Below are 53,976 nucleotides of genomic sequence, written 5' to 3'. Positions count from 1 at the left end.
GTGGGGCTATGCCGCGGAAGAGCTGCTGATCGCGATGCGGCCCGACGTGCTGTTCCGCACGCCGCAGGACATCATCGAGCACGTCGCCGCGCGTCGCTGAGGGGCGATGTCATATCGTAGCAGGGGGAAGGGAATGCGGCCGCAATCGATCGTGCTTTTCGAGCGGATCACCTTCGCGGCATTGCTCGCGAACCTGCTCGACGGCGCGCTCAAATGGGATGCGACGCGCGATCACATGGCGAAGGTAAGCGCCAATCCGGCAGCCCTGCTCATGCTGGTGTTCGCCGCCTGGTTCATGGTGGCCGCCTTCCTCACGCTGCAGATCTCCCGGTGGCGGAGCAATGTGGCGATGTGGATCAGCATCGCATTGTTCTTCTTCGGCCTGCCCATGACGATCATTCCCTTCGTCAACGGCACGGCAAGCGATTCGCAGGTGATCCCGGCGCTGGCGACGCTGGCCCAGATCTTCGCCTATGGCTTGCTGTTCACTCCCAGCGCGACTCGCTGGATGGAAGGCAGGCCGGAAATCTCCCCCGAAATCTTCCGCTGACCCGCCAAAGCCACCCTCGCGGTCGTTGAACTCGCGGCCCCCGTCTGTAGAGTGACGGGCATGGAACGACTGCGTTGGACCTGGATCTGGCTTCCGCCCTTCGCGGGCGCGGCCAGCATACTCTTCGGCGGCGTGGTCGACATCCCGCCGCTGCTGCTCGGCCTGGTGCTGATCATCACCGTGCTGGCCGCGGTCCACCATGCCGAGCTGATCGCGCACAAGGTGGGCGAGCCCTTCGGCACCTTCCTGCTCGCGCTGGCGGTGACGGTGATCGAGGTGGGCCTGATCCTCACGCTGATGCTGCAGGGCAAGTCCGGCGCGGAAACGCTCGCGCGGGACACGGTCTTCTCGGCGGTGATGATCATCCTGAACGGCCTGATCGGCGCGTTCATCCTGCTCGGTGCCCTGCGCCACCGCGAGCAGAGCTTCCAGCAGGTCGGCGTCAGCGCCTCGCTGGCGACGCTGTGCACGCTGACCGTGCTGACCCTGGTGCTGCCCAATTTCGCTGCCTCGGCCGGCCCCTTCTACGCGCCTTCGCAGCTCGCCTTCGTCGCGATCGTCTCGCTGCTGCTCTATCTCACCTTCGTCGCCGTGCAGACCGTGCGCCACCGCGACTATTTCCTGCCGCCGAACGAGGAAGCCGCCGACCTGGAGGCGCATGCCCCGCCGCCGAGCGGGCGCCAGACGCTGCTGTCGGGCGTGCTGCTCACCGCCTGCCTCGTCGAAGTGGTGCTGGTCGCCAAGGCGCTCGCGCCCGCGATCGAGGACGGCGTCGCCGCCGCCGGCGCCCCGCACGCGGTGGTGGGCGTGGTGATCGCGATGCTGGTGCTGCTGCCGGAGAGCGTGGCGGCGGTGCGCGCGGCGATGGCCAACCGGCTGCAGACCAGCCTCAACCTCGCGCTCGGCTCGGCGCTGGCCACCATCGGCCTCACCATCCCGGCGGTGGCCGTGCTGTCGCTGTCCCAGGGCCTGCCGCTGGCGCTGGGCCTCGATTCGCGCGGCATCGTCCTGCTTTCGCTCACCCTGCTGGTGACCACCCAGTCGCTCGCCACTGCGCGGACGACGGTGCTGCAGGGCGTGGTGCATCTCGTCATCTTCGGCGTGTTCGTCTTCACCACCCTCGTGCCCTGACCAGCCGGCCGATCGCACCGGGGGTGAAGCCCGGCGCAGAAATACTTGACTCAATCAATTATATCCGTGCAGTCTCGCGGCATGGAACAGGCCATCGAACAATTCCGCGCCTTCAACCGGGCGCATACCCGCTTCGCCGCAGTGCTCGCGCCGCGCTACATGGACAGCGAGATGGGCGTCGCCGAGGCGCGGCTCCTCTATGAGATCGCCGGCCGCCAGCCGGTGCTCGCGATCGAGCTGCAGGAGGTGCTCGGGCTCGACGCGGGCTATGTCAGCCGCGCGGTCAAGCGCTTCGAGGAGCGCGGCTGGGTTGCCCGGGCGCGCGGTACGGAAGATGCGCGCCGGCGCCCGATCGCCCTGCTCCCCGCCGGCCGGACGGCATTCGACGCACTCGACGCGGCCACGCGCGCACACAGCCGCCGCCAGCTCGAATCGCTGGGCCCCGGCGGCGGCCCGCTCCTCGGCCACCACCTCGCCGCGGCGCGCGCGCTGATCGAGGGCGGCGCGGGCAGCTGGACCATCCGCACGCTCCGCACGGGCGACATGGGCATGATCGCCAGCCGCCAGGCGACCTTCTATGCCGAGCATTATGGCTGGGAGCGGCCGATGGAGCTGCTGCTGGGCGACGTCACCACCGGCTTCCTGCGCGACTTCAAACCTGGCCGGGAGCAATGCTGGGTCGCCGAGCGCGGGGGCGAGATGCTCGGATCGGTGATGCTCGCCGATGGCGGCGGGGGCGTCGCCAAGCTGCGCCTCCTCTATGTCGAGGGCCATGCGCGCGGGCTGGGCATCGGCGACGCGCTGGTCCGCAACTGCATCGCGTTCGCGCGCGACGCCGGCTATGCGCGGCTCGACCTGTGGACCCACACGATCCTCGCGAGCGCGCGGCGCATCTATGCCGCGCAGGGCTTCGAGCTGGTCGACAGCGCCACCCACACGATGTTCGGCGAGCCGGTGATGGGCGAGACCTGGTCGCTCGACCTCAGCCGAGATGCACCGCCAGCCACACCGTAGCGCGGTCCCCGGCGGTCCAGGTCACCCAATGCCTGCGGCCCCGCTCGATCAGCAGATGATCTCCCGGGCGCAGCACGCGCTCGCCCTCGTCCCCGATGCGCAGCCCCGCCGCGCCCTCGAGCAGCAGCACCCATTCGTCCCAGTCCTGCACCATGGGGGCGTCCTCCGGAGTCGCCTGCCCCCGCGAGACGATGCGCTCGATGCGGATGCCGGGGCGCCGCAGCAGCGCGGTGAAGACTTCGCCCGCGCCGGCATCGGGCAGGTCGGCGAGAAGGTTCGCGATCATCCCCCGCCGTTGCGCTCCCTGGCCAAAGGAGGCAAGGGCTCGCACATGCCCCGTTTCGAGTTCACCATCCACGCCACCGACGGCAAGGCGCGCCTTGGCACCATCGCGATGCAGCGCGGCGAGATCCGCACGCCTGCCTTCATGCCGGTCGGCACCGCCGCCACCGTCAAGGCGATGAAGCCCGCCGAGGTCCGCGCCGCCGGCGCCGACATCATCCTGGGCAACACCTATCACCTGATGCTGCGCCCCGGCGCCGAGCGCGTCGCCCGGCTGGGCGGCCTGTACGCGTTCATGGGCTGGGACCGGCCGATCCTGACCGATTCGGGCGGCTATCAGGTGATGAGCCTGGCGGACCTGACCACCCGCAGCGAGGAAGGCGTCGCCTTCAAGTCGCACCTCGACGGCTCGCGCCACATGCTGAGCCCCGAGCGTTCGATCGAGATCCAGCGGCTGCTCGGCAGCTCGATCACCATGGCGTTCGACGAGCTCGTCCCCACCACTTCCACGCGCGAGGTGCAGGCCGCGGCGATGGAGCGGTCGATGCGCTGGGCGAAGCGCAGCCGCGACGCCTTCTTCGCCGCCGAGGACCATGCCGCGCACAACGCCATTTTCGGCATCCAGCAGGGCGCGCTCGACGAAGGGCTGCGCAAGGCTTCGGCGGATGCGCTGCTCGACGTCGGGTTCGATGGCTATGCCGTCGGCGGCCTCGCGGTCGGCGAAGGCCAGGAAGCGATGTTCGGCGTGCTCGACTTCGCGCCCGGCCAGCTCGACGCCGCCAAGCCCCGCTACCTGATGGGCGTCGGCAAGCCCGACGATATCGTTGGTGCCGTCGAGCGCGGGATCGACATGTTCGACTGCGTGCTGCCCACCCGCTCGGGCCGCACCGGCCAGGCCTTCACCCGCACCGGCCCGATCAACATCCGCAACGCCAGGTTCGCCGAGGATCAGGGGCCGCTCGACCCCGAATGCCCCTGCCCCGTCTGCGCCACCTGGAGCCGCGCCTATCTCCACCATCTCGTCCGCGCCGGCGAGATCCTCGGCGCGATGCTGATGACCGAGCATAATATCTGGTTCTACCAGGTGCTGATGCAGGATTTGCGCGCCGCGATCGGCGACGGCCGGCTCACCACATTCGCGAACGGCTTCCGCGCTTCCTACCATGGCGGACGGGATTAGGTTGAGGACTCATTCTGTTATTTCGTCACCCCGGCCTTGAGCCGGGGTCCCGCTGCCTCGCTAACGGAAGAAGAAGCGGGATCCCGGCTCAAGGCCGGGATGACGATGGGAATCAGATACTTGTTCGAGTTCATCCGGCCTAGCATGGCCCACGCAACCGGAAGGGGGATTTGATGCTGCTGATGCTCCGCTTGCTTTCGCTGGTCGTCGGGGGCTTCACTGCCTGGCGCGTGCTGGGCGGCCAGATGACCAGCACGCTGTTCAAGGTGCCCGATCTTGCCGTGGGCGCGGTGATGGTGCTTGCCGCGCTGATCCCGAACAGGGGCGCGGCGCCGGCGCTGGTCGCCGCCAATGCCTATGCGTTCGGCGTCTTCTCGGTCGCGCTTGCGGGCTATCTGGTGCCGAGCAAGCCGGTCGAGCCGCTGCTGATTGCCGGGATGGCAGCCAATCTGGTCGTGATCCTGCTGCTCCTGCCCAGGCTCGGCGGCAGCGGCCATTAGGGTAAAAATTACCTTCACCATCAAGTGTTTCGCCTTGGGACGCCGGGAAATCCGGGGGCGCGGGGGGCGCTGGAATCGGCTATTGCCGCGCGCGGGGAACAGGCCCCGGCGGAGTAGGCGCAACTTTGTTCTGGCGGCGTTTCTCGAAGATGCAGGCACGCGGGATCGCGGCGGCGCTTGTCGCGTCGCTGATCGGCGCCGGCTTCTCCGCCCAGGCGCTGGCCCCCGCCAGCAAGCCGAAGGCCGAGCCCAGGCCGGTCGTCACCGGCTATGAGGCCGAGGATCATTTCCCCGGCGCCGCCTTCTATTATGCCGTCGACGACGATGCCGCGGTAGGCGCCGGCACGACGGGCACGGCGAAGCTTCCCGACATGCCGATTCCCGCGGACGCGGCGGATGCGCCGGTCGACGGATCCATCCAGCCGGCGCTGCCCTTCCATCTGGCCGGCAGCGGCATGGACAAGGCACGCGCGCTCCAGTGCCTGACCACGGCGATCTACTATGAAGCGGCGAACGAGCCCGCCGACGGGCAGCGCGCCGTTGCGCAGGTGATCCTCAACCGGGTGCGCCATCCGGCCTTTCCCGCCACCGTGTGCGGCGTCGTGTTCCAGGGATCGGAGAAGCGCGGCTGCCAGTTCAGCTTCGCCTGTGACGGCGCGATGGACCGCGCGCCCGTCCGCGCGGCCTGGGACCGCGCCAGCCGCGTCGCCGCCGCCGCGCTCGCCGGCCAGGTATTCGCCCCGGTCGGGATGGCCACGCACTATCACACCTATGCGGTCACCCCGGTATGGAACCGCGGCCTGGTGATGACCGGGGTGTTCGGCGCGCATTTCTTCCATCGCTGGAAGGGGTGGTGGGGCACCGCCGCCGCCTTTCGCCAGCCCTATCGCGGCAGCGAGCCGCTGCCCGAGCCGCATGTGCGCACCGATCTTGCCGCGGTGATCGCCCCCATGGTGCCCATGCCGACGCCGATGCCGGTGCCGGCAATGCCAGGCAAGGCCGCCGCGCCGATCGCGACGCCGCGCGAGAGCATCCAGCCGGCCTATGCCCAGAGCGGCACGCCGATCGGCAGCTATGCGCCCCGGCCCCAGCCCGCCGCCACGCCTGCGGATGATGGCGAATCGCAAATCCTCGACAAATGGAAGGACAGCGGCAAGCCGCTGCGCTGAACGAATACGGCAACGGGCTCCACCTTTCGGCAGAGCCCGTCCCGGTCGGGTTCCCCCTGGGGGATCAGGGAAGGGGAACCTGCTAGGTTGAGAACTTATATTCTTCCTTCGTCACCCCGGCCTTGCGCCGGGATGACGGCAGAAAATCAGATACTTGCTGGGATTGTCGGCCCAGTCCTCACCAGCGACGCTCGCGATCGTGCTTCTGGACGCGGATGCGCGCCGAAAGGGCATCGAAGCGACGATCGAGGTCACGGCGCTCGGCGAGCGTCAGCCCGGGGCGCGAGCGGCGATACTGAGCCTCGAGCCGGGCCAGGCTGTTGAACTCGGCGCGCAGGCGAGCCGCCTCGCTGCGGCTGAGCTGGCCCGAGCGCACGCCCTGGTTGATGCGGGCCTCGAGATTCGCCTGGCGGCCGTTGATCGACTGCCACGCCTGATAGGCGGGCGCCGGATGCGGCGCGGCCATCGCCGCGGTCATCGGAACGGCCGAAGCGGCGATGCCGAGGCCGGCCAGCATCAGGGTCAACTTGTTCATTTTACGCTCCTCTTTTTCAAACCGGGCCGCCCCTGCGGCCTGAAACCGGTTATGGGGAGCGGCTGTCGCATGCTTGTCCCCAACCCCGTGCATTTGTGTCGCAAGCTGTCGTGCGCGCGGAAGTTCCGTTCATCTTCGGGAGCACGCCGCTCCGGCGCGGCGACCCGAGGGTCGGTGGAATCGATTGACGCATATGGCAGCGTCTCTAGATTCCCGGCCGGAGATGAAGAGGAAGCAGATGGCGCTCTCGATTGCTGAACTGACGCTGGTCGAACAGCGCGTGACCAACGACGCGCCGAGCGTGGTCGTGGCCTATCTGCTCTGGCTGTTCCTCTGGTTCGTCAGCGCCCATCGCTTCTATCTGGGACGGCCGGTCTCGGCGATCCTGCAGATCCTGTCCTATTTCGTGCTGATCGGCTTCGTCTGGGTGCTGATCGACGCGCTGCTGATCCCCGGCATGATCCGCGCGCGGCAGGACGATATTCGCCGCGACATGATGCACGAGCTCGCCCGCTCCTGAGCGACTTGCCTCGGAATCCGGTGCGGACCTATCGGCCAGGTCGAGGACTCATCGTCGCCCCCACCGTCATCCCGGCCCTGCGCCGGGGTGACGGAGCAAGAATATGAGTCCCAGCCTAAGCCGCGATCAGCCGCTCGGCCTGGGCACGCGCCTCGTCGGTGATCTCGGCCCCGGAGAGCATGCGGGCGATCTCCTCGCGGCGCGCCACCGCGTCGAGCGGCGTCACTCCCGTGCGCGTGACCGTCCCGTCATGGCTCTTGGCGATGAGCAGGTGGCGGACGCCGCGCGCCGCCACCTGGGGGCTGTGCGTCACCACCAGTACCTGCGCCGTGTCCGCCAGCCGGGCCAGCCGCTCCCCGATCGCGCTCGCCACCGCGCCGCCGACCCCCCGATCGATCTCGTCGAAGATCAGCGTCCGCGCCCCGCCCTCCTCGGCCAGCGCCACCTTCATCGCCAGGATGAAGCGCGAAAGCTCGCCGCCCGAGGCGATCTTGACCAGCGGCGCGAAGGGGGCGCCCGGGTTGGTCGAGACTTCGAACTCGACCCGGTCCATGCCGAAGGACGACCAACTCGCCTCGTCCTGCGGCTCCACCACGGTGCGGAAACGCGCGGCGTCGAGCTTCAGGGGCTTGAGCTCGGTCGCCACCGCGGCATCGAGCCGGGCGGCGGCCATGGCGCGCAGCGCGGACAGTGATTTCGCCGCGTCGGCATAGGCCCGGTGCGCGTCGGCCACCGCTGCCTCGAGCCGTGCGATCCCTGCCCCGCCGCTCTCGACCCGCTCGAGCCGGCCGGCCAGCGCCTCGAGCAGCGCCGGCAGTTCGTCGGGCTGGGCCCGGTGCTTGCGCGCCAGCCCGCGCAGTTCGAACAGCCGGGCCTCGTCCGCCTCGAGCGCGGCGGGGTCGAAGGCCAGTGCCTCTGCGGCGGCATCCACCCGGTCCTGCGCGTCGGCGGCCTCGGTGATCGCCCGGTCGATCGCGGCGAGCGCCTCGGCGAGCGCCTCGTGATCCCCGGCGATCCGCTCCAGCACGCGCGCGGCCTGGCGGAGCTGGCTCAGCCCCCCTTCCGAACCGTCGAGCAATTCCGCGATGCCCTGCAGCTCGCCTGCGATCTTCTCGCCGCGCTGCATGGCGGCACGGCGCTCGGCCAGCACCGCCTCCTCGCCCGCTTCCGGAGCAAGGGCACGCAGCTCCGCGACGGCATGCTCCAGCCATTCGCGGTCGCGCTCGGCCAGGTCCTGCTCGGCCCGCGCCACCGCGAGCGCCGCCTCGGCATCGCGCCAGGCCCGGTGGGCGATCGCCACCGGGCCGGGATCGCAACGCCCAAAGGCGTCGAGCAGCGCGCGGTGGCCACGCGGATTGAGCATCCCGCGATCGTCATGCTGGCCATGGATCTCCACCAGATGCGGCGCCAGCTCGCGCAGCAGGCCGGCGGAGGCCGGCTGATCGTTGAGAAAGGCACGGCTGCCGCCATCGGCCTTCACGATGCGCCGGACGATCAACGGCTCGCCCGGCTCCAGCTCCAGCCCGTTCTGATGAAAGAGATTGGCGACCTCGCCGTCCCGCGCCGGCACGTCGAAGGTCGCGGTCACCACTGCCTGCGCCGCGCCCTGGCGCACCAGCCCCGTCTCGCCGCGTGCGCCCAGCGCCAGCCCCAGCGCATCGAGCAGGATCGACTTGCCCGCCCCGGTCTCACCGGTGAGCACGCCGAGCCCCGCCCCGAACTCCAGGTCGAGCGCCTCGATCAAAACGACGTCGCGAATGGCCAGCGCAGTCAGCATGCGCCCGCTTCTATCGCAGGAACTTAACGAGAACGAAAGCCCCGGCCATCAGCTCGCGGGCTTGGCCGCCACCGTCTCGGCCTGCTTCAGCTTGCCCTGGTTCGCCTGCATCAGCTTGTAGGCGTGGTTGTACCAGTCGGTGCCCGGATAGTTGGCGCCGAGCACGGCCGCGGCCTTCTCCGCCTCTTCGGGCACGCCGAGCGCGAGATAGGATTCGGTGAGGCGCATCAGCGCCTCCGGCACGTGCGTGGTCGTCTGATACTGGTCGACCACGGTGCGGAAGCGCAGCGTCGCCGAGAGCCACTGGCCGCGCGTCTCGTAGAAGCGGCCGATCTCCATTTCCTTGCCGGCGAGGTGATCGCGGACCAGGTCGATCTTCAGGCGCGCATCGGCGGCATATTTGGTGTTCGGATAGCGACGGGTCAGCTCGCCCAGCGAATCGAGCGCCTGCTGCGTGATCTTCTGGTCGCGCGTCACGTCCTGGATCTGCTCGTAATAGCACAGGCCGATCAGATAATAGGCATAGGGCGCGTCGCGATTGCCCGGGTGGACGGCGAGGAAGCGCTGCGCCGACGAGATGGACTCGGTATAGTCGCGGTTCAGATAATAGCTGAACGCGCCCATCAGCTGCGCGCGGCGGGCCCAGACGGAATAGGGGTGCTGGCGCTCGACTTCGTCGAACAGCGCCGCGGCCAGCTTGTACTGATGCTGGTCGAGCTTCTGCTTGGCGGTGGAATAGAGCGTGCCGACGTCGCGCGCGACATAGGGAAGGTCCTTGCCGCCGCCCTTCTTGGCGCAACCGGCCATCGAGAGCGCGAGAACCGGGAGAAGAGCGAGCGCGAGCGCGCGGGTGGTGGGAGTACGCATGGATGGGGGTCTTAGCCCGGTCCAGTGGCGTCAAACAATCCTTTTCGCGGCGGGATTGCGGCGGACCCGCGACAGGCGCCGCGCGTTGCGCTAGCGAGCCCTGATTCGGGAGGAAATTCGTGACCGCAACCTTGCTTGCCACACACCGTGTCGACAAACCCTGGGGCCGCCACACGCTCTGGCCGGGCTTCGCCGATCCGGCGGCGGACGGCGAGCCGGTGGGTGAGGTCTGGTTCCAGACGCCGGGCGACAGCACGCCCGACCTGCTGATCAAATATCTGTTCACCAGCGAGAAGCTGTCGGTCCAGGTCCATCCCAACGACGCACAGGCGCACGCCGCCGGGCTGCCGCGCGGCAAGGACGAATGCTGGGTGATCCTCGATGCCGAGCCCGATTCGACGATCGCGCTGGGCACGAAACGACCCGTCGACCGCGAGACGCTGCGCGCCGCCGCGTTCGACGGCTCGATCGAGGACCTGCTCGACTGGAAGCCGGTCAAGGCGGGCGACTTCTTCTATTCGGGCTCGGGCACGATCCATGCGATCGGCGCCGGGATCACGCTGGTCGAAGTGCAGCAGAACAGCGAGACCACCTATCGCCTCTACGACTATGGGCGCCCGCGCGAGCTCCATCTCGACCAGGGCATCGCCGTCTCCGATCCCGTCCCCTATGTGCCGCATCCGATGCCGGGCCGCGTCGCGGACGGCCGGGAGATATTGGTCGAGGGGCCGAAATTCGTGCTCGAGCGCTGGGAAGGCGGCCCCCGCGCGCTCGACCTGCCCGCAGGCGTCACCGGCTGGCTGATCCCGCTGCGCGGCGAAGGCGTGGTGGACGGCGTGGCCTTTCGCGCCGGCGAATGCGTGACGCTCCAGGGCAGCGCCAGCCTTCACGCCGAGGCGGGCAGCGACCTGCTCTTCGCCTATCCTGGGGACAGGCGGCTCTGAGCCATGGCCATGCGATGAACGGGAAGTAGTTTCCCGTTCACGCAACTCGCCTCCTTGCGGTACGTTGGATGGCAGGAACCATAAGGAGGACTCCCATGCGTATCCTTTTCGCCGTCGCGATCGCCGGCGCCGGCCTTGCCGCGGCGCCCGCCAGCGCGGCCCCCATCGCCAACGCGCCGCTCGCGATCAGCGCGCCCGTGACCGCCGCCCCGCAGGACTGGCGCGACCGTGACCGCGACCGCGACCGCTACGATCGCCGCGACCGTCGCGACAACCGCCAGTGGCGGAGCGATTGGCGCCGCTATCGCAACTACGACTATAACCGCCTGCCCCCGGGCGAGCGCTATTACAATCCAGCGGACTATTATCGCGATGGCCGCTATTATCGTGAGCGCCGCCTGAGCCGGAACGACCGCGTGTATCGCGGCAATGACGGGCGCTATTATTGCCGCCGCTCGGACGGCACGACCGGCCTGATCGTGGGCGGCGTCGCGGGCGGCCTGCTCGGCAACGCGCTGTCGGACGGCCGCAACGCCACGCTCGGCACCTTGCTCGGCGCGGCGGCGGGCGCGGCGCTGGGCTCGTCGGTCGATCGCGGCGAGGTTCGCTGCCGCTAAGAGCTTGCCACGCAGGCAGAGAGGGGCCCGGCAGCAACGCCGGGCCCTTTTCTCATGCGCGAACGGCGCGGATCAGAAGATGAAGCCGCCCAGCCAGAGGCGGACGATGCCGACGATCGCAACGACGACATTGAGGTTGCGCCCGGTGCTCGAATCCGAAAGCGCCCCCAGCGCGATGCCGATCACGGCCACCGGGATCACCATATAGTTGAGCCAGCCGAAGAACGGGATCAGCGCGATCAGCATGAGCGGCAGGGCGATGATGCCCACTAGGATCGAGATCAGGTTCAGCATGGCAGCCGTTATATCCCATCCAAGGTGTATTAGCAATATATAACAGCTACGCCGCGAGCGGGATCAGCACCTCGATGCGCTTGAGGAGCGCGGGCGTGAAGGGCGAATTGTAGAAGGCATGCTCGACCGGCCCGGCGGGACGGAAGCCGTTGTCGCCGATCCAGGCGCGCAGTTCCGCCTCGTGCGCGTCGAGCTGGCCGTCGCTGTCGACGCCGGTGAAGCGCAGCGCGGCGATCCGCCGGGCGGGGAGCATGCGCAGCCGCACGCCGGCGGACGGATCGGGCAGAGTCTCGATGCTCGCATCGGCCGGCATCACGAAGCGAGTGCGCCAGCCGCGCCCGTCCTCGTCGCCGTCGGACAGCACCGGCACCGTCATCGGCAGGCGACCGCCCGCCCGCCCCCTGCCGAACACATAGTCGGCGAGCCGGGTAAAGCCGACGGAGAGGGCCGCCTGGCGAAGCCCGGGCACCACCGCCTCGGCGACGAGCAGCTTGGGATAGTCGCGCACGCTGAAGGCGCCGTCGCGGGTGACGGTGCTGAACGCAGCCTCGTCCTCGGGCCTGAAGAGCAGTGCGTATCCGACACCGGCGGCAACCGCGGCGGCCACGCCGGCGCCGACCATCTTCGCGTTGAGCTGCATGCAAACCCCATCTGATCGCTCGTGCAGATACGCACATGCGCGGCCGGAGTTCCGCCCGAAGGCCAATGTCGAGCCGGCCGGGAATCCCCTTGGCCAAGGCTTCCTTAACCTTCCTCGGGCATGAAAACGGCCCAAAGGAGCGTTCGAGATGGTCCGCCGACGGTATTTCCTGATGCTTGCCCTGCCCCTCGCGCTGGCGGGGTGCGGCAGCCGCGGAAGCCTGGGCGACGTCTCCGAGACGGAGAGCGGCAACGCCGCCGATCCGGCGCTGGCCAGCGCGCTGCAGGACCAGATCATGGTCGACCCCCAGCTCGGCCGCCAAGCCAATGGCGATGCGATCCGCCCGCCGGGCCAGCCCTATTCCGGCGCCGTGCCCAACGACAATGTCGCGGCGAACGGCAGCAAGGTCGACAATGGCCCGCTGCTCAAGACTCCGGCCCCGACCCAGGCGACCAAGGAATGCACCCAGTGCGCGGCGGCGCGCGAGTCCGTGACGCTCGGCGGCCTCGCCGCCCGGCAGAAGGATCCCAAGTCCAGCCAGTGCGCCGCCTCGCTGCAATATGCCGCCGGCTGGGCGCAACGCCTGCCGCGCGACCTGCCGCTCTACCCGCAGGCGCGGGTGACCGAGGCGGCGGGCAGCACCGCCGGCAAGTGCCAGCTGCGCGTGGTGAGCTTCTCCTCACCCCAGCCGATGCAGGTGATGCTCGACTGGTACTACACAAAGGCGATCCGCTCGGGTTATTCGAGCGAGCATCAGGTCGATGGCCGCGAGCACATATTGGGCGGCACGCGCGACAAGGACGGCGGGGCCTATGTGCTGTTCCTCACCACCCGCCCCGATGGCGGAACGGACATCGACATGGTGGCCAACAACGGGATCTGACCCTCTAATTCCTCCCCCAGCTTGCTGGGGGAGGGGGACCATTTGCGCAGCAAATGGAGGAGGGGCCGGCGCAACGCGCCGGTACCCGGCGCACCCCTCCACCACCGCCTTCGGCGGCGGTCCCCCTCCCCCAGACAAGCGGGGGGAGGAATTGAAACAGTTCCCCTCTCCACGATAACGCGCTAACCGCTCGGGATGCCTGCCCTTATCCTCGTCATGCTCGGCGGCGCCTTCGGTTCCGGTGCGCGCTTCCTAACCGGCAAGCTCACGCTTGCCTGGTTCGGGCCCAACTATCCCTGGGGCACGCTCGCCGTGAACCTGATCGGCGGCTTTCTGATGGGCGTGTTCGTGGGCACGCTCGCGAAGCTCGGCCAGGGCGGCGAGCAGTGGCGCCTGCTGATCGCCGTCGGCGTGCTCGGCGGCTACACCACTTTCTCGGCCTTCACGCTCGACCTGATGAACATGATCCAGCGCGGCGACTATGGCATGGGCCTGGCCTATGTCCTCGCGTCGGTCGTCGGCTCGGCGGTCGCACTGTTCGCCGGCCTCAGCATCCTGCGAGCACTGCCATGACCCTTCGACCCGCACAGGACGTCCGCCAGTTCACCGTCAAGGCCGATGACGACGGCATCCGGCTCGATCGCTGGTTCAAGCGGCACATGCCGGATACCAGCTTCAACACCGTCTCGCGCTGGGCGCGCACCGGCCAGCTCCGCGTCGACGGCGCGCGCGCCAAGCCGGGCGATCACGTCTCCGAGGGCCAGGTGATCCGCGTGCCCCCGGCCGAAGCCGCCAAGCCCGAAAAGCCCGGCCGCCCGAAGCGCGAGCGCATCAAGCTCAGCGACGAGCAGATCGACTTCGCCCGCAGCCTGGTGATCCACCGGGACGATGCGGCGCTGGTGCTCAACAAGCCCCCCGGCCTGGCGACGCAGGGCGGCACCAAGACCACCGAGCATGTCGACGGGCTGCTCGACGCGCTCCAGTTCGAGGCCGAGGGCCGCCCCAAGCTCGTCCACCGGCTCGACAAGGACACGAGCGGCGCGCTGCTCGTCGCCCGCACCGCCCGCGCCGCCGCGGCCTTCTCGAAGAACTTCTCCAGCCGAACGGCCCGGAAGGTCTATTGGGCGCTGGTCGTCGGCGTGCCCAGCATCGAGGACGGCATCATCGACCTGCCGATCGGCAAGCAGCCGGGCACCGGCGGCGAGAAGATGCAGGTCGACGAGAAGGAAGGCCAGCCGAGCCGCTCGCGCTACCGGGTGATCGGCCGCGCGGGCAACCGCGCCGCCTGGGTCGAGCTCCAGCCCTTCACCGGGCGCACGCACCAGTTGCGCGTCCACATGGCGGCGATCGGCTTCCCGATCGTCGGCGACGGCAAATATGGCGGGCCCGAGGCGTTCCTGACCGGCGGGATCAGTCGCAAGATGCACCTCCATGCGCGCCGCATCCGCGTCGACCATCCCGATGGCGACAAGATCGACGTGCGCGCGGCGCTGCCGCACCATTTCGCCGAATCGCTCGCCACCCTGGGTTTCGAGGAGGCGGAGGGCGACGCGCTGCAGCTGGACGACGGCCCCGCCCCGCTCACCAAGGAACAGCAAAAGGCCAATGCCCGGGCGCATGCCAAGACGGTCCGCAAGGAGCGCCGCGGCGAACGGCGCGGTCGCGGCGAAGGGCCGAGCGGCGACAAGCCCGCGCCCCGCAGCGGCGGCAAGCCGAGCACCCGCAAGCCGCCCGCCGCCAGGCCGGGCGGCAAGCCGGCGGCCCGCAAGCCTTCGCCGCGCGGCGCCCGGCCCGGCCCGCGCGCCGGCGGCGACAAGCCCCGCACGCCCCGGAGCCGCTGATGCATCCGCACCCGGCCTTCCGCTGGGAGGACCGCCCGGCGATCCGCGCGCTGGTTCGCGACATCGGCTTCGGCGCGCTCTTCGCCGCGACACCCGACGGCCCCCGAGTCGCGCATGTGCCGATCGTGTGGCTGGGCGACGACACGCTCGGCTTCCACCTCGCGCGCGGCAACGGCCTCGCCCGCCATCTCGACGGCGCCACCGCGCTGTTCAACCTGCAGGGCCCCGACGCCTATGTGAGCCCGGACTGGTACGGCATCGGCCCGGACGAGGTGCCGACCTGGAACTATGTCGCGGTCGAGCTCGAAGGCCAGGTGACCCGCACCGACGAGACCGGCCTGCGCGCGATCCTGGGCGCGATCAGCCACGAGCAGGAACGCCGCCTCGCGCCCAAGCCCGAATGGACGCTGGACAAGGTCGATCCCGCCAAGGCCGCGAAGCTGCTCACTGCGATCATCGGCTACCGCCTGGAGGTCCGGGCCTGGCGCGGCACGCTCAAGCTCGGCCAGAACAAGCCCGACGCCGCCCGCCTGGCCGCCGCCGACGCGCTCGAGGCACGGGGCCGCCGCGCCATGGTCACGCTGATGCGGGGGGCGAAGTGAACGGGGCATCCCCAATTCCTCCCCGAGCTCGTCTCGGGGAGGGAGACCGCCACCGCAGGCGGTGGTGGAGGGGCACGCCGGTCGTCGGCGTGTTGCGCCGGCCCCTCCACCATCGCTTCGCGATGGTCCCCCTCCCCCAGCAAGCTGGGAGAGGAATTTGATGACCAACCGCCTCGCCGTGTTCGACTGCGACGGCACGCTGGTCGATTCGCAGGCCAATATCTGCCGGGCGATGGAAGCCACCTTCGTCGCGCACCGGCTCGATCCGCCGGATCGCGGCGACATCCGCCGTATCGTCGGCCTCAGCCTGGTGCCCGCGATCGCCCGGCTCCTGCCCGAGGGCGGCGACGACCTGCACGAGGCGATGGCCGCCGAGTACAAGCGCGCCTTCTTCGCGATGCGCGCGTCCAACGCGCTCGACCCCGAACCGCTCTATGACGGCATATCGGAGACGATCGCGGCGCTCGACGATGCCGGCTGGCTGCTCGGCGTCGCCACCGGCAAGTCGGACCGCGGGCTGGGCCTGATCCTCGAGCATCACGGCATCCGCCAGCGCTTCGTCACGCTGCAGACCGCCGATCGCCATCCCTCCAAGCCGCATCCCGCGATGCTCGAGCGCGCCATCGCCGAGGCTGGCGCCACGCCGCAGACCACGGCGATGATCGGCGACACCAGCTTCGACATGGCGATGGCGCGCGCCGCTGGCACGCATGCCCTTGGTGTGCTATGGGGGTACCACACATCCGAGGAGCTGCTCGGCGCCGGCGCGCATCATGTCGCCGATCATGCCAGCCAGATCTTCGCGCATCTGGAGATGCTATGACAGACGCCGAACGCCTGGCGATGAAGCGCTACTACATCATCGTCGCAGTCAACATGCTCGGCACCGCCGGTGCCGTGATCGGGCTGCTGGTCGCCGGCCGCGCGCAGCATTATGGCATGACGGTCTTCGGCGGCGCGATCCTGTTGTCGTCGCTCTATTTCATGGCGGTGGTGCCGCGCTTCCTGGCGCGGCGCTGGAAGACGCCGGTGGAGGCGACGCCCGAGGCATGAAGCGTTTCTGGAAGGACGTGACCGTCGAGAACGGCCAGGTGGCGCTCGACGGCAAGCCGGTGCGCACGCCCGATCGCGCCCCGCTCGCCCTGCCCAGCCCGGCACTGGCCGAGGCAGTGGCGGAGGAATGGCGCGCCGTGGGCGAGACGATCGATCCGCGCGCGATGAAGCTCACTGGCCTCGCCAATGCCGCGATCGACAAGATCGCGGCCGATCCCGCGCCCTTCGCCCAGGGCCTCGCCGCCTATGGCGAGAGCGACCTGCTCTATTACCGCGCGGATGGCCCCGAGCCGCTGGTCGCACGCCAGGCCGAAGCCTGGGACCCGCTGCTCGACTGGGCGCGCCGCCGCTACGACGTGCATTTCGAGACCGCGACCGGCGTGATGCACAGGCCCCAGCCCGAGGCGACCGTCGCGCGGCTGGCCGAGGCGGTGCACGCGCTCGACGCCTTCCATCTCGCCGGGCTTTCGCCGGTGGTGACGGTGAGCGGCACGCTGATCGGCGCGCTGGCGCTGCTCGAAGGCGCGGTGCATGCCGAGACGCTGTGGCAGGCCGCGCATGTCGACGAGCTGTGGCAGGCCGAGCAATGGGGCGAGGACACGCTGGCGGTGCAGGCCCGCGACGCGCGCCGGGCCGATTTCGACGCGGGCGTGCGCTTCCTGGGGTTGCTCTAGGCACTTCCTCCCCGAGCTTGTCTCGGGGAGGGGGACCATCGCAAAGCGATGGTGGAGGGGCCGTCGGTGAAGCCGGCGGTTCCACCGCCGCCCCTCCACCACGCCCTACGGGCGCGGTCCCCCTCCCCCAGACGAGCTGGGGGAGGAACTAAATCAGAGGCCCATTGTCAGCCGCTTCGGACCACCAGCGCCCAGACGGGCATCAGGCGCCTGCTACCCCGGCTCGCCGCGGCAGCGCCCAGGCGAGCACCGCGCCGGCCGCGATCCAGCTCACCACCTCGCTCACCCAGAGATAGAGGAAATAGCCCCAGGGCGCGTGGTTGAAGATCGGCTGGCCGAGATCGGAATAGGCCGTGACCGCCACCGCCACGATCGCCACCAGCCTCAGCCGCCCCGCGAAATCGAGCCCGCCCGCCACCGCGCGCAGCGCGAACCCCGCGAGCAGGGTGCAGATGACGGCGAGGATCAGCCCGCCCACCAGCGCATTCGCATCGAACGCCGCGAAGCCATGCTGGTTGAACAGGATCATCGCCACCGGCCCCTGGCCATAGAGCGCAGTGCCTGTCGACGTATAGGGCCAGGGCACCGGATAGGCCCCGGTGCCGAGCGGCCCGAGATGCTGGGCCAGCGCCGCGTGGAGCGCCGCGCTGGTAGCGTCGTCGGCCTTGGAAAGCGCGAGCAGGTTGAGGGGCGTCCCCCAGAAGATAAAGCCCACCAGCCACATGGCCAGCCCGCCGAGCGCGCCGCCGAGGAACAGTCTTGCCATCATTACCTCCCCCTGTTGGGAAGGCTACTTCATCAACCCGCGGATGAATCCGATCAAGCCCGTCTGGCGCGAGCGCTTCAGCCGCTCGGCATTCAGGATGGTGTGGACCGACTTATAGCACTGGTCGGCATCGTCATTGACCAGCACATAGTCATAGCCGTCCCAGTGGCTGACTTCGTTGGCGGCGCGGGCCATGCGGGCGTCGATCACTTCGGTCGTGTCGGTGGCGCGATTGATCAGCCGCTGGTGCAGTTCCTTGAACGATGGCGGCAGGATGAAGACGCGAACCACGTCGCCGCCGGCCAGCTGGAAAAGCTGCTGGGCGCCCTGCCAGTCGATGTCGAACAGCACGTCGCGGCCCGAATCGAGGATCGCCTCGACATGCGCGCGCGGCGTGCCGTAGCGATGGTCGAACACATGCGCCCATTCGAGGAACTCGTGGTTCGCGACCATCTCGCGGAATTTCTCGAGATCGACGAAATTATAGTCGACGCCATCCTTCTCCCCCGGGCGCATCGCGCGGGTGGTGTAGGAGACGGACATCTGAAGATGATCGTCGGCGGCGAGCAGCTTGCGGGCGATCGTCGACTTGCCGGCGCCCGAGGGCGAGGAAAGCACGAACAATACGCCGCGGCGCTTGAATCCGTGCGGGTCGGTCTCGGTGCGATGGGGCATGGGCGCCTTTGGCGTGGGAGTCCCACCCGCGTCAAGTCATGCGAGTCGACTCAGGCCGATGCGCGCATCCGTTGCGATATCCGGTGCGCGCCATAGGCGGCGGCGCCGAGCACGATCGCGGCGGGCACGATCTTCTTCGCGGCCTTCCAGGTCAGCACCCCGGCAACGGCGCCCAGCGCCCCGCCCTCGCCGTCCGCCCGGTCGATGCGGCTGCCGATCCAGCCTGCGATCACGTCCCCGATCATATGCGCTCCCTTGGTGGTTACGCGGGAGCAAGCGCCTGAAAGGGCTCAAAGTTCCCCTCCCTGCAAGGGAGGGGCCAGGGGTGGGTGGCGTGCTCGCGATACAGAAAGGCCCAGCGATATGGCTCCATATCGCCAGGCCTCTACCCACCCCTCGGCCCCCTCCCTTGCAGGGAGGGGAAGTGCAGGTTTACCGCCCGATCATCGTCTCAGGCCGCACATATTGGTCGAACGTCGCTTCGTCGACCAGGCCGAGCGCCAAGCCGCTCTCCTTGAGCGTCAGGCCCTTCTCGTGCGCGTTCTTGGCGATCTTGGCGGCATTGTCATAGCCGATCGCCGGCGCCAGCGCGGTCACCAGCATCAGCGAGCGATCGACCAGCTCCTTGATCCGCGCCTCGTTCGCCTTGGCGCCGTCCACCGCGCGCTCGGCGAAGCTGACCATGCCGACCGACATCAGCTCGATCGAGCGCAGCACGTTCGAGCCGATCAGCGGCTTGAACACGTTGAGCTCGAAATGGCCCTGCATGCCGCCGACGGTGACGGCCATGTGGTTGCCGATCACCTGCGCCGCGACCATCGTCAGCGATTCGCTCTGCGTCGGGTTCACCTTGCCCGGCATGATCGAGCTGCCCGGCTCGTTGGCCGGCAGGTCCAGCTCGCCCAGGCCGGAGCGCGGACCGCTGCCCAGCAGGCGGATGTCGTTGGCGATCTTGGTGAGCGACACGGCCAGCGTGTTGCAGGTGCCCGACAGGTTGACCAGCTGGTCCTTGGTCGCCAGCGCCTCGAACTTGTTCGGTGCCGTCACGAAGGGCAGGCCGGTGATCTTCGCGATCTCGGCCGCCACGTCCTCGGCATAGCCCGGAGGCGCGTTGAGCCCGGTGCCGACGGCGGTGCCGCCCAGCGCCAGCTTGAAGATGTCGAGATCGAGCACCGAGGCGAAGCGCGCCCGGGCCGATTCGAGCATCGCGGCATAGCCCGAGAATTCCTGGCCCAGCGTCAGCGGCGTCGCATCCTGCAAGTGCGTGCGGCCGATCTTCACGATGTGATCCCAGGCCTTGACCTTCGCCTCGATCGAGGCGTGCAGCCGGTCGAGCGCCGGATAGAGCTTCAGCGTGACTGCCCGGGCGGCGGCGATGTGCAGCGCGGTCGGGAACGAATCGTTCGACGACTGGGCCATGTTCACATGGTCGTTCGGGTGAATCGGCGCCTTGCCGCCGCGCTTGCCGGTGAGGATCTCGTTGGCGCGGCCCGCGATCACTTCGTTGACGTTCATGTTGGTCTGGGTGCCGCTGCCGGTCTGCCAGATCACCAGCGGGAACTGGTCGTCCAGCTTGCCGTCGACGATCTCCTGCGCGACCTGGTCGATCACCTTGGCGATCTCGGGGTCGAGCCCGTGCTTCACGTTCACGCGCGCCGCGGCCTGCTTCACGATCGCCTGGGCATGGACGATGCCGAGCGGCATGCGCTCCATCTCGCCGAACGGGAAATTCTCGATCGAGCGCTGGGTCTGGGCGCCCCAATAGGCGTCGGCGGGGACTTCGATCGCGCCGATCGAATCGGTTTCGGTACGGGTGGTCACGCTGGCTGGTCCTCTTGTCCGTTTCGCGCTCCCCTAGCCCCTGGGCCGCCGCGATTCCAGCGCTCAGGGATTCTGCGTACGCGTTAACCAAGAGTGCGTTCTTGGCTGCCTAAAAGCGAATCATGTACGTCGATGCGTCCATGGCTGCCCGCGCGGCGAAAGAACGCCAGCCGCGCAAGAACCTGCTGCTCGCCGCCACGATCGAGGCGGACGGGCTGAAGGTGCCCGTGCGCATCCGCAATCTCTCCGAGGGCGGGGCGATGGTGGATGGATCGGCCCTTCCCCGCACCGGAACGCTGCTGACGCTCACGCGCGCGGAGATCGAAGTCGGCGGCCGGGTGGTGTGGCAGACGCAGGGCCGCTGCGGCGTCGCCTTCGATACGACTGCGATCACCGTCGACGAATGGGTCTCCGGCAATCGCGTCGCGAGCTTCCAGGGCCATCGCGGCCAGGCCCGGGTCGATGCGATCCAGCAGGCGGTGCGCAGTGGCGGCGCGCTGCCCGCGGAACCGGCCGCGCCAGCCGCGCCGGACCTCGCCAATCTCGGCACGCGCCTGGTCGAGGAGATCTTCCATGTCCGCGAGCTGCTCGACCGGCTGGGCGAGCAGCTGATCGACGATCCGCACGTGATCGCCACCCATATGGCGTCGTTGCAGAATCTCGATCGCGCCAGCCAGATCCTCGATCACCTGGGCGCGATCCTGGGCGCGGACGATCCCGCCGCCGCGGTGGATGCCGTGGCAATGCAGGAACTGCGCGCGCGGCTGCTGCGCTAGGGCAGATTCGAGCCTCCGCGCCCCTCGTCATGCCGAACTTGTTTCAGCATCCAAAGTGCCGCGAAGGATATCGCCCGTGGCGCGTCGGACCCCGAAACAAGTTGGCGCCTGGCCCCTTGGGGCAAATACCCTTCCGTCATCCCGGCGAAGGCGGGGATCCATTGAGGTCACCGTTGCCGCTCCATCGGCTCACACAGCCAGATGGATCCCCGCCTTCGCGGGGATGACGGCTATTGGACACCCCTTGTCCCAAGGGGACAAGCGCCAAACCAGTTCAGGGTGACGGAACATCCGAAGCGACGCGCCCCTCGAAGACGCGAGCGCTGCCCTATTTCTTCCGCTTGAAGTCCACCGAGACGACGTTCGAGCCGTCCTCGACCGGCTTGGCCGGCGGCTCGTCATTCTCGGCCTCGTCATGCTGCGGCTCGGGCTCGTCGCCGCCATCGGCCGCCTGGAAGCGCAGCTCGAAATTCACCGCCGGATCGTGGAAGCCGGTGATCGCCGAGAAGGGGATGTTGAGCATCGCCGGCACCTGATTGAAGCTCAGGCCCACCGAGAATTTATTGTCGTCGACCTTCAGGTCCCAGAATCGATGCTGCAGGACGATGGTCATCTCGTCCGGGAAGCGATCGATCAGCCGCTGCGGGATGTCGACCCCGGGCGCGTGCGTCTTGAAAGTGATGTAGAAATGATGGCCGCCGGGCAGGTTTCCGCCCGAATCGGCGACCGAGCCGAGCACGCGGCCGACCACGGCGCGCAGGGCTTCCTGCACGATCTCATCATAGGGAATCAGGCTATCGGGCACGTTGCCGGTCATGCCCCTTGGGTAGCGTCCCCGGCAGCACGGTCAAGATTGCATGCGCGGCAACCATCGCTATGTGGGACGCCATGCGCACCGCCACCGTGAGCCGCAAGACGAGCGAGACCGCCGTCGACGTCACCGTCAACCTCGACGGCACCGGCGCCTATGCCGTTTCCACCGGGATCGGCTTTTTCGATCACATGCTCGAGCAGCTCAGCCGCCATTCGCTGATCGATCTCGACGTGAAGACAGTGGGCGACCTGCATATCGACCAGCACCACACGGTGGAGGATACCGGGCTGGCGATCGGGGAAGCCATCGCCCGGGCGCTCGGCGACAAGAAGGGCATCCGGCGCTATGCCGACGCGCTCTCGCCGATGGACGAGACGCTCACCCGCGTCGCGGTGGACATTTCCGGGCGCCCCTATCTCGTCTGGAAGACCGAGTTCAGCCAGAAGCGGCTGGGCGAAATGGACACCGAGATGTTCGAGCACTGGTTCCATTCCTTCGCCCAGACCGCCGGGCTGACGCTCCATATCGAGACACTTTACGGCACCAACAACCATCACATCGCCGAAGCCGCGTTCAAGGGCCTGGCCCGGGCGCTGCGCGAGGCGGTGGAGATCGATCCGCGCAAGGCCGATGCGGTGCCCAGCACCAAGGGGGTGCTGTGAATATCTCCCCTCCCGCTTGCGGGAGGGGTCGGGGGAGGGGCTGTCACGACACCTCACCCACGTCGATCCCTCCCCTAGCCCCTCCCGCGAGCGGGAGGGGAATGTGACCATCGCCCTGATCGACTATGGCGCCGGCAACCTCCATTCGGTCCACAACGCCCTGAAGGCGGCGGGTGCGGCGAACGTCGCCGTCACTGCCGATCCGGAAACGGTGCTGGGTGCCGACCGGATCGTCCTGCCCGGCGTCGGCGCCTTCGGGGCCTGCGCCGCCGGGCTGCGGGCGATCCCCGGCATGGTCGAGGCGCTGCACGAGCGGGTCCGCCGGCAGGGCGCGCCCTTTCTCGGCGTCTGCGTCGGCATGCAGCTGATGGCCGATGCGGGGGAAGAGATGGGCAGCCATCCCGGCCTCGGCTGGATCCCCGGCACCGTCCGCGCGATCGCGCCCGCCCCCGGCATCCGCGTGCCGCACATGGGCTGGAACGACGTCGTACCCACCCTGTCCCACTCGCTGATCGAGCCGGGCCAGGCCTATTTCCTGCACAGCTTCGCCTTTACCGGCGACGCGGTGCTCGCCACCACCGACCATGGCGGCCCGGTCACCGCGGCGATCGGCCGCGACAACATGATCGGCGTCCAGTTCCACCCCGAGAAAAGCCAGCGCTACGGCATCGCGCTGATGGAAAGGTTCCTCGCTTGGCGCCCCTAGACCCGGATGGCCTGATCATCTTCCCCGCCATCGACCTCAAGGCCGGCCAGGTCGTGCGCCTGGCCGAGGGCGACATGGCCCGCGCCACCGTCTATGGCGACGATCCCGCCGCCCAGGCGGAGATCTTCGCGCAGGCCGGCGCCGAATGGCTGCATGTCGTCGATCTCGACGGCGCCTTTGCCGGCGAATCGGTCAATGGCGCGGCGGTATCCTCGATCCTCGAGCGCTTCGGCGGCAAGATCCAGCTTGGCGGCGGCATCCGCAACCGCGAATCGATCGAGCGCTGGCTCGACCTCGGCGTCCGCCGCGTGGTGATCGGCACGGCCGCGCTGGAGAATCCGGACCTGGTCCGCGAGGCGGCACGCGACAATCCCGGCCGCATCGTCGTCGCCGTCGACGCGCGCGACGGCATGGTCGCCACCCGTGGCTGGGCCGATGTGTCGGACGTGGCGGTGGCCGATCTCGCCCGCCGCTTCGAGGATGCCGGCGTCGCCGCGCTCCTCTTCACCGATGTCGGCCGCGACGGGCTGCTCAAGGGCTGCAACGTCGAGGCGACCGTCGCCCTGGCCCGCGCCGTCGCGATCCCGGTCATCGCCAGCGGCGGCGTGACCGACATCGCCGACATCCATGCGCTGCGCCCGCACGTCGCGGACGGCGTGGAAGGGGTGATCACCGGCCGCGCGCTGTACGATGGCCGGCTCGACCTCAAATGGGCGATCGAGGTGGGCAGGGCATGAGGTTCGCGGGACGCGAAGAAGCGAAGATTTTGTTCGCGCAGAAGCACAGAGAGCGCAGAGATGTCTCGCGCCGCGCAAGCGGCGCCCTCTGCGAAGAGCGCGCGCCAGTTTCCGCCGCTGACGCGGCCTCGGCGCTCACCACGAACAATGGCTCTCTGCGCTCGCTGCGCCCCTGCGCGAACCACCTTCTTCCCGGCGCCCTCGCCCCCCATCGCGAGCAAATCGCATGACCGTCCGCGCCCGCGTCATCCCCTGTCTCGACGTCGCCAATGGCCGCGTGGTCAAGGGCGTCAACTTTGTCGACCTGGTCGATGCCGGCGATCCGGTCGAGCAGGCGCGCGCCTATGACGCGGCGGGCGCCGACGAGCTCTGCTTCCTCGACATCACCGCCAGCCACGAAGCCCGCGGCACCATCCTCGACGTGGTGCGCCGCACCGCCGAGGTCTGCTTCATGCCGCTCACCGTCGGTGGCGGCGCGCGCGGCGTCGAGGATGCCCGCGCCCTGCTGCTGGCCGGGGCCGACAAGGTGGCGGTCAACTCCGCCGCGGTCTCGCGTCCCCAGATCGTCGCCGAGATCGCCGAGAAGATGGGCAGCCAGTGCGTCGTCGCCTCGGTCGACGCGCGCCGCACCGCGAATGGCTGGGAAGTCTTCACCCATGGCGGCCGCAAGCCCACCGGCATCGACGCGGTGACGCACGCCCTCGCCCTCGCCCATCTCGGCGCTGGCGAGCTGCTGATCACGTCGATGGACCGCGACGGCACCCGCGACGGCTACGACCTGGAACTGATCCGCGCGATCGCCGACCAGGTGACCGTGCCCGTGGTCGCCTCCGGCGGCGTCGGCAACCTCCGGCATCTGGTGGAGGGCATTCGCGACGGCCATGCCAGCGCGGTGCTGGCGGCCTCGATCTTCCACTTCGGCGAGGCGAGCATCGCCGATGCCCATCGCGCAATGGCCGCGGCCGGCATCCCGGTGCGAAGCCCGGTTGTCGGTTAGCCTTACATTTACCAGTTCCGCGAGGCGTATCTTAACCATCGAAAGCCACGGAAATGCGCCGGATCCGCAAAGCGGCCGGCTTCTTGCTCCCTCTCGAGGACAATCAAAAGAGGGAACCAGGACCATGAACCGTACCTTCGCCAATCTGGCCGCGTTCGGCCTCGTCGCTACCCTTTCGGCCATGCCCGCCTTCGCCATGGACAAGCCGCCCGTCGATCCGGGCACGCCCTCCAGCAGCAGCAGCAGCGGTGGCGGCACCACGAGCAGCAGCGGCGGTGGCTCGGGCAGCCCCACTTCGATTCCCGAACCCGGCATGCTCGGCCTGTTCGCGCTCGGCACGATCGGCGCGCTGGCCGCGCGCCGGGTCCGTCGCCGCGGTTAACGATTTGTCGGGGCGTTGCGGCTAAGCTCGCCTGCCATGCGCAACGCCCTGCTTCCCCTGCTGCTGCTCGCCGCCATGCCCGCCCTGGCCGCCGACGAGCCGCCGCATACCGGCCGGGCCGGCACCCGCTCGATGCCCGAGCTTTCGGACCTCGCGCTCGCCGCCTGCGCCGTAGCCGGCGTGTGGTTCGTCCGCAGCCGGCTGCGCGCGCGCTTCCGCAAGACCGCGCCCCGCGATTGAACCGCGGGGATTGATGCCCAAGGATTGACAGGCGCGCCCGGCTCCCGCAGCCGGGGCCATGGCCGACTCCCTCGACGCCCTCGAAGCCGTGATCCGTGCCCGCCGCACGGCGAGCCCCGACAGCTCCTATGTCGCGAAGCTCACCCATCGCGGCCGCGCCAAGATCGCGCAGAAGCTGGGCGAGGAAGCCACGGAGACGGTGATCGCCGCGATCCGGGACGATCGCGAGGAACTCACCAAGGAAGCGGCCGACCTCGTCTTCCACCTGCTCGTGCTGCTCGCCGATGCCGGCCTGGGCCTGGACGACGTCCGCGCCGAGCTCGCCCGCCGCGAGGGCGTGTCGGGGATCGCGGAGAAGGCGGGGCGGCCCCAATAGCCGTCATCCCGGCGAAAGCCGGGATCACGTGCAATGGCGCCATGCGGCCCGAGATCCCGGCTTTCGCCGGGATGACGGTTTGCTATTGGATGGGCAAAGGAGCCGCGCATGCCCATCGACGCCACCCAGCCCTATGACGACCAGAACGTCTTCGCGAAGATCCTGCGCGGCGAGATTCCGTCGCGGAAGGTGTTCGAGGACGAGTTCGCCCTCGCCTTTCACGACATCAACCCGCAGGCGCCGAACCATGTGCTGGTGATCCCCAAGGGCGCCTATGTCTCATGGGACGATTTCTCCGCCCGGGCGAGCGAGACGGAGATCGCCGGCTTCGTCCGCGCGGTCGGCCAGGTCGCGCGCGAGGCCGGGTTCGTGGCGCCGGGCTATCGCCTGCTCGCCAATACCGGGCTCGACGCGCATCAGGAGGTGCCGCACCTCCATGTCCACATCTTCGCCGGCAAGCCGCTCGGCCCGATGCTGGCACGCTAGGTCGGGAACTCGAACAAGCATTTGATTTTCTGCCGTCATCCCGGCCTCGCGCCGGGACGACGAAATGAGAGTCCGATCTTCGGGCAACTGCGCTATCTGTCCGGGCTCTCGAGCCAGCCGAAACCGCCTGATCCGGGGGGCGTCATGCATTTCCAGCACACTTTCCACCTCGCTTCCTATCTCGACACGCTGATCAGCTATGGGCTCGCCCTGGTGCTGGGGGCACTGATCGGCGCCGAGCGCCAGTATCGCCAGCGCACCGCCGGGCTGCGCACCAACGCGCTGGTCGCGCTCGGCGCGGCGGCGTTCGTGGACCTCGCCCAGAAGCTCGCCGGCGATGTCGAGGCGGTGCGGGTGATCGCCTATATCGTCTCCGGCATCGGCTTTCTCGGCGCGGGCGTGATCATGAAGGAGGGCATGAACGTCCGCGGCCTGAATACCGCCGCCACGCTCTGGTGCTCCGCGGCGGTGGGCGCCTGTGCCGGCACCGACATGGCGGCGGAGGCCGCGACGCTCACCGTCTTCGTGGTGGCCGGCAACACCTTGCTGCGGCCCGTCGTGAACGCGATCAACCGCATCCCGCTGGCCGGCGGCACGCTGGAGGCGACCTATTCGGTCATCCTCACTGCCGATCCGGCCGACGCGCCGGCACTGCGCGATCTCCTCGTCGATCACCTGGAGCTGATGCGCTACCCCGTGGCCGATACCGAGATCTCCGAGCGATCGGAGGATCTGGTCGAGATCCGGGCGACGCTGGTCAGCACCGGGGCGGTCGATGCCGATCTGGATGCGATCGTCGCGCATCTGGCCAGGACGCATGCCGTGCAGCACGCCACCTGGGAAGTGCAGACCCACGACTGAGCGCGGCGGCGGACCGGCGCGCTTGCCAAGCGCGCCGCCACCTGCTTGCCTCGCCGCCATGCGCTATCTCAACCTCGCCGTCGCGATCGTCGCCGAAGTCACCGCCACGTCGTTCATGAAGCAGTCCGAGGGATTCACCCGGCTCCTCCCCTCGGCGATCACGATCCTCGGCTATGCGATCGCCTTCTATTTCCTCTCGCTCACCCTGCGCGAGATTCCCACCGGCATCGCCTATGCGATCTGGTCCGGCGTCGGCATCGTGCTGATCGCGGCGATCGCCTGGGCATTCCAGGGCCAGAAGCTCGACCTGCCGGCGATCCTCGGCATGGCACTGATCATCGCCGGCGTGCTGGTGCTGAACCTGTTCTCCGGGGCGGCGGCGCACTGAGCGGCACCCGCACTTGCAATGTAGGATTTCGCCTGCTCCCCTGGGATCGCCACCCGATCGCCACCCCTGTCATCCGCGCCAGGGCGCGAATCCACGGTAGCGCGGGATATCGATGCCTCCGCGCGACCGCGCTCCGGATTGGAAGGAACCTGCTTGCACCTGCTGCCCGCCCGGCCCCGGATCCACGCTCTGGCGGGAACGACGAGCGCGAGGGGCATGGCCCCGGCCGGATGGGTGCTCCACGCCCTCTCCCGCCGTGCCGGCCCGGCGACAGGCCCTCCGGCACCCGGAAGACAAGCCCCCCATGGCATCAACTTCGTAAACTTCCGCGCACCCCGGCCGCACGACTCGGCGCTTTGCGGCACTAAAGGATTGCCTCCCCCGGTTTTGCGGCTAGGCTCCGCGCTTTCATCCAAAAGGGGCGGCGGAACAAACCGCCGTTGAGGGGACCATCCAATGATCTTCGGGCGCGTAAAGCCACTCGATGCCATCCTCGCCACTGCCGAGAAAAAATCGCTCCACCGTTCGCTGGGGGCTTTCCAGCTCACCATGCTCGGCATCGGCGCGGTGATCGGCACCGGCATTTTCGTTCTCACCGCCGAAGCCGCGCAAAAGGCCGGCCCGGGCATGATGATCTCGTTCATCATCGCCGGGGTGGTCTGCGCCTTCGCCGCGCTCTGCTATGCCGAGATGGCCGCCATGGTCCCGGTCTCGGGCTCGGCCTATACCTATAGCTATGCCGTGATGGGCGAGCTGATCGCCTGGATGGTCGGCTGGGCCCTGATCCTCGAATATGCCGTGGCCGCGGGGGCGGTCTCGGTCGGCTGGTCGGGCTATGTCGTCGGCCTGATCGAGCACAGTTTCCACATAAACATACCCAACACGCTGGTCTCGGGGCCCTTTGACGGCGGCATGATCAACTTGCCGGCGATGCTGATCGCGGGCCTGGTCACCTGGCTGCTCGTCATCGGCACCAAGGAGAGCGCCACGGTCAACGCCATCCTGGTCGCGATCAAGATCACTGCGCTCACCGTGTTCATCGTGCTGGCCGTGCCGGTGATGAACAGCGCGCAATTCTCGCCCTTCGCGCCGACCGGCTTCATCGGCGTCGGCATGGCGGCGGCGTCGATCTTCTTCGCCTATGTCGGCTTCGACGCGGTCTCCACCGCAGCCGAGGAAACCAAGAACCCGCAGCGCAACATGCCGATCGGCCTGATCGGCAGCCTCGCCATCTGCACCATCTTCTACCTGCTCGTCGCCGCCGGCGTGATCGGCGCGCCGGGCCTCAGCACCCAGCCGGTGACCGACACGATGGGCCATGCGCTCGAGCCGGGCAGCCGCGAGCTGGCCGCCCAGTGCGCCGCCCGCGCGGCCGAAGGCTTCAAGGACGTGGTCTGCTCGAAGGAAGCGCTGGCGTTCACCCTGCGCGAGATCGGCTGGCCGCAGATCGGCAACCTGCTCGGCCTCGCCGCCGGCCTGGCGCTGCCCTCGGTCATCCTGATGATGATGTTCGGCCAGACCCGCATCTTCTTCGTGATGAGCCGCGACGGCCTGCTCCCCGCCGCCTTCTCGAAGATCCACCCGACCTTCAACACCCCGCACGTGATCACGATCATCACGGGCATCGCGGTGTCGCTGTTCGCGGCGTTCTTCCCGGTCGGCCAGCTCGCCAACATCTCCAACTCGGGCACGCTGTTCGCGTTCGCCGCGGTGTCGATCGCGGTGATGGTGATCCGCAAGACCGAACCGAACCGCAAGCGTCCGTTCAAGACGCCGTTCGTGTGGGTGACGGCGCCGATCTCGATCCTGGGCTGCGTCTTTCTGTTCGCGATGCTCGACCATAAGAGCATCATCCTCTTCGCCTCCTGGGCGGTGATCGGCCTGCTGGTCTATTTCGGCTATAGCCGCTCGCGCAGCCATGTCGGCCGCGGCATCGTCGACGTGCCCGAGCACGAAGCCTATGACGAGCTGGACCCGCCGGTGCCCGGCACCCGCTGAGGGCGCCGTTTCCAGGCAAGGAAAAGGGCCGGAGGAGCGATCCTCCGGCCCTTTTCTCTTCAACTTCCTCCCCGAGCTTGCTGGGGGAGGAGCTAACCGCTCAGGCCAGCTTCTCGGCGGCCAGTTCCTTCAGGTCCACCTCGGCGCGGGCGCCGTAATGCTGGATGATCTCGGCGGCGCAGAGCGCGCCCAGGCGCAGCGAATCCCGCACCGGGCGGCCCTGGGCCTGGCCGTGGAGGAAGCCCGCCGCGAACATGTCGCCCGCGCCGGTGGTGTCGACCAGCCGGGCGATCGGCTCGGCCGGAACCTCGACCCGCTCGTCGCCGACCAGCGCGATCGCGCCTTTCTCGCTGCGGGTGACGACCAGCACCGGCACCTTGCCGTGCAGGTGCTGCACCGCCGCCTCGAATTCCTCGCGCTCGCACAGCGCGAGCAGCTCGTTCTCGTTGGCGAACAGGATGTCGATCATCCCGTCCTCGATCAGCTTGCGGAAGTCATCGCCATGGCGCGAGATGCAGAACACGTCGGACAGAGTGAAGGCCACCTTGCGGCCGGCGGCGCGGGCGATCTCGATCGCCTTGCGCATCGCGGCGCGCGGTTCCTCGGGATCCCACAGATAGCCCTCGAGATACAGGATCGCGCCATTGGCGATCAGCGCCTCGTCCAGCGCGGCGGCCGGCAGGAACTGCGAGGCGCCGAGGAACGTGTTCATCGTGCGCTGCCCGTCGGGCGTGACGAAGATCAGGCAGCGGGCAGTGGCGGGCTGGCCGGGGCGCACGGCGGTGTCGAAATCGACGCCGGCGGCGCGGATGTCGTGCGCGAAGACCTGGCCCAGCTGGTCGTCGGCCACCTGGCCGATGAACGCGGTCCGGCCGCCCAGCGCGGCGATGCCCGCCACGGTGTTCGCCGCGGAACCGCCCGAGATCTCGCGGCCCGGACCCATCTTGGCATAGAGCGCGTCGGCGTCCTCGGGCGAGAAGATGAGCTGCATCGAGCCCTTGGCGACGCCGATCTCCTCGATGAAGCTGTCCTCGGCCTGGGCGAGGATATCGACGATCGCGTTGCCGATGGCGACGACGTCATAAGTCGGGCTGGTCAAACTGTTGCTCCAAAAAGATTGCGCCGCCGCCGTAGTGGCGGGCAATAGAGGATGCAATGATTCACGCCTTCTTCCTGTCGCTGGGCCAGCTCTTCGACCGGCCGATCCTGGCAGTCTTCGTCAAGTCCGCGATCCTGACATTGGTGCTGTTCGCCGCGGCGAGCGTCGGCCTGTGGTTCGGCATGCATGCGCTCGCCGACAGGATCGCGGCCTGGCTGGGGGGCTGGAGCGGCTCGGACGCCTTTGCCGACATCGCGACGATACTGATCGTGCTTATCGCCCATTGGCTGATGTTCCGCGCCATCGCAGTGGCGGTGATCGGCATCTTCGCCGACGAAGTGGTCGCGGCGGTGGAGCGGAAACATTATCCCGGTGCCCATGCCCGGGCGCACGACCTGCCCTTTGGCCGCGCGCTGGCGATGGGCCTGGGCTCGGCGCTGCGGCTGATCGGCGTGAACCTGCTGCTCTCGCCGCTATATCTGATGCTGCTCGTCACCGGCCTGGGCACGGCGCTGGCCTTCTTCCTGGTCAACAGCTGGCTGCTCGGCCGCGACCTGGGCGACATGGTCGCGGCGCGGCACATGCGGCGCGACGAATTGCGTGGCTGGCGGCGGCGCACCGGCATCAGCCGCTTCGCGCTGGGCGCCGCGAGCACCGGACTGTTCCTCGTCCCGATTTTGAACCTGGTCGCCCCGGTGCTCGGAGCCGCGATGGCCACCCATGCATTTCACCGCGGGAGGCGGGCATGAAGAAACTTATCCTGATCGGAGCACTGGCGCTCGGCGCCTGTGGCGGAGGCGGCGTGATTCCGCCGCCGCGGGCCGGCTATGTCCCGGTGCCGAGCGCGCGGCCCGCGCCGGGCGGCACGCCGCTGCCCGCCAATCTCACCGCGATCCACGGCGCCACCGCCCCGCGCCTGATCGCGCGCTTCGGCAAGCCCCTGCTCGACATGAGCGAAGGCACCGCGCGCAAGCTCCAGTTCGGGGGGCCGATCTGCGTGCTCGACACCTATCTCTATCCCCAGGGCCGCGGCGAGCCGGTGGTCACCCATGTCGATGCCCGCCAGCGCGATGGCCGCCCGATCGACGAGGCGAGCTGCGTCGCCGCGCTCAGCGGCGGGCGCTCCGGCGGGCGGTGAGCGACACGGTGCATCGCGCCGCCGCGGCGGGCTATGCGACTTCGGCCGACACCTATGCCGCCGGCCGGCCGGACTATCCGGCCGAAGTCGGCCCCTGGCTGCACGACACGCTGGGCCTCGGGCCCGGGCGCACGGCACTCGAGGTCGGCGCGGGCACGGGCAAGTTCCTGCCGCGCCTGATCGAGACCGGGGCGCGGGTGATGGCGCTGGAGCCGGTGGACGCGATGCGCACCCTCCTCGCCGTGCGCTATCCGCAGGTGGTCGCGATCGCCGGCACCGCCCAGGCGATTCCGCTCGGCGACGCCAGCGTCGACGCGCTGGTCTGCGCGCAATCCTTCCATTGGTTCGCCGATCGGGCCGCGCTCGACGAGATGCGCCGGGTGCTGCGCCCCGGCGGCACGCTCGGCCTGATCTGGAACGTCCGCGACGAGCGCGTGCCGTGGATGGCCGCGCTGGAGGCGCTGGTCGAGCCCTATGCCGGCGACGCGCCGCGCTACCGCAGCGGCGCCTGGCGCAAGCTGTTCCCGGCGGACGGCTTCGCGGCGCTGCCCGAGCGGCGCGTGCCCTACGCCCATATCGGCGATCCCGAGCGGGTGATCGTGGACCGCACGCTCTCGGTGAGCTTCATCGCGGCGCTGCCGCCGGCCGAGCGGGCGAAGATCGCCGCCAAGGTCCGCGCGCTGATCGCCGCCACGCCCGAGCTCGCCGGCCGCGATGCCATATCCTTCCCCTATGAGACGCGGATGTTCGCCTGGCGCCGCACGGGCTAGCCGATGGCGAGCCGCTCCAACGCCCAGCCCGCCGCCTCGCGCACCGTCTCGTCGGGATCGTCGAGCAGCGCCCGCACCGGCCCGATCAACGCAGCACTGCCGCTATTGCCCGCCGCGATCAGGCAGTTGCGCATCATCCGGTCGCGCCCGATCCGCTTGATCGGCGAGCCCGAGAACACTTCGCGAAACCCGGCATCGTCAAGCGCGAGCAGATCCGCCAGCGCCGGCACGGTCAGCTCCGCGCGCGGCGCGAAGGCCAGGTTCGCCTGGGCGGCATGGGCGAACTTGTTCCAGGGGCACACTGCCAGGCAATCGTCGCAGCCATAGATGCGGTTGCCGATCCCCGCGCGGAACTCCTCCGGGATCGGCCCCTTGTGCTCGATCGTCAGGTACGAGATGCAGCGCCGCGCATCGAGCCGATAGGGTGCCGGGAACGCATCGGTCGGGCAAGCCGTCTGGCAGGCGTCGCAGCTGCCGCAGGTGGTGCGCACCGGCGCATCGGGCGCCAGCTCCAGCGTGGTGTAGATCGCGCCCAGGAACAGCCAGCTGCCATGGGTGCGGCTCACCAGATTGGTGTGCTTGCCCTGCCAGCCCAGCCCCGCCGCCTCGGCCAGCGGCTTCTCCATCACCGGCGCGGTATCGACGAACACCTTGAGCTCCGCGCCGGGCGCGGCGCCGACCAGCCAGCGCCCCAGCTCCTTCAGCCGCCGCTTCATCACGTCGTGATAGTCGGCGCCCTGGGCATAGGTGGAGATGCGGCCGATCCCGCCTTCCCCCGCCAGGGCAAGCGGATCGGTGCGCGGCGCATAGCTCATGCCGAGCGAGATCACCGACTTCACTTCGGGCCACAGCCCCGCCGGCCGCTCGCGGTGATGCGCGCGCTCTTCCATCCAGAGCATCGAGCCGTGGCGCCCCTCCTCCAGCCATTGGCGCAACCGCTCGACGGTCTTCGGTGCGGCGTCCGCGCGCGCGATCCCGCAATCGGCGAACCCGATTTCCGCCGCTTTGGCCTTTATTCGCGCTTCCAGTGGCTTGTGCTGTTCCACGCGGACCCGCTACCACGTTTTCGTGGTTTGCGGCACCAGCCCGCTCCCCCACCCGGCCACCCAAGGGCAGTATTCTATGGGTGGCCGGGTGGGGGAGCGGGCTGGTGCCGTCCTCGGCGTGGCCGAGGCACTGATGGAGACACTCTTTTGTCTGGCGAATTGGCCGTAAGCGCCCGGGGGCTCGTCAAATATTTCGGGGATCGGCGCGTCGTCGACGGCGTCGACATCGCGGTTCCCAAGGGCCTCGTCTATGGCGTGCTCGGCCCGAACGGCGCCGGCAAGACCACGACTCTGCGCATGCTGCTCGGCATCATCGAGCCGGACGAAGGCGCCCGCACCATGCTCGGCCGCACCCATCCGCGCGACGCCAGCGACCTGGTCGGCTATCTGCCCGAGGAGCGCGGCCTCTATCCCAACATGAAGTGCCGCGAGGCGATCGCCTTCATGGGCGCGCTGCGCGGCCTGCCCTGGGCGACGGGGCGCAAGCGCGCCGACGCGCTGCTCGACAATGCCGGCCTCGGCCATGCCAAGGACGAGAAGATCCGCAAGCTCTCCAAGGGCATGGCCCAGCTGGTCCAGCTGCTCGGCTCGGTGGTGCACGAGCCCGAGCTGCTCGTCCTCGACGAGCCGTTCTCCGGCCTCGACCCGGTCAATCAGGAAAAGCTCGAAAGGCTGATCCGGGCCGAGCGCGATCGCGGCGCGACCATCCTGTTCTCCACCCATGTCATGGCCCATGCCGAGCGCCTGTGCGACCGGCTGTCGATCATCGCCGGCGGCAAGGTCCGCTTCGAAGGCACGGTGAACGACGCCCGCGCCATGCTCCCGATGAAGGCGCATTACACGCCGCACCATAATGTCGAGGGTGCAGCCAGCCTGCTCCCCGCCGACGCCGTGCGCGAAGGCGATGGCTGGCGCTTTACCCTGCCGGCGGACGGCATCGAGGCGCTGCTCGTCAAGCTGATCGACGGCGGCTACGGCGTCTCCGGCCTGTCGATCGAACGACCGGGGCTGCACGACGCCTTCGTCAAGATCGTCGGCGAAGATGCGTTGCGGGACCAGGATCAGGAGGAAGCCGCATGAGCAGCTTCGCACGCACCTTGCGCCAGGCGCTCACCGTCGCCCGCCGCGATTTCACTGCCACGGTGTTCACTCCCACCTTCCTGCTCTTCCTGCTCGCCCCGGTGCTGATGATCGGCTTCGGCACGGTCGGCGGGATCGGCGCCCAGTCGATCGTCGGCGACGATTCGCAGATGCGGATGGTGGTGATCGCGCCGCCCGCCCAGGCGCCCACGCTGCTCGAGACCGACAAGCAACTGCGCTCGCTCTTCCCCAAGAAGAGCGAGCTGATGCCGCCGCCGCTCACCATCGAGGCCCCGACCGGCGATCCCGCCGCCCAGGCGCGCGCCTATTTCGACAGCGACAAGGTCGATACCGCGGCGGTGCTCTTCGGCCCGCTCGACAAGCCCGAGATACTCTATGCCAGCCGCGGCTGGACCGAGGCGCAGTTCCTCGCGCAACTGGCCGAACAGAGCCTGCGCGCCCAGAAGCTGGGCAGCGCCGCACCCACCAGCATTGTCACCCAGACGGTGGTGAAGCGCGGCCAGGGCTCGCCCAGCGGGCGCGGCCAGGCCGCCTCGATCGGCGTGTTCGCGATGTTCTTCCTCACCTTGTTCCTCTCGGGCCAGGCCGTGGGCACCATGGCCGAGGAACGCTCGAACAAGGTGATCGAGATCCTGGCCGCGGCCGTGCCGCTGGAGAGCGTGTTCTTCGGCAAGCTGATCGGCATGTTCGGCGCCGCCGTGCTGTTCGTGCTGTTCTGGGCGACGATCATCATCAACGCGACCAGGCTGCTGCCGCCCGAGATCGCCGGCAGCTTCCCCAGCCTCGTCGCGGCGATCGGCGCGCCCGCCTATGCCTTCCTCTTCATCGCCTATTTCACCATGTCCTACATGCTGCTCGGCGCGATGTTCCTCAGCATCGGCGCGCTCACTTCCACCCAGCGCGAGCTGCAGATGCTCTCGCTGCCGATCACCATCTTCCAGATGATGATGTTCGGCCTCGCGCTCGGCGCGGCGACGCGGCCGGACAGCTGGATCGCCACCGCGGCGCAGCTCTTTCCGTTCAGTTCGCCCTTCGCGATGATCGGGCTGGCGGGCAGCCAGCCGGCGATCTGGCCGCACCTGCTGGCGCTGGCCTGGCAGGCGCTGTGGGTGGCGATCATCATCACGGTGGGCGCGCGGGTGTTCCGCCGCGGCGTACTCAAGTCAGGCAGCCCCAAGCGCCGGACGAAGATCGAAGCGGCCATCTGATTAAATTCCTCCCCGAGCTCGCTCGGGGAGGGGGACCATTCGCGCAGCGAATGGTGGAGGGGTAGCTGGGCAGACGGCGGCGCGCCACCGCCGCCCCTCCACCACGCCGCTTCGCGTCGCGGTCCCCCTCCCCCAGACAAGCTGGGGGAGGAATGAGACGGTCAGCCACCTCCCACTATTGACACTTCTGTCAATTAGGCGTTTCCTCCGGGCAAACGCCAGGAGAGGCAGCATGGCTACGCTTGTGACCGAAGCCGGAATCCCCGAAGCCGTCGATCCGCTCGACGTCAGCCGGCCCGAGCTCTACCGCGACGATGTGTGGCAGGCGCCGTTCCGCGAGCTGCGCGCCCGGGGCGGGATCTATCATTGCGAGAACAGCGGCTTCGGCCCCTATTGGTCGATTGCCACCTACAAGCCGATCGTCCAGGTCGAGTCGCTGCCCGACATCTTCTCGTCCGAGGCCGGCGGCATCACCATCGCCGACATACAGGAAGGCGATATCAAGATGCCGATGTTCATCGCGATGGACCGGCCCAAGCATACCGACCAGCGCCGCACCGTCGCCCCCGCCTTCACGCCGAGCGAGATGGTGCGGATGAGCGACAATATTCGCATGCGCACCGCCGAGATCCTCGATTCGCTGCCCGTCGGCCAGGAATTCGACTGGGTCGACAGCGTCTCGATCGAGCTGACCACCCAGATGCTCGCGCTGCTGTTCGACTTTCCCTGGGAGGAGCGGCGCAAGCTTACCTATTGGTCGGACTGGGCGGGCGATATCGAGATCGCCAAGGATCCCGTGCGCAAGGAGGAGCGGCGCCAGATCCTGTTCGAATGCGCCGCCTATTTCGGCAATCTCTGGCAGGGCAAGCTGGGCACGGAGCCCAGGCCCGACCTGATCTCGATGATGATCCATTCGGACGCGATGAGCCATATGGACCAGATGGAGTTCCTCGGGAACCTGATCCTGCTGATCGTCGGCGGCAACGACACGACACGCAACTCGATGAGTGCCTATGCTTGGGGGCTCGAGCAATTCCCCGATTCGCGCGCGAAGCTCGAGGCCGATCCGGGCCTGATCGGCAATGCCACGCAAGAGATCATCCGCTGGCAGACCCCGCTCGCGCACATGCGCCGCACCGCGACGCAGGATACCGAGCTGGACGGCCACAAGATCCGCGCGGGCGACAAGCTGGGCCTCTGGTATCTCTCGGCCAATCGCGACGAGAGCATCTTCCCCGATGCCGACCGGATCATCGTCGACCGCGAGAATGCCCGGCGCCACCTCGCCTTCGGGCACGGCATCCATCGCTGCGTGGGCGCGCGTCTCGCCGAGCTGCAGATCGGCATATTGATGGAGGAGATGGCCAGGCGTCGCCTGCGCGCGAACGTGCTGCGCGAGCCCGAACGCGTCGCGGCCTGCTTCGTGCACGGGTACAAGAAGATGGCGGTGGAGCTGACACGCTATTGAGGGTCAGGTTGCGGAAGGGGTGCAACCTTTCCCCGCCTTCGTACGAACCTATATCGTCGCAATAACGAGAGGTTCGCCATGCATACCGACCGCCGCGCCTTCCTCACCATTGCCGGCATCGGCGCCTTCACTGCCGCGTGCGGTGGCGGCGCGCCTGCCGAAGCCGCGCAGAAGTTCGAATTCACGCTCACCGATGCCGAATGGAGGAAGCGGCTGAGCCCGCTGGCCTATCAGGTGCTCCGCCAGGGCGCGACCGAACGGGCCTTCACCAGCCCGCTCAACAAGGAGCACCGCGCCGGCACCTTCGCCTGCGCCGGCTGCGCCTTGCCGCTCTACGCCTCGACGACCAAGTTCGACAGCGGCACCGGCTGGCCGAGCTTCTGGCAGCCCTTGCCCAAGGCAGTGATCACCCGCGCCGACAATTCGCTGGGCATGCGCCGCACCGAAGTGCTGTGCCGGCGCTGCGGCGGGCATCTCGGCCATGTCTTCGACGACGGGCCGCCGCCCACCGGCAAGCGCTATTGCATGAACGGCGCGGCGCTGGCGTTCGTGGCGAAAGGATAGTCCCCTTCCATTCCCCTCCCTGGAAGAGAGGGGAGCGAACAGGAAAAGGCCAGGGCGATGCCGGGCCTTCGCGTTCCAACCTGTCGAAGCGATCAGCCCGCGTCGGGCGTCTCGTTCTTCGCTTCCGCCATCAGGTCGCTGAGGTCGAGGTCAAGCGACGGCTTGAAATCGTCGTCGATGTCGTGCGGCGCGCCGCCCGAATAAATGAAGCCGTTGACCGGATAGACCGAAGTACCGAGGCCACCCGTCGGCGCGAACCACACCTTCACTTCGCTCCAGTCGCCTTCGGGCGAGACGTCGACGGCGCGGACGTTGCGCTCGATGCCGCCGGCACGCGACCAGTTGGCATGGGTGAGCAGCACTTCACGATCGCTGACGACCTGGCTGACCATCGCGACATGGCCGAGCGGCATGCGGGCGGTGCGCTGGAACGACATCACCGAACCGACCTTCGGAGTCTCGCCGCGCTGATAGCGACCGGCGGCCTGCGACCACCAGGTCCAGGCATTGCCGTGAATGTTCACGCCGGAGATTTCGCGGGCATAGGGCGCGCACTGCCAGAAGGTACGGCCCTTGGCCGAAGCCGCCTGGGGGGCGGCCATCATCAGGGTGCAAACAGCCATCAGCGCGAAACGCGCTGCGAAAACACGGAAATTCATGGACCCCCCGGTCAGGAAGCAGTCTGATGAACAGCGACTGACCAGATCATAGGACGGAAGTATAGGGCCGCGGCCGGTCGATGGGACGAACCGTTGCGACGAGCCGATGACCTGCTGATTCGCCCTGATTCGCGAGGAACCATGCCCGGAAACCGGCCGCCGGCGCGCGCTGGCGACCCGCCGGGCCCTACGGGCGAACCCGGACCCGGATACGCCCCGGATGGGCAGCTGCCCCCTGCAAGCCCATCACTATGCGCAGTTTTCCACAAGCGGGACTTCGGTTCATCGCATGCATGTTGCGCCGCGGAATCAGTTGGTTTCCTATAATGAACAGGGGACGACGACTGGTTCAGCGGCTCGTTAACCATATTGCCGCACTATCGGTCTCGGAGGGTCACGATATGGGGTGGGAGTATTGAGCTATGGGAGCACGGGCAAAACCGGCTGAAGGCGCGATGACGCTGGCTGAAATGAAGGAATTCGCGGGTTTCAGCGCGGCGACCCAGCGCTATGTGCGCCGCTCGCTCGACATCGGGCTGGACCGCGAGGACGCGATGGCGCGCTGGTCGCGCGACGTGGTCGAGGCCGCCAGCATCCGCGCCCAGGCGCATGTCTATGAGCGCCTCCACGAAGTCCGCGCGCTGATGCCCGACGACAGCGACTTCGATTCCATCGAGCCGTTCATGTCGCCGCTCGTCGCCATCGCCGCCTTCGACCTGAGCCAGGGCCGCCTGACCAGCTTCTCGAGCTTCCGCTTCCTCTACGAGCGGCTGATCGGCGCCGAAGTGCGCCCCTGGCTCCCCTCGGCCTTCTGCGCCGCGGCGGCGCTGCCGCATCTCCATCCGGACCTGCGCCGCAAGCTGCTCCAGTCGATCAGCGAAGCCGCCGCCACTGCCTCGGGCTGGTCGAACCGCCAGCCGAGCTTCTATCCGGCCTGGGTGGAGAAGGTCGACACCGCGTCGCTCTCGCACTGATTTCCCAATTCCCCTCCTGCTTGCGGGAGGGATTCCCTTTGTCTTCTTCCTCCCGTCATCCCCGTACAGGCGGGGATGACGGTGGAGCGGAAGATGACGGACCTGGCGCCGAGACCTGGCCTACCGACAGGCCCGCCATCCCCATTCCCCGCGCTCCGCCTCGTCGAGGTGCAAGTGATCGCGATGCGCGGCGTTATAGTCGGGCGAGAGCACCGTCGAGAACAGCCGGCAGGCCCCGGTGCGCACTTCGCGCAGGAAGGCGGCCTTTGCTCCGCCCTCCTCCCAGTCTTCGGCCACCCCGATCCGCGTCCCGTCCGCCAGGCGAAAGGCGGCGATGTCGATCGCATCGGCAGTCGCATGCTCGCTGCGGCCGTACATGCGCCGGCACGCATAGCTGCCAAGATGCTCGATCCGCACGACCGCCGCGCCGAAATGCCGCTGCGCGGCCGGCTGGACGATTTCCCATTCCCAGAGCGAGAGCGCCGCGGCCACCGGGCAGGAGATGCCCGGGCTGGCCGGCACGAAGCCGATCCCGCGCGACCCGCCGGGAGCAAGGCGCACCCCGTCCGCATAGCCGCATTGCGGCGCGTCGCCAGTGACGCTGGCCAGCGCCGCATAGCGCACCCCCGCGGCGCGCAGCAGCGCCCGGCACCGGGCATGGTCGCCGGTCAATCCGGCGAGCTTGCGGCCAGTGAAGATGCCGATCGGCTGGCCCAGATCGAGCCGGGTCCAGGGCAAGTCCTGCGGACGGTCGCGCAGCGCCACCCAGGCCAGGAGCGATCCGCCGAGCAGCGCGGCGAGCGGGATCGCCGCCGTCGCGGCGTGGCGCCCCCGCCTCACATGCGGATCGCCTGGTCAAGGGGTTGCGTGGTGATCGGGTAGCCAAGATCGTCGGGAATGCACAGATGGCGCTCGCCATCGCGTTCCTCGATCCAGGGCGTGACGGTGCGGATCGGATGGGCACGGGCATCGGCGACGGCATCGTCATAGCTGGCGAACAGCGCCAGCCGGTCGAGATTGCGGCGGGTGGGAAAGATGATGTGCACCTCGCCCCGGTCGGCGGCGTCGAGCACCGCGCGCGCGCGCGCCCAGAAGACCCGGACATTCTCGTTGCCGTCGACCTGCGGCTCGGCCCCTTCCGGCGCGCGGGCCAGGTAGAAGCGCGTGTCGAACACCTTGTGGTGCACGCCCCTGGGCAGCCAGCGCGCAAAGGGCACCAGCCGGTCCAGCGCGAGCACGGCGCCGGCCTCGTCCAGCAACTCGCCCATCGGCTCGCCGGCATAGAGGCGCTGGCGTAGCGCGATCACCTCCCCGGCTGGATCGAGGCCGATCGCGACGCCCGCTTCCTCCAGCGTCTCGCGGATCGCGGCGATGCGCGCGGCATTCTCCTCGACATCGCCGGCATGCAGGCCCGCCAGGACGAAATCGCCCGGATCGACGCGGCCGCCGGGAAAGACCAGCGCGCCGCCCGCGAACGACATGGCACGGGCCCGCTCCACCATCAGCAGCTCGGGCGGCCCGTCCCGGGTCTCGCGCATCACGATCACGGTGGCGGCGGGAATCGCCTGTTCGTCGGTCATGGGACGGATGTAGGTCGTGCGCTCAGGGATGGACACCCAATTCCTCCCCCGGCTTGCTGGGGAAGGAGCCGTAACGCTACCACCCCGCCACCTTCAGCCGCACCTTCGCCACCATGTCGGACGAGGTGACGAACAGCGTTCGCCCGTCCTCGCCAAAGCAGCAATTGGCGGCGGCCTTGCCGGGCGCGATCAACCCCAGCTTCCTGCCGTCCGGCGCGATCACATGGATCCCGCCCGGGCCGCTGGCGAACAGATGGCCGCTCTTCGCCACCTTCATGCCATCGGGCAGCCCCGGCAGCTTGCGCGCCACTTCCGCCGAGAAGTCGACGAACGGTGCCAGCCCGCCTCTCGCCGAGCCGTCCGCCGCCAGTTCGCAACGGAAGATCTTCGCATTCGCGGGGTCGGACTGGCTGACATAGAGCCGGTCGAGCCCCGGCGAGACGCCGATGCCGTTCGGCCGCTTCAGGCTCTTGTCGATCAGCCGCACCCCGCTGCCGTCCGGACGGACGCTGTAGACGCCGTTGAACGCCAGCTGCTTGAGCGGCGAGGCATCGCCCTCGGCCAGGCCATAGGGCGGATCGGTGAAATAGAGGATCCCGCCGCGTCCGATCGCCAGGTCGTTGCAGCTGTTGAACTTCCTGCCTTCGAATGCGCCGCAGACGATCGTCTTCCGCCGGGTCGCCAGGTCCACCCGGGCGATGGCGCGCGTGCCCGAATCGGCCATCAGCAAGTCGCCACGGGCATCGATCACCATTCCGTTCGAACCCGCCTCGCGCACCCCCGCCGGGATCGGCCCGGCCAGGCCCGAGGGATCGAGGAACGGCCGGGCGCCCTCGCCCGCCCGCCAGCGATACGCGATGTTCGCCGGCACGTCGGAGAAGAGCAGATAGCCGCCCTTCCTCACCCATGCCGGCCCCTCGGCCCACCGGAACCCGGTGGCGATCACCTCGATCGGGCTGGCCGTGTCGATCAGCGCGTCGAGCGCCGGATCGAGGCGGGTGATGCTCCCCACCGTCTCGCCCAGCGCCACTCGCGGCGCCAGGGGCAGTGCCGCCAGGCCGGCCAGCATCGCGCGACGCGTCGTCTCGGTCATCTTCTTCTCCGTCCAGCCGGCGGAATCGTCCGATCCACAAGCGCCGGGGAGTATATCGTCGCGATCCGCCGCATGGCGCGCAATCCTTCCTTCGAGTGCGAGGGGAAATACCCGGTCAGTCGAAGCGCGCGCGGAAACACGCGCGAAGCGCCGCATGGGTCTCCGCCACACGCGCCAGCAATGCCGGATCTGCTTCGGCATGGCGGGGCTCCGCCGCCCGCAACGCGGCGGAAGCGATCGGCGCCTCGACCAGCACCGCAAGCCGGGGCGCATAGCGGCGCGGACTGGCGCACAGCGCGTCATAGTCGACGAAGAACTGGCGTTCCCGCACCCGGGCCGGCGCCGAGAGCAGCGCGCGGTGCACGCTGTCCCACAGCTTCAGCCAGTAACCGACGCCAGTCGGGTCCTCGTCGCGGCCGGGGGCGCCGTCGAACAGGAACGGCCGGTGGTCGGCGCCGAATTCGTGATGGCCGAGCCAGGTCATGAAACGGCGGCGGAACGGGTCCTCCCCCGCCAGCCGGGCCGCCCGGCGATGCTGGGACAGCAAGGACAGCGCCTGCTGCAGCGGATCGCGGAACGGATGGATCAGAAGCGCATCGGGAAAGCTGGTGGCGAGCGCTTCCAGGCGCAGGATGTTGTTGTTGTTCTTCGACAGATAGCGAGCGCCGCCATGGCGCAGCAGCACCAGGCGCACATAGTCGCGAAAGGCAGCGAGCGTCTCGGGATCCGGCGCGGCCGGCGCCAGCCCGTCGCGCCGCAGATAGCGTTTTCCCTCCAGCGCGCGCCAGAAGACCTCCTCGATCGCCTCGGGGCTGTCGAGATCATGCGTCAATCCGTCGCCATGACCGCGTTCGCTGGCCTCGACGTGCCGCTTGCCGCCGAGCCTTGCCCAGCTGTTCGGCGCGAGCGGAAACGGCAGGTCGCGATAGGACGGCGCGGCAAAGCCGCCGCCCTGGTGGAGCAGCCGGGTGAGGATCGAGGTGCCCGCGCGCGCCAGCCCGGCGATGAACACCGGGCGCCGGATCGGCACCGCGGCGATCTTCCCGCGATGGGTGGCACGCTCGATGTCGAAGGTCGCTTCGAGCAGCGCGGGTGAACCCAGGGCGATGCGGTGGAGGAGCCGGTCAGCTCCGCTGTACACGCGGAATCACCTGCCAGCGCAGCACGGCATAGCCGAGCGTGAAGGGCATCAACGCGAGCCTTGCCGTCCAGTCCGTCCGGAAGGCTCCGATTTCCGGCCAGTTGGCGTCGAGTGCCAGCACCATGAGCAGGGGCGCGGCGGCGGCGAGCAGCAAGCCGCCGGCACGCATCGTCCGTGCGAACATGCGGCCCGAAAGGATCCGGAGCGCCCGCTCCTTGCCCCAGTCCGAAACGCCCCGCCTGGCCATCAGCCGCATGGCATGCTGGCCGCAGGCGGCAAGCTCGCGAAAGGCCGGGATGAGCGGCAGGGCGCGGGCCAGCTCGAGCACCGCGACAAGGGCGAGGAAGAACAGGATCACCGGGCACGCCCGCGGATGCGGCGGACCAGCCGCTTGATCGGATACCAGACGACCGAGACGATCGCGAGCAGGATCGAGCCGATCAGCCCGAAGGCGACTCCGATCGCTCCCAGCCCGAGCCCGGGCCCGGTATAGGCCTGGGCGGCGAGCGGTGCCGAGAGGGCGAGGGCGATCGACAGGGGTCTGAGAAGTTTCACGAACATTTGGCATTCACCGTAGCTTGAATGGCGGGGCCATCGGTGGCGGGATCGAGATAGCGCGCCCAGGAAAGGGCCATGCGCCGCTCGGCGGAATCGGCGGAGATGTAGCGCCAGCGCACCGCGCCTTCGGGCGACATGCGGACGAGGCGGCCCTGCTCGGTCTCCTCGATCATCGCGTCGCCATTGGCGAGCGGCGTGCCGCGCCCCTGGGCGCGGGTGGCGATGCGGTTGGCGGCGAAACCCCTGTCCCAGGGCGAGCTGGTCTCGCCGCTGGACAGGTCGTGGACGAGCAGGCGGTTGTGCCCGTTCACGCGCTCGTCCGGATAGCCCATCAGCGTGTTGTTATCGAACACCGAGATGCGGTGATCGTCGAGGATGCTGACATCGTGCTGGAAGCGCCACGGGCCGATCTTCCACCACAATATCGCACCGGTCGCCGGCCGGTAGAGCGCGATCAGCGAGAGGTTGCGGATGCTGAGAAACAAATCCCCCCTCTTCCAGAACCTTCCGTCCGCCATCACCGGCTGGATATCGTTGAGATGGAAGGGGTCCTGCACATAGGGCCGGCCGCGCCACAGCCTGCCCAGCCCGTTGCGCTCGAGGATGTCGGCGATCCGGTCGACGTTGCGCAGCTTCCCCTCGGGCGAGACCCGCGCCACCGCATCGTCCCAGAAATCGGGCTTCACCCCGGGCTCGCGCGGCACCGGGTAGCGATAGGGCACCCACAGGTCGCCGTCCGGGCCCAGCTCGGTGGAATGGTTGAAGATGCCGTCGAGCGACCAGAGCAGCTTGCCGCACGCATCGTAGCGGGCGAGCGGCGAGCTGTCGTGCAGCACCAGGCTGCCATCGGCGAGCAGCAGCGGATGCATCAGCCGGTTGCGCGCGGCATTCTTGTCGCGGTGCAGGTCGGTGAGCGCGGAAGCGAAGCGCGAGCGGGCATTGGCGGCATCGACATCGGGCACGAACTCGCGCACCACCGCGCCGTCCGCGAGACGGATCAACTGCACCACCGATCGCTTGCGCCGGGGCTCGAAGGGCGAGATCAGCGCATAGCCGGCATCGACGAACCCCGGATCGCGGGCAAAGCCGCCCGGCAGCTTCTCATAGGCGCCGTGGAAATAGGGCGCGTTGCTGCGGAACAGGTGCTGAATCGTATCCGGGACGCGAGCCAGCATGATCGCCGCGCGACCGACCGCGCCCGACTTCTCCCAGCCATCGACGATCGCGCCCATGCCCATCGCGGCGAGCGGAACGAGCAGCAGCGTCAGGGCGAGGGTCCACAAGGGCACGGGCCGGGCAAGCAGGCGTTCCAATGCGCTGCCCCGCGCTTCCATTTGAACTTGCTGATCCCGAACCATCCGCCCTTGTCCCCCGGGGCATGTGGTTCGGCGGCGCGGGTGTCGGCGGGATTTCGGGACGTCGCTGGCAGGTTTCCGCTTTGTGGCCGTATTAGACGGGCAGGGTCACCAGTGCGGAAAGGCCGCCCTCTTCCCGGTTGCGGATGGTAAGGTCGCCGCCATGCGCGCGCGCCACCGCGCGGGCACTGGCCAGGCCCAGACCGATGCCACCGGTGTCGCGGTTGCGCGAACGTTCGCCGCGGAAGAAGGGCTCGAACACGCGCTCCAGGTCTTCCGGCGGCACGCCGGGCCCATCGTCACGCACCTCGATCAGCGCCTGGCCATCGGCCTCGGCCAGCGAGACTTCGGCGCTGCCGGCATATTTGAGCGCGTTGGTGACGAGATTGTTGAGCATCGCCTTGAGCGCCGGCGAATTGCCCTCGATCACCACCGGATCGCCCGGCGCGAGCGTCACCGATGCGCCGCGATCGCTCATGTCGTCGGTCACCGTCTCGGCGAGCGAGCGCAGGTCGAGCGGCTTGCGCACACCCTGCTTGGTCGTGTCGCGCAGATAGCTCAGCGTCGCGGAGATCATCGCTTCCATGTCGCGAATGTCGCCCTCGCACGCCTGACGCAACGCGTCGGGCGCTGCCTCGAGCCGTAGTCCGAGCCGCATCAGGGGCGTGCGCAGATCGTGCGCGACCGCGCCGACCACGGTCGCGCGATCGTCGACATAGCGATTGAGCCGGGCCTGCATCCGGTTGAACGCCGCCGCGGCATCGGCGATTTCCATCGGTCCCTCGATCGCGATCGGCGCGGCGCGAGGGTCGCGGCCGAGCCGTTCGGCGGCCTCGGCAAAGGCGCCGATCGGCTTGGCGATGCGATGCGCGAGGGCCCAGGCAAAGGGCGCGACCGCTGCGGCGGACAGGATCAGCCACCACAGCACGAACAGCCGCCACGGCTCGAAGCTGTGGTTCGAATCGATCAGGGTCCACTGCCCGTCGTCCCGGCGGAATGCCGCGGAGAAATCGCCGATTATCACCACGGCCCGCGCCGCCTGATCGCTGGCCGGCGGAACGGCGCGCGGCACGCTGGCGCGATCATAGATCTTCTCGCGCTGCATGAACGGCGTGGGGAAGCCGATCCGCACCCGTTCCACCGGCACCTGCAGCGCCTTGGCCAGCGCGAGCTCGATGCGCTCGCTCCGGGGGTTCCAGGGCGTCGGCTCGACATCTGCCGGGTGGGATATCAGGAAATCGCCGTCCGGATCGCCGATGCCGCGCATCGCGTTGGCGATCTGCCCGACGCTGTAGACCTTGGTCGAAGGCGCCTGCACCGCGATCAGCAGGCCGAGATTCATCAGCTGCGTTATCGCCACGCAGGCAACCATCAGGACGAAGACGCGCAGGAACAACGGAGACCCCGCCCCCCCGCGTCGCGGTGTCACGCGCGCACCACCTTGGGCACGAACAGATAGCCTTCATTGCGCACGGTGCGGATGATTTCGTCCCCGCCCGAGCGCAGCTTGCGGCGCAGGCGGCTCACCTGCACGTCGATCGCCCGGTCATAGGCGTCCGAATCCGGGCCCCGGGCCGCGGCCAGCAGCGCCTCGCGGCTCAGCACCCGGCGCGGGCGCTCGATAAACACGCGCAGCACCGCGAACTCGCCATCGGTGAGACCGACCAGCACGCCATTGGGATCGAACAGCTCATGGCTGCCGAGATCGATGCGCCAGCCCTCGAAGACATAGACGTCGCCACTCTCATTCGTGGCGATCGCGCCGCGCTTGCGCAGCGCCGCGCGCACCGTGGCGAGGATTTCGCGCGGACTGCATGGCTTGGGAAGATAATGGCCGGCGCCGACCTCGAGGCCGAGAATCCGGTCCTGCTCCTCGCCAAGCGCGCTCAGGAAGATGATTTCCGGCCCATCGGCGCGCGCGATGCGGCGGCAGGCGGAAAGCCCGTCCTCGCCCGGCATCATGATGTCCAGGATCACGAGATCGACCGGCGTGCGCGCGAGGATCTGATCCATGTCGCGGGTGCTGGACGCGGTCTCGACCTTGTAGCCGCGCGAACCGAGGCTGTTCGCCAGCAGCATGCGGATATCGCGGTCGTCGTCTACGACGAGCAGGGTCGCCGAATCGTCCTTGGAAGTCACGGAAGCAAGCATGACCCCAGCTTCTACGACAAAATGCGTCTAGGGTGTTGCGCGAATTTGTAACAAGATTCACCCGAGCCTGGTCGCAATCGGGACTCCCCGTTTCAGGGTAAGCGTCACCGGCGTCTTCTCGGCGATTTCGGCAAGCCGGGCATTCTGCTCGGCATCGGTGCCCGTGATCGTCAGGATGCGCTCGATGTTGAGCGTCTCGCCCTGGCCGTGGAGGAACAGGGCCACCTCGACATGCTCCACCGGCCACCCCTTGCGCTCGGCATACATGCGCAGCGTGATCGCGGTGCACGCGCCCAGGCTGCCCAGCAGCAGCTCATAGGGCGCCGGCCCGGCATCGCCGCCGCCCCGCGCCTCGGGCTCGTCGGCGACGAGCCCGCGCTTGCCGAAGCTGATGTCGGTGGCATAGGGGGCGTCGCGCCCGATCCTGGCGATGGCATGGGTCATGCGGACAAGATTAGGGCACGGCGGCCGGCCCGTCATCCCCATTCCCGTCCCCATTCCCGTCCCGTCATCCCCGCGAAGGCGGGGATCCGGGGTCACAGGCGCTGTCCTTCCTGGCCCTGGATCCCCGCCTTCGCGGGGATGACGAAGAGAAGCAGCGGGATGACGAAGAGAAAGTGTCGGGAAGGCCCGCTCAGCTCTTCTGCCAGCCGCCGCCCAGGGCGCGGAACAGGTCCACCTGGGTCTCGGCGATGAAGGCGTCGGCCTGTGCCAGATCCGCCTCGGCATCGGCGAAGGTGCGTTCGGCGTCGAGCAGGGCGAGCGAATCGATATCGCCCTCGCGCTGGCGGGCGCGGGCGATGTTCACTGCCGCTTCCGCCTCGTTGCGCGCCGCCTGGAGCGCGGTGCGCCGCCCGAGCGCATGGCCATAGGCGGAAAGCGCCGTCTCGGTCTCCTGCAGCGCGTTCAGCACTGTGCCGTCGAACGTGGCGAGCGCGGCCTTCGTATCGGCCTCCGCCCCTGCCACCCGCGCCCGGGCCGGTCCCGGGTTCACCGCCCAGTTCAGCAGCCCGCCGACCAGCCAGCGCAGTGGGCCGGCGCCGAACACGTCGCCGAAATCGGTGCCGGTCGAGCCGCCCGACACGCCGAGCGTGATCCGCGGATAGAGGTCGGCGGTCGCCACGCCGATCCGCGCGGTGGCGGCGGCCAGGCGGCGCTCGGCGGCGCGGATGTCCGGCCGGCGCGCCAGCAGCGCGGCGCCGTCGCCGACCGGGATCGGCTGGCCGAGCCGCAAGGTGGTGCTGCGCTCGCCCGCCACCGCCGGCAAGTCGGCGGGGGTACGGCCGGTCAGCGTGGCGAGGCGGAACAGCGCGGCATCGCGCGCGGCCTGGAGCGCGGGCACCTCGGCCTGGCGCTGGTTGCGGAGCGCGCCGATCCGGGCCGTGTCGAGCCGGGTGGCCAGGCCCACGCCGCGGCGGCGCTCGGTCAGCTCGATCGACTGGTCGAGCAGCTTGACGATATGCTCGGCGACGCCCAGCCGCTCGGCCGACGAGGCCGCATCGGCATAGGCACGCGCAGTCTCCGCCGCCACGATCACGCGGACCGCGTCGGCATCCGCCTCGGCCGCGCCGACATCGCCGCGCGCGGCTTCGGTGCCGCGGCTCAGCCGGCCGAACAGATCGGCCTCGTAGCTGACGCTCAGCCCGGCATCGACCTGCCAGTCCTCGCGCGGAGCGCCGGGCAGGCGCTGGGCCGCGGGCAGGCGGCCATAATTGGCGCCGGCGCTCAGGCTGGCCTGGGGCAGCTGGTTGGCCTTGGCGCCGCGCAGCGTCGCGCGGGCCTTTTCGATCCGCGCCACCGCGACGCGGATATCGGTGTTGGCGGCCAGCGCGTCGGCGACGAGCTGGTCGAGCACCGGATCATTGTAGAGCCGCCACCAGTCGCCCTGCACGGGCGCTGCGGTCACCGCGGGATTGGCCGCCACGAAATTGCCGGCCGCCGTCTGGGGCGGCGTGGGCGCGACATAGTTCGGACCGGCGGCGCAGGCGGCGAGCGCCAGGGCCGAAGCGGTTGCGAGGAAAATCTTGTACGTCATTTCACTTCCTCCTGCCCGTCATCCCGGCGAAAGCCGGGATCTCAGGCGATGGCGGGAAAAGAGCCGCCCGAGACCCCGGCTTTCGCCGGGGCGACGGTTGGTTATTCGGCAGGCTGCAGCGCCGGCGCGTGGCCACCTTCGTCGTGCGCCTTGCGGTTGCCGCGCATCTTCGCGATGCGATCGCCGAGCGCGCGGCAGACGACATAGAAGGTCGGCGTGAAGAGCAGGCCGAACGCAGTCACGCCCATCATCCCGAAGAACACCGCGGTGCCCAGCGCCTGGCGGAGCTCCGCACCCGCCCCGCTCGCGATCAGCAGCGGCACGGCGCCGAGGATGAAGGCGAACGAAGTCATCAGGATCGGCCGCAGGCGGTCACGCGCGGCACGCACCGCGGCCTCCACCGGCGACAGCCCGTCCTGCACCTCTGCCTGGTGAGCGAACTCGACCACGAGGATCGCGTTCTTGGCAGCGAGCGCGATCAGCACGACCAGGCCGATCTGCGTGAGCACATTATTGTCCATGCCCCGCAGATTCACCCCGGCCATGGCCGCGAGCAGACACATCGGCACGATCAGGATGATCGCCAGCGGCATGGTCAGGCTCTCATATTGCGCCGCCAGCACCAGGAAGACGAACACCACCGCCAGCGCGAAGACGAGCCCGGCCGTGCTGCCGGCCATCTTCTGCTGGAAGGCGATGCCGGTCCATTCCGCGCCATAGCCCGGAGGCAGCTCGCTCGCGAGCTTCTCCATCGTGTCGAGCGAGGCGCCCGAGCTGTAGCCCGGTGCGGTATCGCCATCCACTTCCACCGCCGGGAACAGGTTGTAGCGCGTCACGCGGTACGGGCCGGTCTTGTTCTCGAAGGTCGAGACCGAACCGATCGGCACCATCGCGCCCGAGTTCGAGCGGGTCTTGAGGTTGGCGATGTCCGCCTCGGTCGCCCGGAACGGCGCATCGGCCTGCGCGGTCACGCGATAGGTGCGGCCGAGCATGTTGAAGTCGTTCACAAAGGCCGAGCCGAGATAGACGTTCAGCGCCTCGAACACCCGCTCCGGCGGCACGCCCAGCATGTCCGCCTTGCGCCGGTCGATATCGGCGAAGACGCGCGGGGTGGCCGTGTTGAAGAAGGTGTAGATCTGCTTCAGCCCGGGAGTCTGGTTGGCCTGGCCGATCAGCCCGAACGCGGTCTTGCCCAGTTCGTCATAGCCATGCTCGGCGCGGTCCTCGATCATCATCCGATAGCCACCGGCCGAGCCGATGCCCTGGATGACGGGCGGGGGGACGACGAGCAGCATCGCCTCGTTGATATCGGCGGTGCGCTTGCGCGCCTCGTTCATGATGCCGTCAAAGGTGACGCCGAGCTTCTTGCGCTCCTCGAAGGATTGCAGCGGCACATAGGCGGCGGCCGAGTTCGGGGCGAGCGTCTGCGACGGGCCGTCGAAGCCGGCGAGCATCACCGATCCCTTCACGCCCGGGATTGGCAGGATGCGGGCGACGACCTTGCGCATCACTTCGTCCGTCCGCTCGAGCGACGAGCCCGGCGGCAGCTGGATGACGGTGAGGAAATAGCCCTGGTCCTGCTGCGGGATGAAGCCCACCGGCGTGACCCAGAACATGCCGATCGTCGCGGCGATCAGGCCGACATAGGTGAGCATCATCCGCTTCGGCCGGGTGACCAGCACGCGCGTGAGCTTGGCATAGCCGACGCTCATCCGCTCGAAGCCGTTGTTGAACGCATCGGCGCCGCGGCGCACGATCCGGCCGATCGGCCCCCTGGGCTCGCTCTCATGATGGCTGAGCAGCACCGCGGCCATTGCCGGCGACAGCGTCAGCGAGACCAGCAGCGAGATCGCGGTCGCCGCCGAGATCGTCACGGCGAACTGCTTGTAGAAGGCGCCCGACAGACCGTTGAGGAACAGGGTCGGCAGGAACACCGCGAGCAGCACCAGCACGATCGCGACGAGCGCGCCGGACACTTCGTCCATGGAAGTCCGCGCCGCCTGGAGCGGGGTCATGCCGCGCGCCAGGTTGCGCTCGACATTCTCGACCACGACGATCGCGTCGTCGACGACGATGCCGATGGCGAGGACGAGGCCGAACAGCGAGAGGTTGTTGAGCGAGTAGCCGAGCGGCAGCAGCACCGCCATCGTGCCGATCAGCGAGACCGGGATGGCCAGCACCGGGATGATCGCCGCGCGCCACTTCTGGAGGAAGACGATCACCACCAGCACGACGAGCAGGATCGCCTCGCCCAGCGTGTGATAGACGGCGTCGATCGACTGCGAGATGAACTCGGTCGGGTTGTAGATGACGCGATATTCCAATCCCTTGGGGAAGTTCTTGGACATCAGCTTCAACTGGTCCTGCACCGCATTGGCAGCAGCCAGGGCGTTGGAGCCCGGGCGCTGGAAGACGGCGAGGATCACGGTCGGCTTGTTGGAGAGATAGGTGTTGGACGAATAGTCCGCCGCGCCCAGCTCCACGCGCGCCACGTCGCTCACGCGCACCTGGTGCCCATCGGCATCGGTGCGGATCACCACCTGGCCGAACTGTGCGGGGTCCTTCAGGCGTCCCTGCGTCTCGATGTTGAGCTGGAAGGCGTTGCCGGTGGGCGTGCTGCCCGGCTGGCCGAGCGTGCCGGCGGCAACCTGGACGTTCTGCGCGCGCAGTGCCTGGACGATATCGCCCGCGGTCAGGTTGAGCGCGGCGGCGCGGCCCGGATCGATCCATACGCGCATCGCATAGTCGCGCGCGCCGAACATGCGCACGTCGCCCACGCCTTCGACACGGGCTAGGCGGTCCTTCACCTGGGTCAGCGCATAGTTGGAGATATACTCCCGATCGACCGAGTTGTCCGGCGAGATCAGGTTCACCACCAGCAGGAAGTCCGGCGTGGTCTTGCGCGTCACGACGCCCAGGCGCTGCACCTCTTCGGGCAGGCGCGGGATCGCGACGGCGACGCGGTTCTGCACCAGCACCTGCGCGGAATCGAGGTTGGTCCCCGACTTGAACGTGACGGTGATGGTGACGTTGCCGTCGCCGGTCGACTGCGACGACTGGTAGAGCATGTCGTCGACGCCGTTGATCTCCTGCTCGATCGGCGCGGCGACCGTCTCGGCGACGGTCTCGGCCGAGGCGCCGGGATAGGAGGCGGTGACCGTCACCGTCGGCGGGACGATGTCGGGATATTGGGAAATCGGCAGCGCCAGATAGGCGATCGCGCCGATGATCGTGATCACGACCGCGATGACCGCCGCGAAGATCGGGCGCGTGATGAAGAACCGCGAGAGGCGCATGGGGCCACTCCTCGAAAAAAGAGGTCTGAACGAAGAAAGTGTCAGCCGCCGGACCCTGGGGAGATCCGGCGGCTGACGGTCAACGGGCGAAGGTAGCTTCGCCCGTCACCGGCGCCGTGAGGGCCGGCGCCTGACTGGTTGCGGTCGGCGCGATCTTGCCGGGCTTCGGGTCCACCTTGCCGCCGGGGGCCGCGAACTGCGTGCCCGAGATCACCACCTTGTCCTGGGCGGTCAGGCCCGAGCGGACGATGCGCAGGCCGTCGACCACCGGGCCGAGCACCACCGGCTTCGGCGCGACGGTGCCGTCCTTGCCGACAGTGAGCACGAGCTTGCGCGCCTGATCGGTCTGGATCGCGGTATCGGGCACCATCAGCGCCTGGGTGGTGCCGCCGGCCGAGAGGCGCATGTTGCCGAACATGCCGGGCGTCAGGAACATGCCCGGATTGCTCAGCACCGCGCGCCCACGGATCGTGCCCGACTTGGGGTCGAGGCCGTTATCGGTGAAGTCGAGCTTGCCCTTCCACTTATAGTCGGTCTCGTCCTGCAGGCGGATCTCCACCGGCGAGGCCTGGGCGCCGGTTTCCCGCGCGCGCTTGGTCTTGAGGAACAGCGCCTCCGAACCGTCGAACGTGAAGTAGATCGGGTCGAGCGCGTTGATCGTGGTCAGCAGCGAACCGCCCTGCCCCTCGCCGGCGGCCACCAGGTTGCCCGGATCGACGCGGCGATCCGAGATGCGGCCGGCGATCGGCGCGCGCACCTGCGTGAACTCCATGTCGAGCGCGCGGCTGCGCACCCGGGCCTGGGCCGCGGACACCGCCGCGCCGGCGGCGCGGACCCGGGCCTGGAGCCGCTCGACATCGCTCTTCGACACCGCCTCGACCGACACCAGCCGCTCGGCGCGGCCAAGGTCGGAACGAGCGAGCGCGAGATCGCTCTCGGCGCTGGCCAGCCCGGCCCGCGCCTCGGCGAGCGCGGCGGCGAA

General features: G+C 68.8%; 64 protein-coding genes (2 of these 64 running past the window's edge). 37 read left to right on the top strand and 27 right to left on the bottom strand.

From position 1 onward, the window contains the following. The 4 genes from ACIQCS_RS00850 to ACIQCS_RS00835 all read left to right on the top strand — a co-directional run. Positions 1-100, top strand: partial view of an HAD hydrolase-like protein gene (locus ACIQCS_RS00850; protein ID WP_345850458.1) — the final stretch only. 548 nt of this gene lie to the left of the window's left edge; only the last 100 of its 648 coding nucleotides appear in the window; the start codon falls outside the window, past its left edge; its stop codon occupies positions 98-100. Between the two features lie 33 nt (positions 101-133). Continuing rightward, positions 134-550: a hypothetical protein gene (locus ACIQCS_RS00845; protein WP_345850457.1), complete on the top strand. Its 417-nt coding sequence runs from the start codon at positions 134-136 to the stop codon at positions 548-550. Between the two features lie 60 nt (positions 551-610). Further along, positions 611-1,681: an ionic transporter y4hA gene (locus tag ACIQCS_RS00840; RefSeq protein ID WP_345850456.1), complete on the top strand. Its 1,071-nt coding sequence runs from the start codon at positions 611-613 to the stop codon at positions 1,679-1,681. 81 nt (positions 1,682-1,762) lie between these two features. Next, complete coding sequence (locus ACIQCS_RS00835) at positions 1,763-2,695, top strand: helix-turn-helix domain-containing GNAT family N-acetyltransferase (RefSeq protein ID WP_345850454.1); 933 nt, start codon at positions 1,763-1,765, stop codon at positions 2,693-2,695. On the opposite strand, the gene ACIQCS_RS00830 is transcribed toward ACIQCS_RS00835, so the two are convergent. Beyond that, the gene (locus ACIQCS_RS00830) at positions 2,664-2,981 is read right to left on the bottom strand and encodes a cupin domain-containing protein (protein ID WP_187475479.1); all 318 of its coding nucleotides are present in this window, start codon (positions 2,979-2,981) and stop codon (positions 2,664-2,666) included. The genes ACIQCS_RS00835 and ACIQCS_RS00830 overlap by 32 nt on opposite strands. 45 nt (positions 2,982-3,026) lie before the next feature. Between ACIQCS_RS00830 and tgt the strand changes: the two genes are divergently transcribed. The 3 genes from tgt (at position 3,027) to ACIQCS_RS00815 (ending at position 5,826) form a co-directional block, all read left to right on the top strand. After that, positions 3,027-4,157 (top strand): tRNA guanosine(34) transglycosylase Tgt, encoded by a 1,131-nt coding sequence (gene tgt, locus ACIQCS_RS00825; RefSeq protein ID WP_345850452.1) that lies wholly within the window; start codon positions 3,027-3,029, stop codon positions 4,155-4,157. A 173-nt stretch (positions 4,158-4,330) separates the two neighbouring features. Then, positions 4,331-4,657: a hypothetical protein gene (locus tag ACIQCS_RS00820; protein ID WP_187476889.1), complete on the top strand. Its 327-nt coding sequence runs from the start codon at positions 4,331-4,333 to the stop codon at positions 4,655-4,657. 125 nt (positions 4,658-4,782) lie between these two features. Beyond that, positions 4,783-5,826: a cell wall hydrolase gene (locus tag ACIQCS_RS00815; protein WP_345850450.1), complete on the top strand. Its 1,044-nt coding sequence runs from the start codon at positions 4,783-4,785 to the stop codon at positions 5,824-5,826. A gap of 178 nt (positions 5,827-6,004) precedes the next feature. Here the strand turns inward: ACIQCS_RS00815 and ACIQCS_RS00810 are convergent, their stop codons facing one another. After that, on the bottom strand, positions 6,005-6,361 hold the full coding sequence (locus ACIQCS_RS00810; protein ID WP_167297863.1) for a hypothetical protein: 357 nt from the start codon (positions 6,359-6,361) through the stop codon (positions 6,005-6,007). A 238-nt stretch (positions 6,362-6,599) separates the two neighbouring features. Between ACIQCS_RS00810 and ACIQCS_RS00805 the strand changes: the two genes are divergently transcribed. Beyond that, entirely contained in the window at positions 6,600-6,881 is a 282-nt protein-coding gene (locus tag ACIQCS_RS00805) for a TM2 domain-containing protein (protein ID WP_401529805.1), read from the top strand. 115 nt (positions 6,882-6,996) lie between these two features. Here the strand turns inward: ACIQCS_RS00805 and recN are convergent, their stop codons facing one another. Both recN and ACIQCS_RS00795 read right to left on the bottom strand, forming a co-directional pair. After that, positions 6,997-8,658 (bottom strand): DNA repair protein RecN, encoded by a 1,662-nt coding sequence (gene recN / locus ACIQCS_RS00800; protein WP_345850447.1) that lies wholly within the window; start codon positions 8,656-8,658, stop codon positions 6,997-6,999. Positions 8,659-8,706: 48 nt separating this feature from the next. After that, on the bottom strand, positions 8,707-9,525 hold the full coding sequence (locus ACIQCS_RS00795; RefSeq protein ID WP_345850446.1) for an outer membrane protein assembly factor BamD: 819 nt from the start codon (positions 9,523-9,525) through the stop codon (positions 8,707-8,709). A gap of 119 nt (positions 9,526-9,644) precedes the next feature. On the opposite strand from ACIQCS_RS00795, the gene ACIQCS_RS00790 reads away from it, so the two are divergent. Together ACIQCS_RS00790 and ACIQCS_RS00785 are read left to right on the top strand one after the other, a co-directional pair. Further along, on the top strand, positions 9,645-10,469 hold the full coding sequence (locus tag ACIQCS_RS00790; protein WP_345850445.1) for a class I mannose-6-phosphate isomerase: 825 nt from the start codon (positions 9,645-9,647) through the stop codon (positions 10,467-10,469). 95 nt (positions 10,470-10,564) lie between these two features. Continuing rightward, on the top strand, positions 10,565-11,086 hold the full coding sequence (locus ACIQCS_RS00785; protein WP_345850444.1) for a glycine zipper 2TM domain-containing protein: 522 nt from the start codon (positions 10,565-10,567) through the stop codon (positions 11,084-11,086). Between the two features lie 72 nt (positions 11,087-11,158). Here ACIQCS_RS00785 and ACIQCS_RS00780 read toward each other — a convergent pair whose 3' ends face one another. Beyond that, complete coding sequence (locus ACIQCS_RS00780) at positions 11,159-11,380, bottom strand: hypothetical protein (protein WP_187475584.1); 222 nt, start codon at positions 11,378-11,380, stop codon at positions 11,159-11,161. Positions 11,381-11,426: 46 nt separating this feature from the next. Then, entirely contained in the window at positions 11,427-12,020 is a 594-nt protein-coding gene (locus ACIQCS_RS00775) for a heme-binding protein (protein WP_345850443.1), read from the bottom strand. Positions 12,021-12,168: 148 nt separating this feature from the next. Between ACIQCS_RS00775 and ACIQCS_RS00770 the strand changes: the two genes are divergently transcribed. The 7 genes from ACIQCS_RS00770 (at position 12,169) to ACIQCS_RS00740 (ending at position 17,073) form a co-directional block, all read left to right on the top strand. Next, positions 12,169-12,903 carry a hypothetical protein gene (locus tag ACIQCS_RS00770; protein ID WP_345850442.1) on the top strand — a complete coding sequence of 245 codons (735 nt, stop codon included), beginning with the start codon at positions 12,169-12,171 and terminating at the stop codon, positions 12,901-12,903. Positions 12,904-13,098: 195 nt separating this feature from the next. Further along, complete coding sequence (crcB, locus tag ACIQCS_RS00765; protein ID WP_345850441.1) at positions 13,099-13,476, top strand: fluoride efflux transporter CrcB; 378 nt, start codon at positions 13,099-13,101, stop codon at positions 13,474-13,476. After that, the gene (locus ACIQCS_RS00760; protein ID WP_345850439.1) at positions 13,473-14,744 is read left to right on the top strand and encodes an RluA family pseudouridine synthase; all 1,272 of its coding nucleotides are present in this window, start codon (positions 13,473-13,475) and stop codon (positions 14,742-14,744) included. The genes crcB and ACIQCS_RS00760 overlap by 4 nt, the downstream gene beginning before the upstream one ends. Next, positions 14,744-15,346, top strand: a complete 603-nt coding sequence (locus ACIQCS_RS00755; RefSeq protein ID WP_345850438.1) for an FMN-binding negative transcriptional regulator — start codon at positions 14,744-14,746, stop codon at positions 15,344-15,346. Before ACIQCS_RS00760 ends, ACIQCS_RS00755 begins: the two co-directional genes overlap by 1 nt. A 160-nt stretch (positions 15,347-15,506) precedes the next feature. After that, entirely contained in the window at positions 15,507-16,169 is a 663-nt protein-coding gene (locus ACIQCS_RS00750; RefSeq protein WP_345850437.1) for an HAD-IA family hydrolase, read from the top strand. Then, complete coding sequence (locus ACIQCS_RS00745; protein WP_280279300.1) at positions 16,166-16,399, top strand: hypothetical protein; 234 nt, start codon at positions 16,166-16,168, stop codon at positions 16,397-16,399. The genes ACIQCS_RS00750 and ACIQCS_RS00745 overlap by 4 nt, the downstream gene beginning before the upstream one ends. Then, positions 16,396-17,073: an ATP12 family protein gene (locus tag ACIQCS_RS00740; protein ID WP_345850434.1), complete on the top strand. Its 678-nt coding sequence runs from the start codon at positions 16,396-16,398 to the stop codon at positions 17,071-17,073. Before ACIQCS_RS00745 ends, ACIQCS_RS00740 begins: the two co-directional genes overlap by 4 nt. A gap of 202 nt (positions 17,074-17,275) precedes the next feature. On the opposite strand, the gene ACIQCS_RS00735 is transcribed toward ACIQCS_RS00740, so the two are convergent. The 4 genes from ACIQCS_RS00735 to fumC form a co-directional block, all read right to left on the bottom strand. Further along, positions 17,276-17,839: a hypothetical protein gene (locus tag ACIQCS_RS00735; RefSeq protein WP_345850433.1), complete on the bottom strand. Its 564-nt coding sequence runs from the start codon at positions 17,837-17,839 to the stop codon at positions 17,276-17,278. A 24-nt stretch (positions 17,840-17,863) separates the two neighbouring features. Further along, positions 17,864-18,514 carry a guanylate kinase gene (gmk, locus tag ACIQCS_RS00730; protein ID WP_280279303.1) on the bottom strand — a complete coding sequence of 217 codons (651 nt, stop codon included), beginning with the start codon at positions 18,512-18,514 and terminating at the stop codon, positions 17,864-17,866. A 50-nt stretch (positions 18,515-18,564) separates the two neighbouring features. After that, complete coding sequence (locus ACIQCS_RS00725; protein ID WP_280279304.1) at positions 18,565-18,759, bottom strand: hypothetical protein; 195 nt, start codon at positions 18,757-18,759, stop codon at positions 18,565-18,567. 187 nt (positions 18,760-18,946) lie between these two features. Beyond that, the gene (gene fumC, locus ACIQCS_RS00720) at positions 18,947-20,335 is read right to left on the bottom strand and encodes a class II fumarate hydratase (RefSeq protein WP_345850431.1); all 1,389 of its coding nucleotides are present in this window, start codon (positions 20,333-20,335) and stop codon (positions 18,947-18,949) included. 122 nt (positions 20,336-20,457) lie between these two features. Between fumC and ACIQCS_RS00715 the strand changes: the two genes are divergently transcribed. Beyond that, positions 20,458-21,111 carry a PilZ domain-containing protein gene (locus ACIQCS_RS00715; protein ID WP_345850430.1) on the top strand — a complete coding sequence of 218 codons (654 nt, stop codon included), beginning with the start codon at positions 20,458-20,460 and terminating at the stop codon, positions 21,109-21,111. A gap of 328 nt (positions 21,112-21,439) precedes the next feature. Here ACIQCS_RS00715 and ACIQCS_RS00710 read toward each other — a convergent pair whose 3' ends face one another. Then, the gene (locus ACIQCS_RS00710) at positions 21,440-21,928 is read right to left on the bottom strand and encodes an SspB family protein (protein WP_086128528.1); all 489 of its coding nucleotides are present in this window, start codon (positions 21,926-21,928) and stop codon (positions 21,440-21,442) included. A gap of 71 nt (positions 21,929-21,999) precedes the next feature. Between ACIQCS_RS00710 and hisB the strand changes: the two genes are divergently transcribed. The 11 genes from hisB to ACIQCS_RS00655 all read left to right on the top strand — a co-directional run bounded on the left by hisB (position 22,000) and on the right by ACIQCS_RS00655 (position 29,758). After that, entirely contained in the window at positions 22,000-22,587 is a 588-nt protein-coding gene (gene hisB / locus ACIQCS_RS00705; RefSeq protein WP_280279307.1) for an imidazoleglycerol-phosphate dehydratase HisB, read from the top strand. A gap of 103 nt (positions 22,588-22,690) precedes the next feature. Next, positions 22,691-23,293, top strand: a complete 603-nt coding sequence (gene hisH / locus ACIQCS_RS00700) for an imidazole glycerol phosphate synthase subunit HisH (RefSeq protein WP_345850429.1) — start codon at positions 22,691-22,693, stop codon at positions 23,291-23,293. An 11-nt stretch (positions 23,294-23,304) separates the two neighbouring features. Then, a complete protein-coding gene (hisA, locus tag ACIQCS_RS00695) occupies positions 23,305-24,030 on the top strand; it encodes a 1-(5-phosphoribosyl)-5-[(5-phosphoribosylamino)methylideneamino]imidazole-4-carboxamide isomerase (protein ID WP_345852065.1) in 726 nt (241 codons plus the stop codon). Positions 24,031-24,256: 226 nt separating this feature from the next. Then, on the top strand, positions 24,257-25,027 hold the full coding sequence (gene hisF / locus ACIQCS_RS00690; protein WP_345850428.1) for an imidazole glycerol phosphate synthase subunit HisF: 771 nt from the start codon (positions 24,257-24,259) through the stop codon (positions 25,025-25,027). A gap of 124 nt (positions 25,028-25,151) precedes the next feature. Further along, positions 25,152-25,409: a PEP-CTERM sorting domain-containing protein gene (locus ACIQCS_RS00685; protein WP_345850427.1), complete on the top strand. Its 258-nt coding sequence runs from the start codon at positions 25,152-25,154 to the stop codon at positions 25,407-25,409. Between the two features lie 36 nt (positions 25,410-25,445). Continuing rightward, positions 25,446-25,649 carry a hypothetical protein gene (locus ACIQCS_RS00680; RefSeq protein ID WP_345850426.1) on the top strand — a complete coding sequence of 68 codons (204 nt, stop codon included), beginning with the start codon at positions 25,446-25,448 and terminating at the stop codon, positions 25,647-25,649. 58 nt (positions 25,650-25,707) lie between these two features. Beyond that, positions 25,708-26,025, top strand: coding sequence for a phosphoribosyl-ATP diphosphatase (locus ACIQCS_RS00675; RefSeq protein ID WP_345850425.1), 318 nt, complete (start codon positions 25,708-25,710; stop codon positions 26,023-26,025). 108 nt (positions 26,026-26,133) lie between these two features. Further along, positions 26,134-26,511 carry a histidine triad nucleotide-binding protein gene (locus ACIQCS_RS00670; protein ID WP_345850424.1) on the top strand — a complete coding sequence of 126 codons (378 nt, stop codon included), beginning with the start codon at positions 26,134-26,136 and terminating at the stop codon, positions 26,509-26,511. A gap of 144 nt (positions 26,512-26,655) precedes the next feature. Next, positions 26,656-27,372: an MgtC/SapB family protein gene (locus ACIQCS_RS00665; RefSeq protein WP_280279314.1), complete on the top strand. Its 717-nt coding sequence runs from the start codon at positions 26,656-26,658 to the stop codon at positions 27,370-27,372. A 58-nt stretch (positions 27,373-27,430) separates the two neighbouring features. Further along, complete coding sequence (locus tag ACIQCS_RS00660) at positions 27,431-27,760, top strand: SMR family transporter (protein WP_345850422.1); 330 nt, start codon at positions 27,431-27,433, stop codon at positions 27,758-27,760. Positions 27,761-28,216: 456 nt separating this feature from the next. Further along, positions 28,217-29,758: an amino acid permease gene (locus ACIQCS_RS00655; RefSeq protein ID WP_345850420.1), complete on the top strand. Its 1,542-nt coding sequence runs from the start codon at positions 28,217-28,219 to the stop codon at positions 29,756-29,758. Between the two features lie 100 nt (positions 29,759-29,858). Here the strand turns inward: ACIQCS_RS00655 and ACIQCS_RS00650 are convergent, their stop codons facing one another. Continuing rightward, positions 29,859-30,857: an adenosine kinase gene (locus ACIQCS_RS00650; protein WP_345850418.1), complete on the bottom strand. Its 999-nt coding sequence runs from the start codon at positions 30,855-30,857 to the stop codon at positions 29,859-29,861. Positions 30,858-30,913: 56 nt separating this feature from the next. On the opposite strand from ACIQCS_RS00650, the gene ACIQCS_RS00645 reads away from it, so the two are divergent. From ACIQCS_RS00645 to ACIQCS_RS00635, 3 genes are read left to right on the top strand one after another with little or no spacing between them, the layout of a single operon-like run. After that, entirely contained in the window at positions 30,914-31,606 is a 693-nt protein-coding gene (locus tag ACIQCS_RS00645) for an EI24 domain-containing protein (protein WP_345850417.1), read from the top strand. Beyond that, positions 31,603-31,995 (top strand): hypothetical protein, encoded by a 393-nt coding sequence (locus ACIQCS_RS00640; protein WP_345850416.1) that lies wholly within the window; start codon positions 31,603-31,605, stop codon positions 31,993-31,995. The genes ACIQCS_RS00645 and ACIQCS_RS00640 overlap by 4 nt, the downstream gene beginning before the upstream one ends. Continuing rightward, a complete protein-coding gene (locus ACIQCS_RS00635) occupies positions 31,992-32,765 on the top strand; it encodes a class I SAM-dependent methyltransferase (protein WP_345850415.1) in 774 nt (257 codons plus the stop codon). Before ACIQCS_RS00640 ends, ACIQCS_RS00635 begins: the two co-directional genes overlap by 4 nt. Here the strand turns inward: ACIQCS_RS00635 and queG are convergent. Beyond that, positions 32,762-33,811, bottom strand: coding sequence for a tRNA epoxyqueuosine(34) reductase QueG (gene queG / locus ACIQCS_RS00630; protein WP_345850414.1), 1,050 nt, complete (start codon positions 33,809-33,811; stop codon positions 32,762-32,764). The genes ACIQCS_RS00635 and queG overlap by 4 nt on opposite strands. A 147-nt stretch (positions 33,812-33,958) precedes the next feature. Between queG and ACIQCS_RS00625 the strand changes: the two genes are divergently transcribed. The 4 genes from ACIQCS_RS00625 (at position 33,959) to msrB (ending at position 38,152) form a co-directional block, all read left to right on the top strand. After that, positions 33,959-34,891, top strand: coding sequence for an ATP-binding cassette domain-containing protein (locus tag ACIQCS_RS00625; RefSeq protein WP_345850413.1), 933 nt, complete (start codon positions 33,959-33,961; stop codon positions 34,889-34,891). Next, positions 34,888-36,120: an ABC transporter permease gene (locus ACIQCS_RS00620; RefSeq protein ID WP_345850412.1), complete on the top strand. Its 1,233-nt coding sequence runs from the start codon at positions 34,888-34,890 to the stop codon at positions 36,118-36,120. Before ACIQCS_RS00625 ends, ACIQCS_RS00620 begins: the two co-directional genes overlap by 4 nt. A gap of 232 nt (positions 36,121-36,352) precedes the next feature. Then, the gene (locus ACIQCS_RS00615; protein ID WP_345850411.1) at positions 36,353-37,588 is read left to right on the top strand and encodes a cytochrome P450; all 1,236 of its coding nucleotides are present in this window, start codon (positions 36,353-36,355) and stop codon (positions 37,586-37,588) included. A gap of 78 nt (positions 37,589-37,666) precedes the next feature. Then, complete coding sequence (gene msrB / locus ACIQCS_RS00610) at positions 37,667-38,152, top strand: peptide-methionine (R)-S-oxide reductase MsrB (protein ID WP_345850410.1); 486 nt, start codon at positions 37,667-37,669, stop codon at positions 38,150-38,152. A gap of 92 nt (positions 38,153-38,244) precedes the next feature. Here msrB and ACIQCS_RS00605 read toward each other — a convergent pair whose 3' ends face one another. After that, positions 38,245-38,811 carry a CHAP domain-containing protein gene (locus tag ACIQCS_RS00605; protein WP_401529785.1) on the bottom strand — a complete coding sequence of 189 codons (567 nt, stop codon included), beginning with the start codon at positions 38,809-38,811 and terminating at the stop codon, positions 38,245-38,247. 422 nt (positions 38,812-39,233) lie between these two features. On the opposite strand from ACIQCS_RS00605, the gene ACIQCS_RS00600 reads away from it, so the two are divergent. Next, the gene (locus tag ACIQCS_RS00600; protein WP_280279326.1) at positions 39,234-39,785 is read left to right on the top strand and encodes a hypothetical protein; all 552 of its coding nucleotides are present in this window, start codon (positions 39,234-39,236) and stop codon (positions 39,783-39,785) included. Positions 39,786-39,905: 120 nt separating this feature from the next. On the opposite strand, the gene ACIQCS_RS00595 is transcribed toward ACIQCS_RS00600, so the two are convergent. From ACIQCS_RS00595 to ACIQCS_RS00535, 13 genes are all read right to left on the bottom strand, one after another. Continuing rightward, positions 39,906-40,625, bottom strand: coding sequence for an extensin family protein (locus tag ACIQCS_RS00595; RefSeq protein ID WP_345850408.1), 720 nt, complete (start codon positions 40,623-40,625; stop codon positions 39,906-39,908). Continuing rightward, positions 40,622-41,365 (bottom strand): NUDIX domain-containing protein, encoded by a 744-nt coding sequence (locus ACIQCS_RS00590; protein WP_345850407.1) that lies wholly within the window; start codon positions 41,363-41,365, stop codon positions 40,622-40,624. Before ACIQCS_RS00590 ends, ACIQCS_RS00595 begins: the two co-directional genes overlap by 4 nt. Positions 41,366-41,441: 76 nt before the next feature. Further along, positions 41,442-42,458, bottom strand: coding sequence for an SMP-30/gluconolactonase/LRE family protein (locus ACIQCS_RS00585; protein WP_345850406.1), 1,017 nt, complete (start codon positions 42,456-42,458; stop codon positions 41,442-41,444). Between the two features lie 115 nt (positions 42,459-42,573). After that, positions 42,574-43,599 (bottom strand): sulfotransferase, encoded by a 1,026-nt coding sequence (locus ACIQCS_RS00580; RefSeq protein WP_345850405.1) that lies wholly within the window; start codon positions 43,597-43,599, stop codon positions 42,574-42,576. After that, entirely contained in the window at positions 43,583-43,957 is a 375-nt protein-coding gene (locus tag ACIQCS_RS00575) for a hypothetical protein (protein ID WP_345850404.1), read from the bottom strand. Before ACIQCS_RS00575 ends, ACIQCS_RS00580 begins: the two co-directional genes overlap by 17 nt. Then, on the bottom strand, positions 43,954-44,160 hold the full coding sequence (locus ACIQCS_RS00570; protein WP_401529782.1) for a hypothetical protein: 207 nt from the start codon (positions 44,158-44,160) through the stop codon (positions 43,954-43,956). The genes ACIQCS_RS00575 and ACIQCS_RS00570 overlap by 4 nt, the downstream gene beginning before the upstream one ends. Next, entirely contained in the window at positions 44,151-45,470 is a 1,320-nt protein-coding gene (locus ACIQCS_RS00565; protein ID WP_345850401.1) for an arylsulfotransferase family protein, read from the bottom strand. Before ACIQCS_RS00565 ends, ACIQCS_RS00570 begins: the two co-directional genes overlap by 10 nt. Positions 45,471-45,606: 136 nt before the next feature. After that, a complete protein-coding gene (locus ACIQCS_RS00560) occupies positions 45,607-46,908 on the bottom strand; it encodes an ATP-binding protein (RefSeq protein WP_345850400.1) in 1,302 nt (433 codons plus the stop codon). A 29-nt stretch (positions 46,909-46,937) separates the two neighbouring features. Then, positions 46,938-47,663 carry a response regulator gene (locus ACIQCS_RS00555; RefSeq protein WP_280279334.1) on the bottom strand — a complete coding sequence of 242 codons (726 nt, stop codon included), beginning with the start codon at positions 47,661-47,663 and terminating at the stop codon, positions 46,938-46,940. Positions 47,664-47,720: 57 nt separating this feature from the next. After that, positions 47,721-48,107 (bottom strand): OsmC family protein, encoded by a 387-nt coding sequence (locus ACIQCS_RS00550; RefSeq protein ID WP_345850399.1) that lies wholly within the window; start codon positions 48,105-48,107, stop codon positions 47,721-47,723. Positions 48,108-48,297: 190 nt separating this feature from the next. Continuing rightward, positions 48,298-49,698 carry a TolC family protein gene (locus tag ACIQCS_RS00545; RefSeq protein ID WP_345850397.1) on the bottom strand — a complete coding sequence of 467 codons (1,401 nt, stop codon included), beginning with the start codon at positions 49,696-49,698 and terminating at the stop codon, positions 48,298-48,300. Between the two features lie 101 nt (positions 49,699-49,799). Continuing rightward, positions 49,800-52,994 carry a multidrug efflux RND transporter permease subunit gene (locus ACIQCS_RS00540; protein WP_345850396.1) on the bottom strand — a complete coding sequence of 1,065 codons (3,195 nt, stop codon included), beginning with the start codon at positions 52,992-52,994 and terminating at the stop codon, positions 49,800-49,802. 79 nt (positions 52,995-53,073) lie between these two features. Continuing rightward, positions 53,074-53,976: the 3' portion of an efflux RND transporter periplasmic adaptor subunit gene (locus ACIQCS_RS00535; RefSeq protein WP_345850395.1), read on the bottom strand. 372 nt of this gene lie beyond the right edge of the window; only the last 903 of its 1,275 coding nucleotides appear in the window; its start codon lies beyond the right edge, outside the window; it ends in the stop codon at positions 53,074-53,076.

It is taken from the genome of Sphingomonas sp. NPDC092440 (assembly GCF_044754985.1).
In the GTDB taxonomy this organism is placed as follows: domain Bacteria; phylum Pseudomonadota; class Alphaproteobacteria; order Sphingomonadales; family Sphingomonadaceae; genus Sphingomonas.
The sequence above is the reverse complement of the archived record's forward strand: the minus strand, read 5'-3'. Positions and strand labels throughout refer to the sequence as shown.

Bases quoted from the DNA above. Each gene is read 5' to 3' on its own strand.
- ACIQCS_RS00845 (WP_345850457.1), top strand. From the start codon at position 134: ATGCGGCCGCAATCGATCGTGCTTTTCGAGCGGATCACCTTCGCGGCA.
- ACIQCS_RS00840 (WP_345850456.1), top strand. From the start codon at position 611: ATGGAACGACTGCGTTGGACCTGGATCTGGCTTCCGCCCTTCGCGGGC.
- ACIQCS_RS00835 (WP_345850454.1), top strand. From the start codon at position 1,763: ATGGAACAGGCCATCGAACAATTCCGCGCCTTCAACCGGGCGCATACC.
- ACIQCS_RS00830 (WP_187475479.1), bottom strand. From the start codon at position 2,981: ATGATCGCGAACCTTCTCGCCGACCTGCCCGATGCCGGCGCGGGCGAA.
- tgt (WP_345850452.1), top strand. From the start codon at position 3,027: ATGCCCCGTTTCGAGTTCACCATCCACGCCACCGACGGCAAGGCGCGC.
- ACIQCS_RS00820 (WP_187476889.1), top strand. From the start codon at position 4,331: ATGCTGCTGATGCTCCGCTTGCTTTCGCTGGTCGTCGGGGGCTTCACT.
- ACIQCS_RS00810 (WP_167297863.1), bottom strand. From the start codon at position 6,361: ATGAACAAGTTGACCCTGATGCTGGCCGGCCTCGGCATCGCCGCTTCG.
- ACIQCS_RS00805 (WP_401529805.1), top strand. From the start codon at position 6,600: ATGGCGCTCTCGATTGCTGAACTGACGCTGGTCGAACAGCGCGTGACC.
- recN (WP_345850447.1), bottom strand. From the start codon at position 8,658: ATGCTGACTGCGCTGGCCATTCGCGACGTCGTTTTGATCGAGGCGCTC.
- ACIQCS_RS00795 (WP_345850446.1), bottom strand. From the start codon at position 9,525: ATGCGTACTCCCACCACCCGCGCGCTCGCGCTCGCTCTTCTCCCGGTT.
- ACIQCS_RS00785 (WP_345850444.1), top strand. From the start codon at position 10,565: ATGCGTATCCTTTTCGCCGTCGCGATCGCCGGCGCCGGCCTTGCCGCG.
- ACIQCS_RS00780 (WP_187475584.1), bottom strand. From the start codon at position 11,380: ATGCTGAACCTGATCTCGATCCTAGTGGGCATCATCGCCCTGCCGCTC.
- ACIQCS_RS00775 (WP_345850443.1), bottom strand. From the start codon at position 12,020: ATGCAGCTCAACGCGAAGATGGTCGGCGCCGGCGTGGCCGCCGCGGTT.
- ACIQCS_RS00770 (WP_345850442.1), top strand. From the start codon at position 12,169: ATGGTCCGCCGACGGTATTTCCTGATGCTTGCCCTGCCCCTCGCGCTG.
- crcB (WP_345850441.1), top strand. From the start codon at position 13,099: ATGCCTGCCCTTATCCTCGTCATGCTCGGCGGCGCCTTCGGTTCCGGT.
- ACIQCS_RS00760 (WP_345850439.1), top strand. From the start codon at position 13,473: ATGACCCTTCGACCCGCACAGGACGTCCGCCAGTTCACCGTCAAGGCC.
- ACIQCS_RS00755 (WP_345850438.1), top strand. From the start codon at position 14,744: ATGCATCCGCACCCGGCCTTCCGCTGGGAGGACCGCCCGGCGATCCGC.
- ACIQCS_RS00750 (WP_345850437.1), top strand. From the start codon at position 15,507: ATGACCAACCGCCTCGCCGTGTTCGACTGCGACGGCACGCTGGTCGAT.
- ACIQCS_RS00745 (WP_280279300.1), top strand. From the start codon at position 16,166: ATGACAGACGCCGAACGCCTGGCGATGAAGCGCTACTACATCATCGTC.
- ACIQCS_RS00740 (WP_345850434.1), top strand. From the start codon at position 16,396: ATGAAGCGTTTCTGGAAGGACGTGACCGTCGAGAACGGCCAGGTGGCG.
- ACIQCS_RS00735 (WP_345850433.1), bottom strand. From the start codon at position 17,839: ATGGCAAGACTGTTCCTCGGCGGCGCGCTCGGCGGGCTGGCCATGTGG.
- gmk (WP_280279303.1), bottom strand. From the start codon at position 18,514: ATGCCCCATCGCACCGAGACCGACCCGCACGGATTCAAGCGCCGCGGC.
- ACIQCS_RS00725 (WP_280279304.1), bottom strand. From the start codon at position 18,759: ATGATCGGGGACGTGATCGCAGGCTGGATCGGCAGCCGCATCGACCGG.
- ACIQCS_RS00715 (WP_345850430.1), top strand. From the start codon at position 20,458: ATGTACGTCGATGCGTCCATGGCTGCCCGCGCGGCGAAAGAACGCCAG.
- ACIQCS_RS00710 (WP_086128528.1), bottom strand. From the start codon at position 21,928: ATGACCGGCAACGTGCCCGATAGCCTGATTCCCTATGATGAGATCGTG.
- hisB (WP_280279307.1), top strand. From the start codon at position 22,000: ATGCGCACCGCCACCGTGAGCCGCAAGACGAGCGAGACCGCCGTCGAC.
- hisF (WP_345850428.1), top strand. From the start codon at position 24,257: ATGACCGTCCGCGCCCGCGTCATCCCCTGTCTCGACGTCGCCAATGGC.
- ACIQCS_RS00685 (WP_345850427.1), top strand. From the start codon at position 25,152: ATGAACCGTACCTTCGCCAATCTGGCCGCGTTCGGCCTCGTCGCTACC.
- ACIQCS_RS00680 (WP_345850426.1), top strand. From the start codon at position 25,446: ATGCGCAACGCCCTGCTTCCCCTGCTGCTGCTCGCCGCCATGCCCGCC.
- ACIQCS_RS00675 (WP_345850425.1), top strand. From the start codon at position 25,708: ATGGCCGACTCCCTCGACGCCCTCGAAGCCGTGATCCGTGCCCGCCGC.
- ACIQCS_RS00670 (WP_345850424.1), top strand. From the start codon at position 26,134: ATGCCCATCGACGCCACCCAGCCCTATGACGACCAGAACGTCTTCGCG.
- ACIQCS_RS00665 (WP_280279314.1), top strand. From the start codon at position 26,656: ATGCATTTCCAGCACACTTTCCACCTCGCTTCCTATCTCGACACGCTG.
- ACIQCS_RS00660 (WP_345850422.1), top strand. From the start codon at position 27,431: ATGCGCTATCTCAACCTCGCCGTCGCGATCGTCGCCGAAGTCACCGCC.
- ACIQCS_RS00655 (WP_345850420.1), top strand. From the start codon at position 28,217: ATGATCTTCGGGCGCGTAAAGCCACTCGATGCCATCCTCGCCACTGCC.
- ACIQCS_RS00645 (WP_345850417.1), top strand. From the start codon at position 30,914: ATGATTCACGCCTTCTTCCTGTCGCTGGGCCAGCTCTTCGACCGGCCG.
- ACIQCS_RS00640 (WP_345850416.1), top strand. From the start codon at position 31,603: ATGAAGAAACTTATCCTGATCGGAGCACTGGCGCTCGGCGCCTGTGGC.
- ACIQCS_RS00620 (WP_345850412.1), top strand. From the start codon at position 34,888: ATGAGCAGCTTCGCACGCACCTTGCGCCAGGCGCTCACCGTCGCCCGC.
- ACIQCS_RS00615 (WP_345850411.1), top strand. From the start codon at position 36,353: ATGGCTACGCTTGTGACCGAAGCCGGAATCCCCGAAGCCGTCGATCCG.
- msrB (WP_345850410.1), top strand. From the start codon at position 37,667: ATGCATACCGACCGCCGCGCCTTCCTCACCATTGCCGGCATCGGCGCC.
- ACIQCS_RS00605 (WP_401529785.1), bottom strand. From the start codon at position 38,811: ATGAATTTCCGTGTTTTCGCAGCGCGTTTCGCGCTGATGGCTGTTTGC.
- ACIQCS_RS00600 (WP_280279326.1), top strand. From the start codon at position 39,234: ATGGGAGCACGGGCAAAACCGGCTGAAGGCGCGATGACGCTGGCTGAA.
- ACIQCS_RS00590 (WP_345850407.1), bottom strand. From the start codon at position 41,365: ATGACCGACGAACAGGCGATTCCCGCCGCCACCGTGATCGTGATGCGC.
- ACIQCS_RS00585 (WP_345850406.1), bottom strand. From the start codon at position 42,458: ATGACCGAGACGACGCGTCGCGCGATGCTGGCCGGCCTGGCGGCACTG.
- ACIQCS_RS00570 (WP_401529782.1), bottom strand. From the start codon at position 44,160: ATGTTCGTGAAACTTCTCAGACCCCTGTCGATCGCCCTCGCCCTCTCG.
- ACIQCS_RS00555 (WP_280279334.1), bottom strand. From the start codon at position 47,663: ATGCTTGCTTCCGTGACTTCCAAGGACGATTCGGCGACCCTGCTCGTC.
- ACIQCS_RS00550 (WP_345850399.1), bottom strand. From the start codon at position 48,107: ATGACCCATGCCATCGCCAGGATCGGGCGCGACGCCCCCTATGCCACC.
- ACIQCS_RS00545 (WP_345850397.1), bottom strand. From the start codon at position 49,698: ATGACGTACAAGATTTTCCTCGCAACCGCTTCGGCCCTGGCGCTCGCC.
- ACIQCS_RS00540 (WP_345850396.1), bottom strand. From the start codon at position 52,994: ATGCGCCTCTCGCGGTTCTTCATCACGCGCCCGATCTTCGCGGCGGTC.